Annotated in this window: 48 protein-coding genes (1 of these 48 only partly in view); 24 read left to right on the top strand and 24 right to left on the bottom strand. The window is 44.3% G+C overall.

From position 1 onward, the window contains the following. Nucleotides 1–52 precede the first annotated feature (52 nt). On the top strand, nt 53–952 hold the full coding sequence (locus tag OH460_RS19100) for a DMT family transporter (RefSeq protein WP_269999165.1): 900 nt from the start codon (nt 53–55) through the stop codon (nt 950–952). A gap of 95 nt (nt 953–1,047) precedes the next feature. Here the strand turns inward: OH460_RS19100 and OH460_RS19105 are convergent, their stop codons facing one another. Next, nucleotides 1,048–1,467: a VOC family protein gene (locus OH460_RS19105; RefSeq protein ID WP_269999166.1), complete on the bottom strand. Its 420-nt coding sequence runs from the start codon at nt 1,465–1,467 to the stop codon at nt 1,048–1,050. A 395-nt stretch (nt 1,468–1,862) separates the two neighbouring features. Here OH460_RS19105 and OH460_RS19110 point away from each other — a divergent pair, with 395 nt between their 5' ends. The 4 genes from OH460_RS19110 (at nt 1,863) to OH460_RS19125 (ending at nt 5,292) form a co-directional block, all read left to right on the top strand. Further along, the gene (locus tag OH460_RS19110; RefSeq protein ID WP_269999167.1) at nt 1,863–2,483 is read left to right on the top strand and encodes a heme-binding beta-barrel domain-containing protein; all 621 of its coding nucleotides are present in this window, start codon (nt 1,863–1,865) and stop codon (nt 2,481–2,483) included. Between the two features lie 537 nt (nt 2,484–3,020). Then, nucleotides 3,021–4,262: an MATE family efflux transporter gene (locus OH460_RS19115; protein ID WP_269999168.1), complete on the top strand. Its 1,242-nt coding sequence runs from the start codon at nt 3,021–3,023 to the stop codon at nt 4,260–4,262. 142 nt (nt 4,263–4,404) lie between these two features. Next, the gene (locus OH460_RS19120) at nt 4,405–4,674 is read left to right on the top strand and encodes a DUF3081 domain-containing protein (protein WP_269999169.1); all 270 of its coding nucleotides are present in this window, start codon (nt 4,405–4,407) and stop codon (nt 4,672–4,674) included. An 18-nt stretch (nt 4,675–4,692) separates the two neighbouring features. Next, entirely contained in the window at nt 4,693–5,292 is a 600-nt protein-coding gene (locus OH460_RS19125; RefSeq protein WP_269999170.1) for a CIA30 family protein, read from the top strand. Nucleotides 5,293–5,428: 136 nt separating this feature from the next. Here OH460_RS19125 and OH460_RS19130 read toward each other — a convergent pair whose 3' ends face one another. Continuing rightward, nucleotides 5,429–6,454 (bottom strand): zinc-binding alcohol dehydrogenase family protein, encoded by a 1,026-nt coding sequence (locus OH460_RS19130; protein WP_269999171.1) that lies wholly within the window; start codon nt 6,452–6,454, stop codon nt 5,429–5,431. A 200-nt stretch (nt 6,455–6,654) separates the two neighbouring features. Here OH460_RS19130 and OH460_RS19135 point away from each other — a divergent pair, with 200 nt between their 5' ends. Continuing rightward, nucleotides 6,655–7,587, top strand: coding sequence for a LysR family transcriptional regulator (locus OH460_RS19135; RefSeq protein ID WP_269999172.1), 933 nt, complete (start codon nt 6,655–6,657; stop codon nt 7,585–7,587). 121 nt (nt 7,588–7,708) lie between these two features. Here OH460_RS19135 and OH460_RS19140 read toward each other — a convergent pair whose 3' ends face one another. From OH460_RS19140 to OH460_RS19170, 7 genes are all read right to left on the bottom strand, one after another. Beyond that, the gene (locus tag OH460_RS19140) at nt 7,709–8,089 is read right to left on the bottom strand and encodes a hypothetical protein (protein WP_004737837.1); all 381 of its coding nucleotides are present in this window, start codon (nt 8,087–8,089) and stop codon (nt 7,709–7,711) included. Nucleotides 8,090–8,218: 129 nt separating this feature from the next. Then, the gene (gene fecE / locus OH460_RS19145) at nt 8,219–8,983 is read right to left on the bottom strand and encodes a Fe(3+) dicitrate ABC transporter ATP-binding protein FecE (protein WP_269999173.1); all 765 of its coding nucleotides are present in this window, start codon (nt 8,981–8,983) and stop codon (nt 8,219–8,221) included. A gap of 2 nt (nt 8,984–8,985) precedes the next feature. After that, nucleotides 8,986–9,957, bottom strand: coding sequence for a FecCD family ABC transporter permease (locus tag OH460_RS19150; protein WP_269999174.1), 972 nt, complete (start codon nt 9,955–9,957; stop codon nt 8,986–8,988). Continuing rightward, nucleotides 9,957–10,964: a FecCD family ABC transporter permease gene (locus OH460_RS19155; RefSeq protein ID WP_443088690.1), complete on the bottom strand. Its 1,008-nt coding sequence runs from the start codon at nt 10,962–10,964 to the stop codon at nt 9,957–9,959. The genes OH460_RS19150 and OH460_RS19155 overlap by 1 nt, the downstream gene beginning before the upstream one ends. A 23-nt stretch (nt 10,965–10,987) precedes the next feature. Next, nucleotides 10,988–11,929 (bottom strand): Fe(3+) dicitrate ABC transporter substrate-binding protein, encoded by a 942-nt coding sequence (locus tag OH460_RS19160; RefSeq protein WP_269999176.1) that lies wholly within the window; start codon nt 11,927–11,929, stop codon nt 10,988–10,990. A gap of 87 nt (nt 11,930–12,016) precedes the next feature. Beyond that, nucleotides 12,017–14,146 carry a TonB-dependent receptor family protein gene (locus tag OH460_RS19165; protein WP_269999177.1) on the bottom strand — a complete coding sequence of 710 codons (2,130 nt, stop codon included), beginning with the start codon at nt 14,144–14,146 and terminating at the stop codon, nt 12,017–12,019. A 149-nt stretch (nt 14,147–14,295) separates the two neighbouring features. Further along, nucleotides 14,296–16,332 carry a TonB-dependent receptor gene (locus OH460_RS19170; RefSeq protein ID WP_269999178.1) on the bottom strand — a complete coding sequence of 679 codons (2,037 nt, stop codon included), beginning with the start codon at nt 16,330–16,332 and terminating at the stop codon, nt 14,296–14,298. Nucleotides 16,333–16,572: 240 nt separating this feature from the next. On the opposite strand from OH460_RS19170, the gene OH460_RS19175 reads away from it, so the two are divergent. From OH460_RS19175 to OH460_RS19195, 5 genes are read left to right on the top strand one after another with little or no spacing between them, the layout of a single operon-like run. Beyond that, nucleotides 16,573–17,784: an ATP-grasp domain-containing protein gene (locus OH460_RS19175; protein ID WP_269999179.1), complete on the top strand. Its 1,212-nt coding sequence runs from the start codon at nt 16,573–16,575 to the stop codon at nt 17,782–17,784. Continuing rightward, nucleotides 17,781–19,592, top strand: a complete 1,812-nt coding sequence (locus OH460_RS19180; RefSeq protein ID WP_269999180.1) for an IucA/IucC family protein — start codon at nt 17,781–17,783, stop codon at nt 19,590–19,592. Before OH460_RS19175 ends, OH460_RS19180 begins: the two co-directional genes overlap by 4 nt. A gap of 6 nt (nt 19,593–19,598) precedes the next feature. Beyond that, a complete protein-coding gene (locus OH460_RS19185) occupies nt 19,599–20,807 on the top strand; it encodes an MFS transporter (RefSeq protein WP_269999181.1) in 1,209 nt (402 codons plus the stop codon). Continuing rightward, nucleotides 20,779–22,644: an IucA/IucC family protein gene (locus tag OH460_RS19190; RefSeq protein ID WP_269999182.1), complete on the top strand. Its 1,866-nt coding sequence runs from the start codon at nt 20,779–20,781 to the stop codon at nt 22,642–22,644. Before OH460_RS19185 ends, OH460_RS19190 begins: the two co-directional genes overlap by 29 nt. Further along, nucleotides 22,637–23,839: a type III PLP-dependent enzyme gene (locus tag OH460_RS19195; protein ID WP_269999183.1), complete on the top strand. Its 1,203-nt coding sequence runs from the start codon at nt 22,637–22,639 to the stop codon at nt 23,837–23,839. Before OH460_RS19190 ends, OH460_RS19195 begins: the two co-directional genes overlap by 8 nt. A gap of 130 nt (nt 23,840–23,969) precedes the next feature. On the opposite strand, the gene OH460_RS19200 is transcribed toward OH460_RS19195, so the two are convergent. After that, nucleotides 23,970–25,163, bottom strand: a complete 1,194-nt coding sequence (locus OH460_RS19200) for a benzoate/H(+) symporter BenE family transporter (protein ID WP_105058372.1) — start codon at nt 25,161–25,163, stop codon at nt 23,970–23,972. Between the two features lie 102 nt (nt 25,164–25,265). Between OH460_RS19200 and OH460_RS19205 the strand changes: the two genes are divergently transcribed. Then, nucleotides 25,266–25,826, top strand: a complete 561-nt coding sequence (locus OH460_RS19205; RefSeq protein ID WP_186171663.1) for a helix-turn-helix domain-containing protein — start codon at nt 25,266–25,268, stop codon at nt 25,824–25,826. 87 nt (nt 25,827–25,913) lie between these two features. After that, a complete protein-coding gene (locus tag OH460_RS19210) occupies nt 25,914–26,753 on the top strand; it encodes a patatin-like phospholipase family protein (protein WP_269999184.1) in 840 nt (279 codons plus the stop codon). 109 nt (nt 26,754–26,862) lie between these two features. On the opposite strand, the gene OH460_RS19215 is transcribed toward OH460_RS19210, so the two are convergent. Beyond that, entirely contained in the window at nt 26,863–28,056 is a 1,194-nt protein-coding gene (locus OH460_RS19215) for an acetate/propionate family kinase (protein WP_269999185.1), read from the bottom strand. Between the two features lie 658 nt (nt 28,057–28,714). Further along, a complete protein-coding gene (locus OH460_RS19220) occupies nt 28,715–30,739 on the bottom strand; it encodes a DEAD/DEAH box helicase (RefSeq protein ID WP_105058376.1) in 2,025 nt (674 codons plus the stop codon). 308 nt (nt 30,740–31,047) lie between these two features. On the opposite strand from OH460_RS19220, the gene rnb reads away from it, so the two are divergent. Further along, on the top strand, nt 31,048–33,054 hold the full coding sequence (gene rnb, locus OH460_RS19225) for an exoribonuclease II (RefSeq protein WP_269999186.1): 2,007 nt from the start codon (nt 31,048–31,050) through the stop codon (nt 33,052–33,054). Between the two features lie 180 nt (nt 33,055–33,234). Then, a complete protein-coding gene (locus tag OH460_RS19230; RefSeq protein ID WP_061032261.1) occupies nt 33,235–34,065 on the top strand; it encodes a helix-turn-helix domain-containing protein in 831 nt (276 codons plus the stop codon). 97 nt (nt 34,066–34,162) lie between these two features. Here the strand turns inward: OH460_RS19230 and OH460_RS19235 are convergent, their stop codons facing one another. After that, nucleotides 34,163–34,525: a DUF3024 domain-containing protein gene (locus OH460_RS19235; protein ID WP_269999187.1), complete on the bottom strand. Its 363-nt coding sequence runs from the start codon at nt 34,523–34,525 to the stop codon at nt 34,163–34,165. A gap of 269 nt (nt 34,526–34,794) precedes the next feature. On the opposite strand from OH460_RS19235, the gene OH460_RS19240 reads away from it, so the two are divergent. After that, nucleotides 34,795–35,610 (top strand): phosphate ABC transporter substrate-binding protein, encoded by an 816-nt coding sequence (locus OH460_RS19240; protein ID WP_116871339.1) that lies wholly within the window; start codon nt 34,795–34,797, stop codon nt 35,608–35,610. A 91-nt stretch (nt 35,611–35,701) separates the two neighbouring features. On the opposite strand, the gene OH460_RS19245 is transcribed toward OH460_RS19240, so the two are convergent. From OH460_RS19245 to OH460_RS19255, 3 genes are all read right to left on the bottom strand, one after another. Beyond that, nucleotides 35,702–36,379: a MaoC family dehydratase gene (locus tag OH460_RS19245; protein ID WP_105058379.1), complete on the bottom strand. Its 678-nt coding sequence runs from the start codon at nt 36,377–36,379 to the stop codon at nt 35,702–35,704. A gap of 320 nt (nt 36,380–36,699) precedes the next feature. Continuing rightward, nucleotides 36,700–39,852 (bottom strand): efflux RND transporter permease subunit, encoded by a 3,153-nt coding sequence (locus OH460_RS19250; RefSeq protein WP_171730559.1) that lies wholly within the window; start codon nt 39,850–39,852, stop codon nt 36,700–36,702. Nucleotides 39,853–39,863: 11 nt separating this feature from the next. Further along, on the bottom strand, nt 39,864–41,003 hold the full coding sequence (locus OH460_RS19255) for an efflux RND transporter periplasmic adaptor subunit (RefSeq protein WP_061032256.1): 1,140 nt from the start codon (nt 41,001–41,003) through the stop codon (nt 39,864–39,866). 259 nt (nt 41,004–41,262) lie between these two features. Between OH460_RS19255 and OH460_RS19260 the strand changes: the two genes are divergently transcribed. Then, entirely contained in the window at nt 41,263–41,706 is a 444-nt protein-coding gene (locus tag OH460_RS19260; protein ID WP_004737813.1) for a dCMP deaminase family protein, read from the top strand. 86 nt (nt 41,707–41,792) lie between these two features. On the opposite strand, the gene OH460_RS19265 is transcribed toward OH460_RS19260, so the two are convergent. The 3 genes from OH460_RS19265 to pepT all read right to left on the bottom strand — a co-directional run bounded on the left by OH460_RS19265 (nt 41,793) and on the right by pepT (nt 44,841). Then, nucleotides 41,793–42,635, bottom strand: coding sequence for a mechanosensitive ion channel family protein (locus tag OH460_RS19265; RefSeq protein ID WP_061032255.1), 843 nt, complete (start codon nt 42,633–42,635; stop codon nt 41,793–41,795). Nucleotides 42,636–43,064: 429 nt separating this feature from the next. Then, nucleotides 43,065–43,532 carry a DM13 domain-containing protein gene (locus tag OH460_RS19270; protein ID WP_269999188.1) on the bottom strand — a complete coding sequence of 156 codons (468 nt, stop codon included), beginning with the start codon at nt 43,530–43,532 and terminating at the stop codon, nt 43,065–43,067. A gap of 76 nt (nt 43,533–43,608) precedes the next feature. Beyond that, a complete protein-coding gene (pepT, locus tag OH460_RS19275) occupies nt 43,609–44,841 on the bottom strand; it encodes a peptidase T (protein ID WP_269999189.1) in 1,233 nt (410 codons plus the stop codon). Between the two features lie 354 nt (nt 44,842–45,195). Here pepT and OH460_RS19280 point away from each other — a divergent pair, with 354 nt between their 5' ends. The 3 genes from OH460_RS19280 (at nt 45,196) to OH460_RS19290 (ending at nt 47,654) form a co-directional block, all read left to right on the top strand. Continuing rightward, nucleotides 45,196–45,339 carry a hypothetical protein gene (locus OH460_RS19280; protein WP_162884312.1) on the top strand — a complete coding sequence of 48 codons (144 nt, stop codon included), beginning with the start codon at nt 45,196–45,198 and terminating at the stop codon, nt 45,337–45,339. 343 nt (nt 45,340–45,682) lie between these two features. Beyond that, nucleotides 45,683–46,735, top strand: a complete 1,053-nt coding sequence (locus OH460_RS19285) for an aldo/keto reductase (RefSeq protein ID WP_061032252.1) — start codon at nt 45,683–45,685, stop codon at nt 46,733–46,735. 184 nt (nt 46,736–46,919) lie between these two features. Continuing rightward, a complete protein-coding gene (locus OH460_RS19290; RefSeq protein WP_269999190.1) occupies nt 46,920–47,654 on the top strand; it encodes an RNA methyltransferase in 735 nt (244 codons plus the stop codon). Nucleotides 47,655–47,848: 194 nt separating this feature from the next. Here OH460_RS19290 and fdxA read toward each other — a convergent pair whose 3' ends face one another. Continuing rightward, nucleotides 47,849–48,172 (bottom strand): ferredoxin FdxA, encoded by a 324-nt coding sequence (fdxA, locus tag OH460_RS19295; protein WP_269999191.1) that lies wholly within the window; start codon nt 48,170–48,172, stop codon nt 47,849–47,851. Nucleotides 48,173–48,428: 256 nt separating this feature from the next. On the opposite strand from fdxA, the gene OH460_RS19300 reads away from it, so the two are divergent. Further along, complete coding sequence (locus OH460_RS19300; protein WP_116871334.1) at nt 48,429–50,060, top strand: NAD(P)/FAD-dependent oxidoreductase; 1,632 nt, start codon at nt 48,429–48,431, stop codon at nt 50,058–50,060. Between the two features lie 106 nt (nt 50,061–50,166). Here OH460_RS19300 and OH460_RS19305 read toward each other — a convergent pair whose 3' ends face one another. The 3 genes from OH460_RS19305 to bluB form a co-directional block, all read right to left on the bottom strand. Then, nucleotides 50,167–51,630: a hypothetical protein gene (locus OH460_RS19305; RefSeq protein ID WP_269999192.1), complete on the bottom strand. Its 1,464-nt coding sequence runs from the start codon at nt 51,628–51,630 to the stop codon at nt 50,167–50,169. 199 nt (nt 51,631–51,829) lie between these two features. Further along, nucleotides 51,830–53,485 carry an ABC transporter substrate-binding protein gene (locus OH460_RS19310; protein WP_269999193.1) on the bottom strand — a complete coding sequence of 552 codons (1,656 nt, stop codon included), beginning with the start codon at nt 53,483–53,485 and terminating at the stop codon, nt 51,830–51,832. Between the two features lie 202 nt (nt 53,486–53,687). Next, complete coding sequence (bluB, locus tag OH460_RS19315; protein WP_269999194.1) at nt 53,688–54,359, bottom strand: 5,6-dimethylbenzimidazole synthase; 672 nt, start codon at nt 54,357–54,359, stop codon at nt 53,688–53,690. Between the two features lie 168 nt (nt 54,360–54,527). On the opposite strand from bluB, the gene OH460_RS19320 reads away from it, so the two are divergent. The 3 genes from OH460_RS19320 to OH460_RS19330 all read left to right on the top strand — a co-directional run bounded on the left by OH460_RS19320 (nt 54,528) and on the right by OH460_RS19330 (nt 56,940). Beyond that, nucleotides 54,528–55,733 (top strand): DEAD/DEAH box helicase, encoded by a 1,206-nt coding sequence (locus OH460_RS19320; protein ID WP_269999195.1) that lies wholly within the window; start codon nt 54,528–54,530, stop codon nt 55,731–55,733. 108 nt (nt 55,734–55,841) lie between these two features. Continuing rightward, a complete protein-coding gene (locus OH460_RS19325) occupies nt 55,842–56,246 on the top strand; it encodes a PPC domain-containing DNA-binding protein (RefSeq protein ID WP_269999196.1) in 405 nt (134 codons plus the stop codon). A 70-nt stretch (nt 56,247–56,316) separates the two neighbouring features. Beyond that, nucleotides 56,317–56,940, top strand: coding sequence for a 3'-5' exonuclease (locus OH460_RS19330; RefSeq protein ID WP_268663210.1), 624 nt, complete (start codon nt 56,317–56,319; stop codon nt 56,938–56,940). A gap of 86 nt (nt 56,941–57,026) precedes the next feature. On the opposite strand, the gene OH460_RS19335 is transcribed toward OH460_RS19330, so the two are convergent. Next, nucleotides 57,027–57,671 carry the 3' portion of a DUF6279 family lipoprotein gene (locus OH460_RS19335; protein ID WP_269999197.1) on the bottom strand. Its footprint extends 192 nt past the window's final position, so 645 of the gene's 837 nt are visible here — the last part of the coding sequence; the start codon falls outside the window, past its right edge; its stop codon occupies nt 57,027–57,029.

The raw sequence follows: 57,671 nt of genomic DNA on the forward strand, positions 1-57,671 counted from the left end.
CCTCTCCTAAACTAAGCTATGATTCCCTCTCCCTCAACCGATTGATATTTTTATGCCTTCTTTCTCTTTTTCAATGATCCCTGTTGGGGTTCGATTCATGCTCCTCTCCGCTTTTGGATTCGCACTGATGTCAGCTTGTGTGAAATACATCAGCAACTACGGCATACCTGTATTTGAGATCGTTGCGGCAAGGGCATTGGTATCATTGATCATCAGCTACATCGACGTAAAACGAAAAGGCATTTCTGTCTGGGGTAACAACAAACCCCTGTTGTTTGTTCGAGGTGCAGTCGGCACTGCGGCGCTGATGTGTGTGTACTACGCAGTTACTACGTTACCGCTAGCAGAAGCAACCATTCTACAGTACGTACACCCCGTGTTTACTGCCCTGCTTGGCGTGTTATTCCTCAAGGAGCAAGTCCAAAAATCGACCATGATTTGCATTGCGTTCTGTCTTGCGGGCTTATTGGTGATGGTACAACCAAGTATGAACAGCAACGTAAGCAGTGATTTGCCGTTATTCAGTATTCTGGTGGCATTACTTGGAGCGTTTGGTAGCTCAATTGCTTATGTGATTGTCCGAAAGCTGAGCCAAACAGAAGACAGCTCTGTCATCATCTTCTACTTCCCATTAGTGGCTCTGCCGATATCTACAGCGCTTATTTGGAACGACTTTGTAATGCCAAGCCTATTCTTAACAGTGATGTTGGTGTTGGTTGGGGTTTTCACTCAAATTGGCCAATACGGTTTGACCAAGGCAATGCAAACTCAAGCAGCAGGAAAAGCTTCGGCTTACTCTTACGTACAAATCGTCTTCTCTGCATTGTTAGGCGTATGGATCTTCAATGAGATCCCATCAATATGGACATATCTTGGTGGTGGTCTGATTGTCACTGGCGCGCTTATTAATGTGTTTGGGAAACAGCTATTGGTGCCGTTCAAAGCTAAGTAAAACACCGAGCGAAAGAACAGTTAGCTAATCAATCTAAAAAGGCATTGCGGAGTGTTCCACAATGCCTTTTTCAGTTTTCCTACCTAACGATTCTGCTAACTTGTAGCATTTCTCAGCTTAGGATCATCACTCAGATATTCAACGAACTCGATTTCAAAGCCAGCCGGATCTACAAAGTAGATATTTTTTCGATAAGGTTCTTCAGCGCCGGGTTTAGCAATCGGGAAGCCCGCATCGATAAGACGTTGAGTGACGCTTTCGATATTATTGGTCACATAAGCGAAGTGCGCGAGGCCAACAGAATGCCCATCTAAATCTCTATTCTCACCCTCACCATGATCACTCATTGCGATGTATTGATATTCATCTCCAAAGTGTAACCAGTTACGTGGCTTACCTGACCATTCGCCCTTACCTTCGTCACGAACATACCAATGAGGGAACGCCGCTTTGTAGAAAGTCAGCATTTCTGGGATGTCTTTAACGACTAAATTTACATGTTCAAGTTGGATCATTCTTCTCTCCTTAAAGTATTCTCGTAAGCAACGTTGCATATCCTAATACCTCAAGTTAAGTTGAGGTAAAGCGTTAATTTGCATTTATTTCGAGAACGTTTTTAGAGCCCAAATTGTCATATTTTCTGAAATACAAACTTTAAGTTTAGACGACCTCAAACCAGATAACTGACCTCTACTTCAAGAGAAAAGTAAACCTACTAGATTCCCTCAAATTTGGATAAGAAACCAAGTTTCCTGTTCAATATTTAAACGTATTAACATCCCCTTATTGACTGATACATCAGCTTACACTTTGCTTTCATATTAGCCAGCAACACTGATCTGGGTTAATAAACTGGTTTCACAGCACCTTTATTGTTAATTAAGTCAAATAACTATATAAGGAAGTTACAGTGAAAAAAGTATTAGCATTGGGTATTGCAGCAGTAATCTCGGTTCCAGTATTTGCAGATCACAACACAATCGATGGTATGGATTTCGGACCACTAGCAAAGTTAGTTGGTACCTGGAAATCCGTAGAAACTGGTGGTATTGATGTATCACCGGGCCAAGAAGGTACTGAAGTGGGTGCGGGTGGCCCTGCTGTTACACCATTTTATGAAGTGATGACGTTTGAGGTTGCCGCAGACGCAACTAATGCCAGCGACCAATACCTTGTTGCTCTGTACTACAAGCAGGAAGTATTCCGAAAGGCCGACGATTCTAAATTCCACGATCAACGTGGTTACTTCATCTATGACCAAGAAAATCAGATCGTCTACAACTCTTACTGTGTGCCACGCACTACATGTGTCACCGCGGAAGGCCCTGCTGGCGACACAATGACGTTAGTCGCATCTAAGCGCGGTATCGCTGAGTCTGAATACATGACAGACAACGCAACCACCACAGACTTCACAATGAACATCAGCATCTCAGACGACACGCTGACTTACTCTCAAACCACTGGCTTAGAGATCTACGACAAAGCCTTTGCACACACTGATTCAAGCACACTAGTTAAAGTGAAATAACCTCATGTATAAACGCCTTTCACAACGAAGTGAAAGGCGTTAATTGCGACTATGGTTATCACTATCGAAACAGCTATCTCCCTTTTTACCTCAATAGATTATCACCCTATTTTTTATCCCTTTACCACTAGATGCAATAATTGATATTCCACGAGAAAGTTAGTAATGGCTGGTTGAAATAAGTGGAATGTAAAATAAATATTATGTCATTTAATACGAACTATTAACCTAAATTAGACAAAGCTACATTAGATAAGGTATTTAACAAAATAGTTAATTAACTATAGTGAAGAACAACATTAATATTGATATTTAGATTAGTTTAACAATCTAGGATTAAGATATAGATCAAAGCTTCAATGTTTATATAAAATATTTATTTCAATATTATTGAACCTATTTTTAGTTCCGTTTACATTCGTCTCCGCATAACAGAAATCAATAACTACTCACCAAAAACGCTCAACCTCAACACACTTTCATGTATTGGATACTTGAAAACGATAACAGCTTCCCTACATCATCAGGAACTTTAATATGATCGCAACTTTCCTTAAGCGAGCCCTAATAATCTCAGCAACAAGGTTTGTTGCACTGTCTCTCGCGATGGTCGATATGATCATGTTAGGACACACAAATATGGTGGCAGTGCAAGATTATACCTTGGCTTCACAAGTCGCTCAGGTTTTCGTTATCTTGGCTGTCGTTCTCAGTATTGGTATCAATATTGTCATTGGACAGAACAAAGAGGCACCTCGTCAAACTGCTCAAGAAATACTTGGATATTCAATATGTCTTGGCGTGGTTTTACTTGTTATAAGCCTTCTTGTGGGCCAATTTTTTGATGCTTCAAACCACGCAAATCAAAGTTATTTTATACTTTCCATTAGTATTTTTCCGTTGGCTATTTATGTTGGATTATGCAACATTTTAGAAGCACAAGGCTTAGAGAAAAAAGTGCTAGCGGTAACAATAGTCAGTGCAATAGCGAATATCGCTTTTAACTATATCGCAATAGCTAACATAGATAATGCTTCTGTAGCGGTATCAATATCGACACTAGCAATACGTGTTTTAACCTTATTGCCTGTCATATATCTAGGTTTCAAAAATCAGCTCATCGCTACGCCACGATTCAACAAAGAAAAGGTCGGAATACTTGTTAATTTTGGTCGCACAGAAGCATTAACCAGTATCTGCTTCACTGGTGGTATTTCAATTTTAGTTCTTACGTTTGCTAGCCTTTATAGCCAAGAGCATACTGCGTATCTTGGGTTTGCCCTCAACTTTATGAATAGCTTTTCCGTGCTCTATGTAGGGTTGGTGATATCTCTGTCCATTTCACTCTCTCAAATGGACAAATCCTCTAATGAACCTTACTCAATGCTCACAATTATGTTCGGTTATATCCTCGTGAGTGCATTTGGGTTAATTTTACTTGCTGAGGCTATTTCTCAGATCTATACACCTACTGCAACAAATGAATTGGTAAAAGCATTAAAACTCTCAGTCGCAGTGATCGCAATTGATGGTATTGCTCTTGTGTTTATATCTTGGTTGAGAGTTAGAGGCTTTTCTCAACTCCCGCCGCTATTTCGACTTGCAATGATCTTTGTTGGGCTGCCAGGAGCTTTCTTTATCACCGCTTTCGATAACCCTGTTCTCAATGTCATCTTTTTCATGGCCCTCAGTAACCTAATCGCTGCGTTAGCGTCAATGGTCTATTTTGTGTTTCGTATCAAGCATAAATCTGAAGCTCTTTTAGGAGCTCATCAGTAGATACATTTCTCTACTTCCATACCGCGAGCACAATCTAAAAGTGCTCGCATCTCTCTTAGTGATCGGAACCTAAAAGCAAACCGTAACGATTTAAATACAAGTGCTTAGCTATTTATCGTCGTTCACACCGAGGGAGTCACACATGGACAACAGGATCACCATCATTGAGTTTCTTAGAGTATTCGAGTTCATTCGCTCTTCCGGGGAACAACTGAACAACAAATATCAAGTTGGTGAGATGATAGCTTGGCATGATTACGATGGTTACACCTGTTGGCTAAGCTACAAAGACGTCACCGTGACACTGATGTTTCATGGTTCGCTGAAAATTGAGTACGAAAACGCGTCAAACTACTCTGAGTTCATCGACCATTGTCTAGGAATTCTCGCCACGGAATCTTCTGCGGACTAATGAGTAATGGAGTAAATCATGAACGTGTCAAACTTCACATCGTGCCCGCTGCTCAAGGGAATAATGCCTTTATGGTTAACCCTCAGCCTTTCTTTGTTATGGTCTGAAACGTCAACAGCAGGAATAGAGATGATTGATTTCACGCAAGCGAACGAACACCAGAAATGGTCTGCGATCAACGACAATGTAATGGGTGGCATTTCAACAGGAGGGCTCGTTTATGATGGCGAGCATAGCCTATTTAAAGGTGAACTATCATTTGAGAACAATGGTGGATTCAGCTCAATAAATCGCTCCCTTGAATCGTTAAATCCCGCGGTGAACAATGTAGAGCTATCCTTTGTCGGTGACGGACGCACCTACCAATTAAGGTTCACAACATGGAAAGATGGCTATCGAACCAACTACAAGCACAGCTTTGAGACCATCCAAGGCGAGCAACTCAAGAAAGTGTTCAGACTAGAGGACTTTCAAGCCGTGTTTAGAGGCCGATTACTCAACAATGCACCAGAACTCAAAGCTCAAGACATCAAACAGTTCGGCTTTTTGATTGCAGACAAACAGCCTTTGCCCTTTGAGTTAAAACTGCTTCAGATTCAATTCAAAGCATCCGAATAAATTGGAAAGATCACAGATGAACAAAGCCCCAGACACCAATTTCTTTGCGAAAAATGTCTGGGGCTCTTCTTTTCAAGCGTCAAGACTCAACCAATGCTCAAGGGTTCAAAACGCCTATATTCTAGGCCATTAACACTTAGTATTTGATGGCAGTTTTACCAATCGATGCGCTGCTTTCAATACGTTGATGCGCCTCTTTCAGCGTATCTGAACTCAAACCATTAAGTGTTGTGGTTAGCGTAGATTTAATACGACCTGCATCAATCAAGTTCGCCGTTTGGAACAAGATATCTTGCTGCTTCTGAATATCGTCGGTGTTGAACAGCGAACGCGTAAACATGAGCTCCCAAATGAAGCCCACTGACTTACCTTGTAGTGCCGATAGGTCAATCTCGCTGTCAAACTCAACAATCGAACTGATCATGCCTTGCGGCGCAATCAACTCTACCATCGCGTCCCAGTGGCCTTTTGTGTCTGCAACATTAAAGATGTAATCCACATACTGGATGCCTTGTTCACACACTGATTCAACTAAGTTTCGATGGTTCACTACGTGGTCAGCCCCCATGTCTTTTACCCACTGCTCGGTTTCAGGTCTTGACGCTGTCGCAATAACATTAAGGTTGGTTAATTGCTTCGCTAGCTGAATAGTAATAGAGCCAACACCACCAGCGCCGCCAATGATCAGGATAGACTTTTTCTCTTCAGGGCGAACACGCAGGCGATCAAATAACGCTTCCCACGCAGTGAGCGTTGCAAGCGGCATAACAACCGCAGCTTCATCCGTTAAGCTTTGTGGCGCTTTAGCGGTGATGCGGTAGTCAACGGCTTGGTATTCTGCGTTAGCGCCCATGCGTGTTACGTCACCCGCATAGTAAACACGATCGCCCAACTCAAAACCTTCGACGTTTTTGCCTTTACCTACCACTTCACCAACAGCGTCGTAGCCCAACACTTTTGGTTGCTCAAGTGTCTTATCTTTTGCGTTGCGAATTCGGATTTTTGCGTCTGCAGGGTTGATAGAAGTCGCACTCACTTTTACCAGTAAGTCATTCTCTTTTAATTCCGGCAGGCTCGTTTCAAATTCAAACAGGCTTTCTGGTTCTGTAATCGCTAGCGACTGAGTAAATCCGATGGCTTTCATTGTAGATGGTAGTGACATGATGCTTCTCCTTACATTCGATAATTGAATCTTAGAGATTTCTCACTTTAGATAAACAGCCTAATGTTTGAATTATTATCAAATTATTTTTGATAATAACGTGTGTGTATACAAGAAAAATACTAAAATTAACCACAGCAAAATGCCCAATCTTATGGCAAACAGAGCAACCGATTCTCGGCTCAGAACAGGGAAATGAAATGCTTCTTGAAGACTTGCAAGTAATTTTAAAGGTAGCGGAGTTTCGCAGTATCACAGCAGCCGCCACTAACCTAGACATGCGCACAGCAACGGCAAGTGCGGCAGTGAAACGCGTTGAAGCGGCACTCGGTGCAGAGCTTTTTGTAAGAACTACTCGTCATCTTCGTCTCTCTCCCGCTGGAGAACGATATTTACCAGAGTGCGAACAAGCGTTGAAAATGTTGGACCAAGCGAAACTCAATATACGCGAGGAGCTTGGTGTCATTGATGGCGAAATTCGAATCGCGCTTTCATCAGATTTAGGGCGAAACCTCGTCATACCTTGGCTAGATGAATTTCTATTTGATTACCCTCAAGCGACACTTCGAACGAGCATCAGCGACAGTAACATCGACTTTTATCGTGATTCTGTGGATATGGCGCTGCGTTATGGTTCGCCAACTGATGCCAACATGTATGGCTTCAAAATTTGTGATGTGCCAAGAATATTATGTGCTTCGCCTGAGTATCTCGCAGAAAAAGGCAGCCCAGACCATCCAAGTGATTTGGCTGAGCACAACGGACTGCTGTATCAACTCCATGACATGTTACAGGATGAGTGGGTCTTTAACGACGGCACCCAAGACCACAAAGTAATGCTCAAAGGGAACCGTGCATCCAATGACGCAGACCTAGTTAGGCGATGGTGTGTTGCAGGAAAAGGCATCGCGATAAAATCTTGTTTAGATATGTCGAGTCATTTGCTGTCTGGCGATGTGGTCAAAATCATGCCTAACTATGAGCCGACGCCGACAGAACTGTGGTTAGTATGCCCAAGCCGTCAATCCATCACACCAACCGTCCGTTTACTGAGAGATTTATTCCGTGAAAAAACGGCAGAGATCCTTTCCCAGCTAAATAAACAAGGTGTCATCAACAGCAAAACATATTAGTGCTGAATTTCAAAACTGGATACAAAAAAGGCGCTAGCGAACCATTGTTCACGAGCGCCTTTTGCGAATGACCTATCACCGACCATGACAAACCGATTCGCTTACTTTAGAAGATACTTAGTTACTCTTCGATGATATCGCAATCAGCACAACACTGAAGCGCTACTTCATGTTCGAACTCAATCGTGTCTTTACCGTCTTCGAGCAGCTCTGCGATCTCGTCAGCGACTTCTTGCTCATCATCCGCCTCGATTTCACCTTCAAGTTCTTCTTCTGAATAACCAAAGAAGTTCAACAGCAAGTACTCGCGAGCTTCTTCTTTAGTGCAAACAACGTTCGCTGTCAGGTCAGGGGTAATCTCACCTTGTGCAAGTGTTTCAGTCAGTTGCGCTAAAACCACCTCTTTCATCGCTGGCGTTAACCAACCAAGATCTGTACTTACTGTCGTTTTTTTGCAGTCAAAACAAGGCAGTTGGTGAAAGTAGTATTGAAACGTAGTCATAGGTAATATCTTCTTTAAATGTTGTATAGCGAGATTATGCGCGTTTTGTAGCAAAATACTATCTCAATCACAACTCCGAATGAGTGGATAGCTAGCTGTCGGTCAATAATTGCTTCACATAATCACTACCTAAATCGCTACACACATCGGCGTCTTTGAAATCGGATCGCGGAATACTTTCGCATTTAGGTCAAACACATCATCAAGTAACGCCTCTGTCATGACCTCGTCGGGCGAGCCTTCTGCCGCAACACACCCCTGCTCTAACACCACCAAATGATCGCAGTAACGACACGCTTGATTTAGATCGTGCAGTACCACTACCACCGTTTTGCCTTTGGCGTTCATTTGTTGCATCAAATTCATTAGTTCCACCTGATGCGACATATCTAAATACGTGGTTGGCTCATCAAGCATAACGATGTCCGTATCTTGTGCTATCACCATTGCGATCCACGCTCTCTGCCTTTGTCCGCCAGATAAGGATTCAACCGGCTTATCAGCATATTCTAGTACGCCTGTGTCACGCATCGCTTGCTCTACAAGGGTTTGATCCTCTTTTCCTAACTTTCCCCAATGGGATACATAAGGAGAACGTCCATATTCGACCAATTTTCTAACGGTAATTCCTTCCGGGCTAACTAGGATTTGTGGCAGAAGCGACAAAGAACGTGCAAGCACTTTATCGCCATAAGTTGATAATGGTTTACCTCCAAACAACACCTCCCCCGACATTGGTTTATTGATTCTTACCAAGGTTTTTAACAAAGTGGATTTACCGCATCCATTGGGACCAATCAATGCGGTAATTTTCCCTTTAGGGATTGAAACCGTGAGGTCTGGGATGATCGTCTGTTTGCCGTACGCGACGGAAAGATTCTGCGTTTTTAGCATGGTTACCAACCTCGATAACGATAAAGAAGAAAAATGAAATAAGGTGCGCCAATCACTGACGTCAGCACGCCGGCAGGCAGTTCGATTGGAGGGTTCAAACCTCGTGCCAGTGCATCTGCGCAGGTGACTAAAATAGCCCCTAATAAAGCAGACGCAGGTATTAGCAACTTATGATTATGCCCAAACAATAAACGCGCTAAATGAGGCGCCAATAGCCCAACGAAACTGATTGTCCCGGCTACTGACACGCTGACACTTGCGAGTAATACAGCGGCCAACAATGCGAGAATCTGAATCTGTTTTGGTTTGATACCCAAGGTAGTCGCACTTTCCTGACCCAGTCCCAATACATCTAATCGCCAAGCAAGCCATAATGCCATTGGTAATAGTAAAACCAACGCCCCCCAGATAAATGGGACTTGCTGCCAGTTCCTACCCCAAAGGCTACCAGTGAGCCACACCATAGCGGTATTGATCTCGATAGGGTTAGTGACGAGTAAGAAATCGATACAACTGGCCAGAAACGCACTCACCGCAATACCAATCAATGCCAGTTTGGCCGGTGTTGGCTGGGACCACCATGCCAATAAGGCAATCAATCCAGCTGCAAAAACACCACCAAACATCGCAAATATAGGAAGCAAACTCACCGGCGCATTAGGAAACCAAACCAAACTCGCTGTTGCAGCAAGGCCTGCTCCGGCGCTAATTCCCATCAAGTCAGGAGACGCCAGAGGGTTACGTATTACACCTTGTACTAACACGCCTGAAAGCCCTAACCCTGCACCGACACTGATTGCGAGTAACATACGTGGCAACCGATACTGTTGGATAACAAAATCGTCACTAGAGAAAGCAATCAGATGTTCCATCACTTGAGAAATAGAAAGTGATGCTGCCCCAACAAACAAGCCAGAAAAAGCCATCAACATAAGCAGCCCAAGTAACAACAATACCTTCGCATTATAATGCATTAAGACTTCCTCGTAGCTATGAGAACAAAACAAGGTGTCCCTAATAAAGCGGTAATGACACCCACAGGCGTTTCTGTCGGGAAAGCAATAGCTCGTGACAACGCGTCTGACCAAGAAACCAATGCAGCACCTGCCATCGCGGAAACGGGAATTAACACATGGTAATTATGCCCAACCATAGGACGAACTAAGTGGGGAATTAACAATCCGACAAAGCCAATAGGCCCGGCAATAGCGACACTCGCGCCCGCTAGCAAAACAATGGTCACACTACACATGAATCGCGTAAGGCGGATGTTGCTGCCTAGCCCAACCGCAACCTCCTCACCAAGCGCCAGTAAATTAAGGTTACGCGCCAAGCTAATAGCTAACCCTAGCCCAGCAATTATGGGCGGCCACAACATTCGCCATTGTTCATCATCCACGGTAGATAATGAGCCTGTAAGCCAATGCAGCACGCTATAAGCCATATCGTCGGCAAGAATCAATGCTGCTCGAGTCAACCCAATCAGTAGTGCCGTAATGGCGATGCCCGCTAAAACCAAGCGCAACGGGTGAGAACGTGCGGAAAAAAAACCACCGAGGATCATCACAGCACCGCCACTTAACAAAGCACCGATAACAGCATTAAGAATGGGATTTAGTTCACTGACAACAGGCACGCCTATGGCAGCTAAAGCCATAAAACAGGCAGCACCAGAATTAATACCAAGAATAGAAGGAGATGCGAGTGGGTTTCTTGTTAAGCCCTGCATCAATAAGCCCGCAACCGCTAAACTCGCTCCAATCAATAACCCAGCATAAGCTCTTGGCGCTCTCAGAGTCGCCAAAATTTGATGAGTCATATTGCTCGTATCAAACGCAAACCAATAGTCAACTAAGTCACTTAGGGTCAGAGAAAAGTTAGACCATCCCAGCATAGAAGCCGCATAGCCAGATAGCATCAAGCACAACACTGACAACGTAAATACAGTGACTCGCCACGGTAATATTGGCAGGTTTCGCATTCCGCTAGATATCGATATCGTTCTCATGATCGTTCCAAGATCTGCTCTAGATTTTTCGCCATCTGTTCAGCCGCTAGCATGCCTCGGTTTAATGACCAAAGTGCCGGCGACACTTCAACAACTTGCCTATTTTTTGCTGAAGTCATTAGGTTGAATAACGGATTTTTCTCCCAATCGTTGACCACATTAGGATGCGAGTAAGCGCCCAATAGCAGCCAGTCCGGATTGGTTTTTAGCAGAAACTCAAAGCTTGTTGGCAAATACGCTTTTTCAGTGAGCTCTTCAATCGGGCTCGCAATTCCCAATGTTGTCAGTACACCTCCGGCATAGGATACTGGACCATGAAGCCACATGCCTTTATCCGAAACGACAGCAAACTGGACGGTTTGCTTTAGAGAGAAGTGGCTCTTGAACTCGAGCATAGCTTGATGATGATGTTGAATTCGTTGCTCCATATCTGATTGCTTATCAAGAGCAACACCAATTTTTAGCGCTGATTCCAAGTTTTCTTGATAAGTTTCGCCTCGGCTTTTTAATAGCAAAGTCGGTGCAATTCGCTGTAAATCTTGATACACAGCTCGATGACGTTCCGCATCTGCGATGATCAGATCAGGCTTGAGAACGGCAATCGCTTCTAGGCTAGGTTGAGAGCGCATACCAACAGACAGCCAAGGATCAACCAAGTCTCGTACTGCTGGAATCACTCGTGTCGCATCATTATCGTCGGCTACACCAACGGGAGAAACGCCTACCGCGGCTAATGCATCAACAAATGAGAACTCCAGCACAACGATACGTTGTGGCGTGGTGTTAATCTCAAACTGACCTTGCTCATCTTGGACCACCCTTGTTTTGGCTAAACTCGAAAATGAGATTAAGCACATCACCAATGCAGCAATACTTAGCCATAATCTATTCATTGGGCGTAATGTATTCGTCGAAACTGATTGAGAGTCGTTTCCCATATTAAATTATCCTCTAACGCTAGAACCGTGAAAGTCGCCAAGGGTATTGGCGACTTTTATTCGTTATGATTTTCAATAAATTACTGATTAGAACTGGTAATTCAGATCCAAAGTATAAGATCGCCCTGGCGCCGGATAGCGACCAACAGGGCTGGTATCAATGCCTCGGAAGTAATAGTCCTCATCAAACAAGTTGTTGACTGCAAAGTTCATGCGCAGTTTGCTACTCTCATCCTTGTATAGATCGGAGCCCAAATTGAAGTTCCAAACCATATAGGCTGGAACTTTGCCCGTCGCCCCGCTAGCATCCTCGTTACTCGTGTTCGCATTGTCAGAGTATGACTCGCTGAAGTAGTAGCCAGACAAGGTGGTATCTAGCTTGCTAAATGCGTAAGTCGCATCCCAGCTAAATTGATGTTTAGAGGTGTAAGGCAGTTGGTTGCCCTTGTTTGCACCGTCTTCTTCAATCGTTGCGTCTAGGTAGTTATAGCCCGCCCCTAAGCTCAGAGCCTGAAGAGATTCCAGCGTGTAACGGCCAGAAAGCTCAATACCTTGGTGAAGTGTTTTACCAATGTTGTCAAAAGTTTGGGTCGCACTTTGCCATTGAAGCTGGTCTTTAAAATCGATTCGGTATAGCGTCACATTGAAGCTGGTTGAATCTTGGTTGTAGCGAGCACCCAACTCATAGTTCCATGCGAGTTCACTGCCCTCTTCACCTTTACCACGGATGTAAGCAATTTGTGGTGCACGCAAAGATTTCTGAGCATTGGTGTAACCTACCCATTGCTCAGTTAGATGGTATGCCACCGTTAGGCCAGGCAACCATTCTGTCACCTTGTTATTTGTCTTTTCCGCATTACCTAGATCGTAAAATGCCATATCTATTGATTCATAGCGAATACCTGGTGTTACCTTTAACACATCATTAAACAAACCAATTTCATTACTGATATAGCCAGCAAAAGCGTCGGTATCTAAGTGCCAGTCACGTGGCGTTGTTGTTACACCACCAGCGATCGGCGTTTGAGTAAGCTTGTAATCGATATCTTCGTTGACGTAGCGTGCCCCAACAATTACGTTTTGGGTCACTGTATTGCCGTCAACATAGATCGCGAGTTTCGGCTCTATCCCATACACCTTAAATTCACGTGGTGACGTACGAATATCGGTCGACGGAAGTGCTGGATCAGCCCAATGACCATCGGCACTATTAAATCCCCATTGGAATAGACGCTCAGAACGATGGCCAAAGGTCAGTATTTCTAGCTCTGCACTATCCGCAATATTCAAATCATGTAAATACTTTAAACTCCAACGCGTCGATTTGCCTTGGTACTCATCATAAGGGCGCTTGGATTGGGTACGGTCTTTCTCGTAATCTTCTGGCGATAAAGCACCCGGCATTTGCGTGTCAGCATCATAACGCTGCACGAAAGCTTGTAGTTCTTGAGTATCACTCAGTAACCACTGCAACTTAGCTTGGAAGTTTTTGACGTCTGTGTCTGAATGCTCACGGAAGCTTTCTCCTTTTAAGAAGTTACCTTCCACTTGAAGTGCCAGCGCATCATTCAGCCAACCACCAGTTCGCAGATAAATATCGTTCAACGGGGTATCGCCATCTTCAAAAACGGTCAAGCGATTACTGATTTCCGTTTGCCATTGGTGAGGAATAGGCTTGGTCACCAAGTTGATCACACCACCCACGTTGTTTGGTCCGTATTGAACCGCCGCACCACCACGCACAATATCAATACGATCAAGCATAGAAAGCGTCGCTGGGAAAATAGATTGTCCAGTATGACCATAAGGCGCTAGAGTGAGCGGCACACCATCCATTAGAAACTGAGCATGACCACTTCGACTTGCCTTTAAACCACGAACTGAGATGTTAGGCAGAACACCTGTGCCCGTTTCATCTTGAACTTTAATACCCGGCACACTTTGAAACGCTGAATCAATCGAAAGCGAACCCGTTTTTTTGATTTGTTCATTGGTCAAAACGGTACGAGCGCCAGGATACTCTTTCACATCCTCGAGCTCTGAGTTGCCGATCAAACTGCCCGTGACAACAACCGTCTCCATGGTCGTTGTTTGAGGCTCAGACGCAGCAAATGCGCCCATGGACGTCACTGAAGCGATCGCCATTGCAAGAGCACTTAAACGCAATTTCTGACGCGATTGAATACAGGGGCTACCATCCAAATTCTGGTAAGGCATGAAAATCTCCTAAAAAGGCAGGTTAAGGTCAAAGGCACCGTTATCGATTCGATGTGTCCTTTGACCTTTTGGGCTAAACGGCCTGAAAATAAGGCCAAAACTGTTTGCTATTTGCTAGCAAACACAACTGTTTGAAACTGAGTTGGCATTTAGAACTGGTAGCCGTAGCTGAGCATGAATTCAGCTGGTGCACCGTAGCCAATCTGGTTGGTACCAGACGTACCATTGGTTGCTCCGAGAATGTATTTCTCGTTCAGCACGTTGTAAGCATTTGCTTGGACTTTGTGACGACCAGTGGTGTACGCCGCCATCAAATCAACCGTGGTGTAATCTCCCAATGCGACAGCTTCGTCATTACCCGCATAGCGATCGCCGACATATTTCACACCGCCACCTAAACGCCAGTTGTCGTCTAGCTGGTAGGTACTCCACAGTGAGAACAAGTGATCAGACACGTCGTTCGGCTTCTTGCCTGTCTCTTTGTCTTCAGCATCGAGGAAGCTATAGCCAATCGAAATATCCCATTGCTCAGAAATCTGGCCGCGAGCTTCCAATTCAATACCTTGGTGACGCGCTTCAATCTTGTTGACGACATCCCCGTTAGTGTTGGTTTCAGGCTGTTCTTGATCAATTTGGAATACTGCTGCATTGAGCATCAAGGCGTTATCTAAAAGGTAGGCTTTTGCACCGACTTCCTTTAGATCGGTATGGAAGAACTCCGCTAGCTTCGGATTGATATAAATACCTGAGTAAGGTAATTGCCACGAACGAGCTAAGCTTGCGTAGACCGACGTGTCATTATTGATTCGGTAAACCAAGCCACCACGGTAGCTCACCTTATTATCATCTAAGTGCTCTTTAGCTGATCCTGCCTTTTGTTGTTCCAGTTCCATTGAGTCGTAACGTACGTTACCTATTACTGATAGGTCGCCCAAGGTATAAACATCTTGAATGTAAACACCAGTGGTCGTTGTGGTGTTATCACGGAACGGTTTAAAACCCGGATCAGGTGTTGGCCCAGCAACAGGGTTGTATATATCTTTTGGAGGTAGAGTTTTATCGCTTGCAAGCGTAAGGTCGATATTGATTTGATTGTAGTCGGCACCAATCATCATTTGATTAGAATCGGTTTCCCAAACGAGTTCCGATTGCAAGGTCGTCGTGGTACGTGGGTCGTAGCCGAAGTTGTTCACGGTTTGAGAGACTTGATCCCCTGTTACCGTTCCTTGACGCGTGCCCTTTTGTTCTAGCTCGATATGATTGTATGCAGCACGGTTGGTCCATGACCATTCACTGTTCAAAAGCCACTCGTAATTAACGCCAACACGAATGCTATCCGACTCTTGGTAATCGTTGGTACCGCCGTAAAAAGTACTTTCAGAAACATCGACTGGGTTACCATTTTTGGATGGAACACCACGATAAGGCACTAATTCTTGGTGAGCATATTCAACATCGAGGTCAATAGTGTGTCCATCAGAAGGCATCACTCGAATCGTTGGAGCAAGAAAGAAATCGTTAGAATCAACATGATCGACATAAGAATCGGCTTGACGATGCTCCACATTGATACGGCCATTAACCTTGTCTGAAAAAGCCATAGAACTATCAACTTGTCCGACAAACTGGTTGTTGCTGCCCACACTACCATTTACATTGGTGAAGTTATCACCGTTTGCACGCTTAGTAACTAAATTGATAATACCGCCAGCAGAACCTCGACCATAAAGTGCACCAGCCGGTCCTTTGACGACTTCAACACGCTCAATGTTTGCGAGGCTTCGATATGACTGCAAGGTCCCATCATCACGCATACCATCACGATACATGTCATTAAGTGAGTCAAAACCACGGATAACGAATTGGTCTCGGCTACCTTCTCCTAGAGTATTATTTACGCCAGCTACACCATCGAGCGCATCCACTAAACGTACCGCGCCTCGGTCTTCCATTTCTGTCTTCGTGACCACAGATACCGCTTGTGGTACATCCAGCCATTCGACATCAGTCTTAGTTCCTGACTGAGGCATATGCTCGGCATAACCTTCGTATTGGTGACCAATAATTTGCAGAGTTTCATCCACTTGGGCTTGTTCCTCTGCCACTGCATTTTGCATGCCAGCCGCCACCGCCAATGCACCTCCAATCGCGAGAGCAAGAGGAGATAAGTTCAATCTAATATCCATTTTCTAATTCCGTTTTAATTTATAAATTCACCACGATGCGAATGAAAACAAATATCATTTATGTTTGCAATATATATTTTTTGATCTATATTTGCTCAGCAATATGCAACTGCACTATTAACACCATTATCAATAAAAACAATGAGATAGAATTAAGCCTTTACTAAATACAAGAAAAAGGCCACTTGAATGCAAGTTGTGAGCAGGTAATTGCAACGTTTTATAAATTAGGAAAGCCCAATGAAATCTACGATTATTATTGTGAGTCATGTCGTCAATGACGCAGTCACTCACGGATTCGTACCGACAGCAAAAGCGATGGGTCTTCGCGTCATTCTGATCACAGATCACAAGCTCAGCCACCTAAAATTGAGCAACGATGACGAGCGTTTTAGCCCAGACGCAATTCTTGAATGTGATGTTTTTAATCCACTTGAACTTATCGAAACCATCACAGAACAAAACCTGAAACCTAGCGCTATTTTTAGTAACAGTGATCACTTGCAAACCTCTACCGCTATCTGTGCACAATTCTTCGATTTACCAGCAAAAGATTGGACCGTAACGTTACAGGCAAAGAACAAGCACCTCACTCGCCAAGTTTTGAGTGAAAAATCTTTACCCAATGTGCGAAGTGAATTGCTCTATCAGGACACTGGCTCTACGTTGAACTTTACGTTTCCTGTCGTCGCTAAACCCAAAGAGGGCGTGGCAAGCATAGACGTCCAGCGTTGTAACTCTAAAACTGAGCTTGAAAATTATTGCGAGCGCTTTTGGCAGAAACACCCAACTAACCCAATCTTGGTTGAAGATTTTTTACAAGGGCCTCTGATCACAGTAGAAACCTTGGGAGACGGAGAAAACTTAATTGCACTTGGTGGGTTTGATGTAGAGCTCTCTGAGCCTCCATTCTTTATTGAAACGGCTGCGACTTGGAATGGCGACAACAGCACTCAATTCAAGGATGAATGTGTCAGACAGTTGCAGGCATTTGGCGTGGGCTTCGGTGTTTGTCACAGTGAATTCATTATCACAGAGTCAGGCCCTGTATTAGTTGAAATTAACTATCGCAGCATTGGAGATGGTCGTGAGTTCCTACTCGACAATCTAAGTGGTGGAAAGTGGTTCAGCACCATCTTAAGCCTACACCTCGGCAGCAAGCTAGACCCTTCATTCCAAATAGCCGGTAGTGCAAGTGTCCACTATGTTGTGGCAAAGCAGAGTGGCGTCATCGAGGGGACATCAACGTCTTTCATTCATCAAGATGGCGATATTGTCACGCAGCAGCAGGTACTCAAACACCCGGGTGATACCTTCCTACAAAGCTTTTCAAACAAAGATTACTTAGCGCGAATTTCTATAGCGTCGCCTTCAGGACAAACGCTAGATGCTGCTCTTCAACACACCGTTTCTCGATTCGATCTAACACCAAATAGTGAGGTGACCGCATGAATGTCAACGCTTCATACCTAACTCAGCGACTCATCGATACGTGCCTTCGTGAAGACTTATTTGGCTTAGTGTCTAAAAGTCAGTTCAGAGCCAAAGCGCCTGCCAGCATTACAATTTCGAATTACCCGGGTGAACAAGTATGGGCTATCTTTGACCATTCTGATTTCACGCTTTACTTACCCGTCACTCCAAGTTACTACATGCAACGCTGGGTATTCGGTTCTCCAAATGGGGTAGATGGTAGTGGTTGGCTAATCGAGAAAAAGGGCCAGTTTGAACTTCAGCATGACTATCATGATTGGATTCAATTACTAAAAACGTGCGCACATGAAAGCTCCCACCCATTGCTAGATGGTTACTTACAAGAACTGGAATGTGCAGAGGAGCACAAGGCACTATGTGATAACGCTTTCCAGCAACACTCAGACTCATTAATGCAGCCGATTTCTCAGCTGAAGCATTGGAACCAAAAATTACTGCGCGCTGATCAAATCGCGTCTTACCTTGATCACCCTTATTATCCAACCGCTCGCGCAAAATTTGGGTTAAGTGATACAGACCTCAAGCAATATGCACCAGAGTTTGCACAAAGCTTTGCTCTGCGTTGGCTAGCGATTGATAAGTCACTGGTCACTTTGACCAGTTCGCAGCCATCATGCTGGCCAACCATGGAGCAAGTGGGTCTACCGGGCGACTTTGCTGTGAGTCATCATTTATTCCCAGCACACCCTTTAACACTACAAGGCCTTGAGTCTCTTCCAGAAGGCATTATTGAAGCGCCGACTCCATACCTTGATGTTACACCTACACTATCGGTACGCACCGTTGTCGTGAATTCTGCACCACATATTCACATCAAAGTACCGCTTATCATGCGTTCTCTAGGTACCAAAAACATTCGCTTAATCAAGCCTTCAACTCTTTATGATGGACACTGGTTTGAACGCCTATTAACGCACTTAGAGCAACATGATGCCGACTTACAAGGCACGCTATTTCATTGCAATGAGAAACACGGTGGACACGTAGGAGATGACAAGAGCTTCGCGTACATCGTACGTGAGTACCCATTAAACCATTCGCAAGACAAAGCACTCGTTCCCGTTGCCGCACTTGCTAGCCCAATGCCCGATGACCGCTTGTTCTTAGAGCACCTCGCCGAACAGTATTATCACAATGACACGTTAGCTTGGTTTAAGGATTACGTTGATCTGCTTTCAAAAGTGCATCTGAGATTGTGGCTTCAATACGGCATTGCATTGGAGTCCAACCAACAGAACGCCATTATAGCGTTCGATGCTCAGGGAAAAATGACCTTAGCGATGAAGGACAATGATGCAGCGCGGATTTGGCCTGAGCGATTTAAAAACTTCGAACACCTCTCACCGGTTAAGTGCGATCAATTGCTGGATCAACGCATTAAAGTGGACGATGAACTGGCTCTTGGTCAGATGTTCACCACAATCACGTTACAGCTCGATATTGCAGCGATTGTTGAGGCAATGGCCGCACAAGCTATTGCGCCATCCGCTGACCTTTACAAAATAGTGGCAACTAGCCTTTCACTTCAGCTAGAGCAACTTCGCAATCAAGGTCATGACGTTTCACTTGCCAACAAGATGCTATTTGAATCACCGAACCTGTACGCCAAGTATTTATTAAGCTCAGGCAGTTTGCTCTCGAAAGAAGCCTCCGGTGCTAGCGATATAAACAAATTTTATGGGTTATCGGCTCCGAACTTCTTACTACTTACCAGTGAAGAAGCACAACACGCTTACTTAGAGTCCATCAAACAGAGCGTGAACTAATCCACCATGACCAAACTCATTTATTGTGTGCTGCTCTGCCACTTCATAGCGGCATTCGCAGCCTTAGGCATGCCTCTGTTTTTACCTATGGTATTACCGACACTTGGCGCACATATCGATTCAGATTGGGCAGGCATTTTATTTATTTTGCCAACCTTTTGTACCGCGGTAGCTGCACGATTTTGGGGGCAGTTTGCTGATAAATTTGGCAGACGTCGCTCTCTGATACGAGCACAACTAGGGCTTGCTGCAGGGTTTGCTCTGTGTGGTTTGGCAGACAATCTGACAATGTTTGTGTTTGGTCTTATTGTTCAAGGAACCTTTGGCGGCACCATGGCCGCCTCTAATAGCTACCTATCAAGTCAAATTAAAGACGCAAAGACCCTCGGTACCTCACTGAATAAGACCCAGCTTTCTGCTCGTTTGGCATTGATTGTCGCGCCCATCGGCCTAGGTTGGACATTATCAGACACGAGTCCGCTCAATGCGTATCTGTGGTTGTCTGCCTTGCCCTTGTTAGCATTGGCAATCACGCTAACGCTCCCTGCTGATAACTTAGTGAAATCAGATATAGAGAAAGAAGCAAAAGACCAAACAACGAGTCAAAGAGAACAAACAACACACAAGCCGTTACGCCACCTCTATTGGGTGTTCGGTACACAGTTCTGCTTTGCTTTTTCGATGGTCGTCACCTTCCCCTATTTCTCACCTTTTGTGCAGCAATACGGTGTGACAAACCAAGCATGGATAGGCTTTTTATACGCCCTTCCACACGGTGTCTACTTACTCTTTGCCGGAAAAGTTCATCTGTTTTCAGAGAGGCTCAACCGCCGTCATCCGCAAAATACCTTGTACCTTGGTTTTGGCTTGCTCTCAGTTAGCACAGCGATACACCTGATACCCGACCAAACAACGCTGATCATCGCTCGAGTTATTTTTGGGCTTGGGATGGTCTGTTGCTACCAAGGGCTGCATCAAGCCTTAGCCAACCAAATCGACCCACAACAAAGTGGCAAGATATTTTCGCGCTTTGATGCCATGTCGAAATGGGGTGGTGTTGCAGCAGGGTTAAGCGCGTCTTTTATATCAAGCTTAGGGTGGCTTGAGGTTCCTTTTTTACTTTCTACTTTGATCAGCTTTAGTACTGCTATCGCAATGATCATTCTTTCAAAATTTGGACATCGACATGTTAAACACTCATTCATCTCCAACTGAGAACCGAGCTGAAAACAAGACGCAAATAAATCACAGCCAGGTTCAGCTCAATCAAGAAAAAGCCCAATTAAATACCATCATGGGCGTAGTGAATTGCTACCTGCGTGAATACGCGATACCGAATAAGCAAGTTGATTGGAGCTTCAGCTCAGCATCACTACCGCAGACATTAAAAAGAAACTTTACGGCCAAACAACGTGTGGCAATACATCTCCCTCAGCAAAATCAGACGCAAGAGAGTGGCTTGTTAGTCTTGCCTGTTGAATACGTCAGTAAGCTAGGAAAAGTAAAACTTTCAGCTACACCTTGGTCGAAAACAGCTGGTGCTGGCTGGTCTAAATTAGACGCAACTCAAACCCTAACACTGTTACTCAACTACCTTAAACAAGTGTTAATGATCCCGTTCAACCATGAGTTGATAGAACAAATGCAGAACAGCTTGTTGGTCACCGAGCAATTCCTAAACGCCGACAGCACGCTTCAACAACACAATGCCTTTATCGCGTCAGAACAGTCACTGCTCTGGGGACACACTTTTCACCCAACACCAAAAAGTCGTTCTGGAGTAAGTATGGATGACTTACTGGCTTGCTCCCCGGAAGTTGGCGCAGAGGTGCCTCTGTATTGGTTTGAGGTGAAAGCAGCGTTACTGGATATATTGCGCTCAGACACACGCACATCACCAAAAACGATGCTCGAGCAATTGGCGCCGAGAGAAAGTGATTCAGAATCAAAATTACTTTATCCATGCCACCCATGGGAAAGCTACACACTTCTACAAAACCCAGCAGTTCAACGTGCGATTGAACAAGGAAAAATTACACCATTAGGCTTAGGTGGAGACAAACTGTTACCCACTTCATCCGTGCGCACTCTTTATCACCCAGATATGGAATGGTTCGCGAAGTTTTCCATCAATGTACGTTTGACCAACTGTGTTCGCAAAAACGCATGGTATGAACTCGACAGTGCCGTACAGTTAACCTCAATTCTACGTCCGATAAAAGAGAGCGAACAGCTGCGTAACCCTGTATTCAAGGTGATGAGTGAGCCGTACGCAACAACACTGAATCTAGGTTCAATTGCCGAGCAAGAGCCTGACGACATCATAAAAGCGCGTGAATCATTTGGCATTTTGTATCGCGAGAACTTCACACTTAGTGAAACCGACATTCTCCAACCGACGTTGGCAGGTTCGCTGTTTGCTTATGATCGTGAAGGAAACAGTTGTATTGCGACCCAGCTAAAACAAAAAGCGAAAGCGACACAAAGTCAGTATGAGAATGTCGCTACCTTGTGGTTTGAGCGCTACTTGCATTGCTTGATTCCAGGCGTGTTTAACTATTACTTCAAACACGGGGTCGCATTTGAACCTCATCTACAAAACACGCTGATTGGTTTCGAAAAAGGTATGCCATGCTGCGTGTGGATTCGAGATCTCGAAGGTACAAAATTGTTACCTGAATTTTGGCCTTCAGAGACATTACAACAGCTTTCAGAACGGGCCCAAAAGTCGGTTTACTACAGCCGAGAACAAGGCTGGAATCGCATTGGTTACTGCACCTTTATTAACAACATCAGTGAGGCCGTATTCTTTATTGCTGAAGGAAACGCCAGACTTGAAGAGACATTGTGGGAATTATTACAAGAAGCCATCGTTCGTTGGCAATCAGTCAATGGCAAGCAACCAGAGTTAGTGGCGTTACTTGATGGTGGCTACTTCCCAAGTAAGAACAACTTCACCACTCGCTTGATGCAAAATGCCGACAAAGAGTCGGGGTACACGCTAATTGCGACACCATGGGCGATTCAAAACACAGGAGAGTGTCATGACTAAGCCAACTCAGCTTCCCCCGTACATCGAGCAAGAAGTAAAACAGCTCGCGAAGCAGCAAAATCAGCCATTGTGTGCTTACCTGTATGACCTAACTGCGCTTGAACAACACATCAAGCAGATGCGCCATGTATTACCCAAAAACGTGGAACTGTTTTATGCCGCAAAGGCTAACCCTTCTACGCCAATCTTGAGGACTTTAGCGCCTTACGTTGATGGGTTTGAAGCGGCATCTGGCGGCGAACTTAGCCACCTTCAACAGCAACTGCTTAATAAACCACTGATCTTTGGTGGCCCAGGGAAAATGCCAAGCGAATTAGAACAAGCGATACAACTTGATGTCGATGCCATCCATGTAGAAAGTATTACGGAACTTCAGCGCATCGGAGCTTTAACACAAAAGTTGAATAGACCCGCTTCCATCTTTCTGCGCATGAATATCGATATTGGCGATATCACACTCAGCAAGCTAGCCATGGGTGGGAAACCGACTCCATTTGGTTTCGATGAAGCTGAGTTGGACAACGCCATCATGCATCTACGTGATTTTCCATTGATAGAGCTGAAAGGCTTCCACTTCCACCTAATGTCACATCAACTCGATGTTAGTCGTCACTTAGCACTCGTTCAACGCTATTTCCAAGTGGTTAAACAATGGAAAGAGCAATACTCGCTTCAAGACCTAATTATTAACCTCGGTGGAGGCATGGGGATCAATTACCAAGATCCGAGCCAACATTTCCCGTGGATAGAATTTTGCGACAAATTAGAATTCTTGATCGCTGAAGAACATATGCAAGATTGGAAACTGCGCTTTGAGTGTGGACGCTATATCTCAGCTCCTTGCGGCTACTATGTGATGGAAGTGTTAGACATCAAACAGAATCTTGGCGAAAACTTTGTTATTGCTCGTGGCGGCACGCATCATTTCCGTACACCAGCAGCACAAAGCCATGATCACCCTTTTGCTGTCATCCACAATCATCAGCACTCGACAATTTCGAATCCAATCCACCACACTACTGCCAATTTAGTTGGTCAGTTATGCACACCAAAAGACGTACTCGCTCGAAACCAAAACATTGAGTACATCGACATCGGTGATTATCTTGTATTCACCTTAGCAGGAGCATATGCGTGGAACATTTCTCACCAGAACTTTTTGATGCATGAGCCGCCTATATTTCACTACTTTTGAGCTTCGAGGAAACCAAGATAAAGCTTTGGAACTTAATCTCATCCAAAAACGAGCTGTCATCTAGGTAATACCTCGTAAACAAAAAGGCGCTAGTAAACCATCGCTCACTAGCGCCTTTCATCAAGCATCACTATGACTGAGCTTGTGAAGCTCTATTATCCCCATTCGTTCTGACTTTGTAATTGTGTAACCAGCAACAAAGTAAACCAATACAAAGCCCCCAGAACGCACTTCCGATACCCAATAAATTCGTACCAGAAGCTGTAAATAAGAACGTAAACAATGCTGGCTCTCTGTAGTGGTTGTCTGCCATGGAAACAGCTAAACAGTTCATCAATGTAGGCATCACCGCTAACCCCGCGACAGCGATGACTACCGCTGAAGGAACTGCGCTAAACAAGGACACAAATGACATCCCCATCACGCCAGCTAACAAATAAAACACGCCCATCGAGATTCCCGCCATATAACGCGTTTTGGGATCGTCATCGGCATTGGGGCCCATACAGATAGCTCCGGTGATTGCCGCAAGGTTATACGCAAAGCCTCCGAGCGGCGCTAATAGTAACCCTGTCACCCCCGTGGTAGTGATGATCTTCGATGAATCCACTTGGTACCCGTTTGCTTTTAGCACAGCAAACCCCGGTAAGTTCTGCGAAGCCATCGTCACGATGAACAGCGGAATACCAACACTAAGCAAAGAAAAGAATTCGAAATCAGGCATGATGAATACCGGTGTCGTTAAACCTAACGTGACTTGACTGACATCGAGCTTTCCAAAACCAACGCACATCACCAAAGCAATGACGAAAATACTTGGGATCAACAAGTTTCCTAACCTCGACTTAGCCAAGATAAACACAGCAAGCATCACCGCCACTATCTGAACTTCTTCCATTAACGATGTAAACAAGCCCAAACCGAACTGCAATAAAATCCCCGCAAGCATAGCCGATGCAATCGACGTGGGTATTTGTTTCAGTACTTTCTCAAATATCCCAGCCATGCCGACTAACGTGATCAACAACGAACTAAACAGGAATACAGCAACTGCCTGATTCATCGTCAGACCTTCAAGCGAAGTAATCAACAGTGCTGCTCCCGGTGTCGACCAAGCCGTCACAACCGGTTTTTTGTAGTAGAAAGAGAGCAATATCGTGGTTGCCCCCATACCAATTCCCAACGCCCAGAACCATGACGCAACCTGCTCTTGAGTTGCTCCGGCACTCATCGCAGCCTGGTAAATAATCGCTGCAGCACTTGCATACCCAATAAATACAGCAATAAAGCCCGTACTAACGTGGGAAAATTTTAGCTTAGTCATGTTATTTTGTTCCTATGTGCGTTATAACGTCCATAAGCTAAACCTAGCACTTGTGCGCTATAACGTACAAGCTATTTGTAGAAAAAATCTTGTAGAAAAAGTATGCAAACAGAAATTAAAGTCGGCACTAACTTAAAGCGCCTACGCCAAGAAAAGGGCTGGAGCCTAGATAAAGCAGCAAAAGCGACAGGCGTAAGTAAAGCTATGTTAGGTCAAATTGAACGTGGGGAGTCCAGCCCAACCGTCGCTAAGCTCTGGCAGATCGCATCTGGGTTTGAAGTGTCATTTTCCAGTTTCATCACAGAAAGTTCGAACAATGAGCTGACGAGTTTATTCAGAGATGCAAACGAACTAAGGCGTGAGGAGTATAACGTTGGCTTCTTCGTCAGTTTATTATTTCCTTTTGAGGAAGCATTAGGGTTTGAGATCTTCGAGCTAACCCTCGCCCCTGGCTATCAGCATGAATCCGACCCGCATAACTCTGGTGTCACTGAACATATATTATGTATTTCCGGAGAGATGGCCGTACTTTTTGATGGTGAATGGCAAACATTACAGGCAGGGCAAGCCGTTCGCTTTAACGCTAACCAGAAGCATGGCTACAAAAATATCGGTGAAGGTAATGCGGTGTTCCATAACGTAATCCACTACCCTGAAAAATAGAGGTCAACCTACACATCCGACCATTTATCTAGTATTAATAACAGTGAAAGGATATGCATCTATTAGAATTAGGGAGCCCATAATCAAATGACACTAGAATCAAAACATGCCCTAGTTGTGGAAGGTGGTGCAATGCGTGGCATCTTTGCCGCTGGGGTGTTAGACGGCTTTATCGACCACCAATACAACCCGTTTGATTTCTGCATCGGCGTCTCTGCGGGGTCAACCAATTTAGCCTCTTGGTTATCTAACCAACGCGGCCGAACCTATACCATTATTTCCGACTACTCATGTCAGCCTGAGTTTATTAACTTCAAAAAGTTTGCCAAAGGTGGACACTTACTTGACCTCGACTGGCTTTGGGATCATATCGCACTGCACTATCCATACGATATGGAAGCCTTCGATAAACAACCGCTCCCCTTTCAAGTCGTGACCACGGATGTTGAAACAGGTGAACCGCTCTACACGCAGGGTGAAAAAGATAACCTAGAAGAACTCCTCAAAGCTTCCTGCTCTGTTCCTATGGCCTACCGCACACCTCTGAGAGTAAACGGTCGAAAGATGATAGACGGTGGTGTGGTCGATTCCATTCCCGTGATTGAGGCTTATAAACAAGGGGCGAAACAGATCACGGTGATCCTCTCGCAAAAGCAGGGTTACAAAAAGCGCCCACCAAAAGCACCTTGGCTCTTACGTCGCCTAATGAAAGAGACACCTCAACTGGCTGAGGCCATGATCACGCGTGCAGAACAATACAATCAAACCTTAGAATTTATTGAGAACCCACCTCATGATTGCACGATTAAGGTTATCGTACCGGATGATGGCTTTGCTGTAGGACGGTTAACCACAGATAAAGACAAACTTGAAGCCGGTTACCAAATGGGGCTAAAGGCAGCAGAGCGATTCGTTACACAAACATAAAGCAGTTACTGAATGCTTAGTAGCTGGATTTAATCCCCCTGCTCTCTAGCTGTAAAACAAAAAAGCGAGCCACTTGGGCTCGCTTTTCAGTATTTAATTTTAAGCTAAATTACAGAAGTTCTACCGACTGCTGAGCAATCACAAACTCTTCATTAGTTGGGATAACCATTGCTACTGCATCTAGCATCTCAGACTTAGCGATGATGCCTTCAGCGCCAAAGCGAGCAGATTCGTTACCAACAACATCTTCAACAAAACCTAGGATCTTAAGGTTTTTAAGGATCTCACGACGGATTGGTAGAGAGTTCTCACCGATACCACCTGTGAAGATGATGCCGTCTAGAGAATCTAGTGTTGCAAGGTAAGAAGCAACGTATTTAGCTACACGGTATGTGAATACTTCGAAAGCCAGCTTAGCGCCTTCATGACCCTCTTCCATAGCTTCTAAAATGCCACGAGCATCGCTCGTAAGACCAGACACACCTAGGAAGCCGGACTCCTTGTTAAGAGAGTTGAAGACTTGCTCTTGTGACCAACCTTTCTTAAGAAGGTATTCAATGATACCTGGGTCTAAGTCACCACAACGTGTACCCATCATAAGGCCAGAAAGTGGTGTGAAGCCCATTGATGTATCAACACTGTTACCGTCTTTGATAGCACATACTGATGCGCCGTTACCTAAGTGAACAGAGATGAAACTAGATTCTTCAACAGGCTTGTTTAGCATCTTCGCAGCTTCACGGCTTACGAAGTAGTGGCTCGTACCGTGGAAGCCGTAACGACGTACACCAAAGTCTGTGTATAGCTCTTTAGCGATTGCACCTGTAAATGCGCGTTGTGGCATTGTTTGGTGGAAAGCTGTATCGAATACAGCAAACTGAGGCAAAGAAGGGAAAGCTTCAATCGCAGCGCGGATGCCGATAGCACCAGCTGGGTTATGAAGTGGAGCAAGATCAGATAGGCTTTCAATCTCGTTCGTTACTTCTTCAGTAATACGAACCGTTTGAGTGAACTTCTCACCACCGTGAACGATACGGTGACCGATAGCCACGATATCTGCCGTGAAACCAAGGTCTTCCATCAGGCCTACCAATTTGCCAATAGCAATCTTGTGGTGGCTACCTTCACCCTGAATAGCAATTTCAGTTTTCTCGCCTTGGTATTTCCAGCTCATACGAGCATCTTCAAGACCAAAACACTCCCCTAGGCCACTTAATACTGCTTCACCAGAAACAGAATCGATTACAGCAAATTTAAGGGATGAACTACCCGAGTTAATAACCAGAACAAACGAATTAGACATTGGATATGGATCCTGTTTCAGTACGAATTAGATGAAGCGTTTACTTCAATTTTAGTTAAGCCCATTATTCAATAATTTTTGAATCTTTCAACTTTTGTTTTGAAAAAATCACCAAATGAACACAATTAAGTTGATCTTAGTCATTAATTTATTTATTTCGAGAGCAAAATTAAAAAATAGTTGAATAAGAAAGTGAATAAACAAGTGACGCAAACGACTGCTAAAATTATTTTTAGCTAGATTTAGTCAATTTGGCGTGTTGTTCAAAACGTCACCGCTATTGAGTTGAACCAGCGAAATTCCGATACCTACCTCCACTAAACATGACCTCAGCCTTCCTCCTAATAAACCACCTCCCGGCAATTTAAACAGCTTTCACTCGTTTGGCCCCAGCTGTAGCACGTCATTTAAGTATAGCCTTACAACGCGATACAGGTACGTTCACGGCGCTAAAGAGAGTGCTTTACCCCCTTCGTAAAGAATCGGGGTCGTTCACTTTTAATGTTGGCCTAAAGGGATATCAATTTTGGCGTGAGATGGGGTTTTTAACTGCAAGCGATGCGGTCGGAAAGAGAAACGAGTGGGCACAAAAAAGCCGAGCATGATGCTCGGCTTTTAAATTCAGTGTCTAGACTAGAGCGTCTAAGCTAACGGTTGATTAACCTTCGTTGCGCTCTGGACGACGACCACGGTTACCGCCGTTGCCATGGCCACGTTCGCCACGGTAGTTGCCACGGTGATCGCCACCACGGTTACGGTCGAAACGACGCTCGCCATCACGGCCGCCTTCACGGTTGCCATCGCGGTTACCGTCACGGTTGCCACGGTATCCACCGCGACCGCCTTCACGATTACCATCGCGGTTGCCATCACGGTTTCCGCGGTAACCACCACGACCACCATCACGACCGCCACGGCCACCGTTACCACGACGTGGTTCACGGAAATCGTTGAAGTCTACAACAACAGCACCAGCTTCTTTTTGACGGATGCGTAGCTTGCTTAGTTTACCAGCAGTTTCAGAGTTCATTGCTTTTGGCAGTTGAACGTAAGTTGAACCTTGGTCAAGTTTGATAGCACCGATAGAACCTTTAGTTAGGCCAAGTTCGTTTGCAAGTGCGCCAACGATATCTTTAACCTGAACACCTTGCTCACGGCCAACTTGTAGTTGGTAAGTATCCCAGTCTTGAGTATTGAAGTCACGGCCACCGTTATCACGGTTTTCACGACGCTCTTTACGACGGTTCTTGTCACGCTCGATAGCAGCGATCATTGGGTCTTCACCAATGTAGAACAGTGGGCTCTTACCTTGCTGACGTTTAAGAAGCATTGCAGCTAGAGTAGCAGCATCAACGTCTAGAGATTCTTGCAGGGTAGTAATAAGACCTGCGAAGTTTTCTAGAGCTTTGCTTTCTTTCTCTGTTTCAAGCTCAGCGCCTAGCTTAGCAACACGTGCTGCAGCAACTTGGTCACGTAGAGGAAGTTGGATTTCTTCCATTGTAGACTTAGTTACGCGCTCGATAGTGCGAAGCATACGAATTTGGTTTGTGCGAACTAGAAGGATCGCTTTACCTTTACGTCCAGCACGGCCAGTACGACCAATACGGTGGATGTAAGATTCAACATCGAATGGGATGTCGTAGTTAAATACGTGAGTGATACGTGGAACATCAAGACCACGAGCTACAACGTCAGTTGCAACTAGGATATCGATAACACCTTGTTTGATGTGATCAACAGTACGCTCACGTAGAGACTGAGGAATATCACCGTGCAGTGCAGCAGCTTTGAAGCCACGTGCAGATAGCCAATCAGCTAGACGCTCAGTGTCTTGACGAGTACGTACGAATACGATTGACGCGTCAGTTTCTTCAGTTTCTAGAAGACGAGACATTGCTTCATCTTTTTCTACGCCTTTAACAACCCAGAAGTTCTGCGCTACTTTGTCAACTGTGTGGTTAGTACCAGCAACGTCAACTTTTGCAGGGTTACGTAGGTAACGGTCAACAATAGTCTTAACCATTGGAGGCATAGTTGCAGAGAAAAGTACACGTTGTGCAGTTTCTGGAGCTTGCTCAAGAATCCAAGTAACGTCATCTACGAAGCCCATTTTTAGCATTTCATCTGCTTCATCAAGAACAAATGTGTGTGCTTCATCTAGGTGTAGACGGTCACGAGTTAGTAAGTCTTTAACACGACCTGGAGTACCAACAACAATGTGAGCACCACGGCTTAGAGCACGCATTTGGTCAACAATTGAAGCACCACCGTAGATTTCAATAACTTTAAGACCTTTGATGTCACGGCCAAGGTTTTTGATTTCCGCAGCAACTTGGATCGCTAGCTCACGAGTAGGAGCCATGATGATTGCTTGTGGTTTGTGTTGGTTTAGGTTGATTTTGTTTAGTAAAGGCAGAGAGAATGCTGCTGTTTTACCAGTACCAGTCTGTGCTTTACCTAGTGCGTCACGGCCTTCAAGAAGAAGAGGAATAGCTGCTGCTTGGATTGGAGTCGGAGAAACGAAACCCATGCTATCAAGAGCTGAAAGGATGTTTTCGTTTAGGGCTAATTCATTAAATTGAATTACAGATTCGGACATTGGGATCCCACTATATATAAGTAAACAAAAGGTCCCGGGAGCTCTACCATTTCCAATACTGATCCAATCAGATACTGATTCCATTCAGAGTTACGAAGCAGTAATAAAACACTTCAAGCCATTAGGGACGTCTAAGGGAGGCGGATTATTCCTTAAATGCATAAAAAAAGCCAGAAAAAATTGAATTACATCACATATTTTTCGGTTTTCTTTCAATACTGGCTATCATATCGTCAAAACTTGATGAATATCTCGTCATAGCCGTTTACATCAATTGAATTGAACCTAGTAAATAAGATGGTAATTAATTTGCTCTCCTTTCGGCTTTAAGTAGTAATCAGGCTTCGCAATGATTATAGTGTGCTCAATTGTTCTCGTAAGATAAAAGTAAGATGTTTCAAGATAACCCTCTACTCGCTCAGCTTAAGCAACAAATCCAAGAAACCCTCCCGAAAAAGGAAGGCACAATCAAAGCCACTGAAAAAGGGTTTGGTTTTCTAGAAGTAGATAGCAAGACTAGCTACTTTATCCCGCCACCGTATATGAAGAAGTGCATTCATGGTGACAAAGTAGTCGCTATCATCCGTACTGAAAAAGAACGTGAAGTAGCTGAGCCAGAAGAGCTAGTGGAACAAGGTCTTACTCGATTCATCGCACGAGTAAAACTATTTAAAGGTCGCCTGAACGTTGTTCCTGATCACCCACAACTGAAAAAGCTGCAACTTAAAGCTAAAGCTCAGAAAGGTCTGAACCCTGAAACGCTAAAAGAAGGTGACTGGGTTGTTGCACATATCATTCAGCATCCTCTAAAAGGTGATAATGGCTTCTTGGCGCAAATCTCAGAAAAGATCACTGACGCTGACGACAAGATCGCTCCTTGGTGGGTAACTCTCGCACAAAATGACCTTCCAAACAGCGAACCTGAAGGTATCGACAACTGGCAGATCAATGATGATGCGGATCTTGAACGTGTAGACATGACTCACGTTCCTTTTGTGACTATCGATGGCGAAAGCACAAAAGATATGGACGATGCACTTTACGCGAAGAAGAAAGAGAACGGTGATTTTGAACTGACTATCGCGATTGCTGATCCTACCGCTTACATCTCTCCTGATGACGCAATGGACAAAGTGGCACGTGAACGCGGCTTCACGATTTACTTGCCTGGTCGTAACATCCCAATGTTACCTCGTGACCTTGCAGACAACCTATGTTCGCTTATCGAGAACGAAGTTCGCCCTGCCCTATGCTGCACAGTAACCGTGTCTAAAGATGGCGTTATTGGCGATGACATCAACTTCTTCGCGGCGAACATAAAATCTCACGCTCGTCTTGCTTACGACAACGTATCAGACTGGCTAGAAACCGGTGCATCAGAGAAGTGGCAACCATCTGAAGAAATCGCAGCGATTGTTTCTGACCTACACGAATTTGCACAAGCACGTTCAGCATGGCGCTCAGCAAACGCAGTGGTATTCCCAGATCGCCCTGATTACCGTTTTGAACTGAGCGAAGATAACGATGTTGTTGCGATTCATGCAGACATGCGTCGTAGCGCAAACAAGCTAGTTGAAGAATCAATGATCAGCGCAAACATCTGTGCGGGTCGAGTACTGAAAGAGAGCTTCAACCAAGGTGTGTTTAACTGCCACTCTGGTTTCAAAGCCGAGAAAGTTGCAGACGTTCTTGAACTGGTTAATCCACAAGCAGAAACACCGTTCACAGAAGAGCAAATTATTTCTCTTGAAGGCTTTGCTGCACTGCGCCGCTGGTTAGGCTCTTTAGATAATAACTACTACGATAACCGTATCCGCAAGTTCCAAGCGTACAGTGAAATCAGCAATGAGCCTGCACCACACTACGCGATGGGTTTAGACATTTACGCGACTTGGACTTCTCCAATTCGTAAATACGGCGACATGATTAACCATCGTATGCTTAAGGCACATATCCTTGGCAAAGCACCAATTCAAACACCAGATGAGACTATCGGTGATGAACTTGCACTACACCGCCGCCATCACGGTATGGCTGAGCGTAATGTTGGTGATTGGTTGTATGCTCGCACGCTAGCTAACGCACCAGCAGAAGAAACACGCTTCCAAGCAGAGATCTTCGACATTAACCGAGCAGGTATGCGTGTTCGCTTGCTAGAGAATGGTGCCGCTGCATTTATCCCTGGTTCTCTCATTCTTGATAATAAAGAAAGAATCGAGTGCAACAGTGATATGGGTACTGTATCTATCGATAAAGAAATGGTATACAAACTGGGAGACGTTTTAGAAGTAGTTCTCTCTGAAGTTAATCAGGAAAACCGTAACTTAGTAGCAAAACCTACTCAAGTATTTGCGGACTTGCCTAGCGAGCCTGAAACAACAAACGAAACCGAAGCTTAATAGCTTTAACGGTTACAGCTTTTAAGGTTACGGCTTTCAAGGTCAAAGCTTTCAAGGTCATAAGCTTCAAAGGTTCACTTCTAAAGGCGCTAATTATTAGCGCCTTTTTTGTAAATGTCTCATGCTTAAACAATACTAAAATTAATAAGCAACTCGTTTACAACGTCAAAGAAGCACATTATGTCATCAATAACAGTTACTCAATTCAGAAACTTCATCCCCAGGAAACGAGAACGGTACCCCGCCTCTAAAAATGGTATTTTCATCGTTTCAAAAGGCAGTATCTCTTTCGTGCTCCCCGATGGCACCGAAGCCTCATTGCAGGCAGGCGATTTCACACTTTATAACTCAGGCCAAATCAAAGACATCACAGTAGATACAGAAAACGGCGAATTCAGCGCAACCTGCTTAGATTTTGATTTAGATATTTTCCAGAAGTTCATCAACCAGTTCAGTGACCTAGAATCCACTCGAGTCCCCAACCAGTACATCAAATTCAACCAAACCGATACTGAGATCTGCGAGCTGAAAGATCTCATCATGTCTTTAGCTCATTCTTCAGCTAAAAATGACTACGCACTCACTCAATTAGGGTTAGGTTTGCTTTCACTGATGGTCGAACAATACCCTGCCCTGCTGGTTATCATCGCACGAGCATCAAGGTTAACGGTGACGCAAAAAGTCATTCACTACATTGAACAGAATATTGAAAATAATATCTCTTTAGACACGCTAGCCAGCTACATGGGAATGTCGCCAGCCACACTGAAACGTCGTTTATCGGCTGAGGATCTTTCATTTTCAAACTTATTAAAGATTAAACGTATTGCCCATGCCGCAACGCAACTTAGAACGTCGACTAAATCCATTACTCAAATCGCTTACGAGTCTGGCTTTAAGAGCGCTGCGCACTTCAGCACAGCCTTTAAAACGTATCATGGGAAGACACCGAAAGATTTCCGTTCTCTCATCGCACAATCTCAATTACAAAGCATGAAACCACAAGTGTAAGACACGGCCTGCCACCCAGAACAAACTATTTGCTTGATTGAGAATGAACAGAAGGCGTAGCTCTAGTGCCACGCCACCAGCGAGTTAAAACAGACCTTTATGACCAAAAATACGATTTAGGGTCTTTTTCTATTTCAGACAACACAGCATCAAGGTCTTTGGATTGAGGAAGGTACGGATAAGGCCCCCAAGCGATGATATCGGTTGTTTCATCACTCTCTAATGGCACAGTAACCAACCAGCAAGCAGAATGCTCATCAAACGTCACGCAGGCAATGTCGTTTGTGTAATCACAATGAGATGAGTCGAGCAGATAATGAGCCTGTGAGAACATCACGCCGCCTTTACACTCTTCATATAACGATTTACCGAGTTCGACAGGTAAACTGCTATTACGGGAAGTACAGAGCTTTTCAGCCCCAACGAGAAGGCGATTAAGTTCGATATGAATGACGGACATAACACTCCTTGTAACTTCATAGGCATTCTCTAAGTAGGAACCCCTTTAATTAGCTTAGGACTCAACCAACATTTTAGCGAACGTCCTCATACAAAATCACAATCACGCTCCCATTAAAGGATTTTGTGTGAATAAACTTACCATTGTTATTGCTGAATTACGCGTTCATTGACTCATTCACCACCATACAAAGAGCGTATGGAATTTCACAAAAGTGTCATATAACCGACCTATCATATGCGACAAATGTTATTAACTAGGAGTTGTTTATGTTACGAGTCGCGCTTGCCTCTCTTTTATCCTTAGCCCTGTCTTCTCAAGCTGCTTTTGCACAAGAAACCAATATTTCGGGCTCCACTTCTGTTTCTCGAGTGATGGACGTATTAGCTGAGGAGTACAACAAGACTCACCCTGATAACTACATTGCCGTTCAGGGCATCGGCTCGACAGCAGGTATTACCATGGTTAATAAAGGTGTGGCTGATATCGGCATGAGCTCACGCTACTTAACTGACCAAGAACAGAGTGACAAACTCAAGGTATTCCCTATTGCCTTTGATGGTCTAGCTGTTGTAACTAACCGCTCAAACAGCGTGAGTAACGTTTCTCGCGAGCAACTGTTTGATATCTACAAAGGTAAAATCACCAATTGGAAAGAAGTGGGTGGTGCGGATCAACCTATCGCGGTTGTGACTCGTGAAGCGTCTTCAGGTTCACGCTACAGCTTCGAAAGCTTGCTTGGTTTAACAAAGATCATTAACGACCGTTTAGTGTCTGACATCAACCCAAATAACTTAGTTGTTAACAGCAACAGCATGGTGAAAACGATCGTAAACCACAACCCACACGCTATCGGCTTTATCTCTGTTGGTTCAATCGACCGCTCTATCAAGGCCATCACTTTTGAAGGTGTAGAGCCGACATCTAAAAACATCGCAAACCACAGCTATGAACTGGCTCGCCCATTCTTGTTGCTGCACAAGACGGATTCAGTTTCTGAAGAGAGCAAAGACTTCATCAAGTTCGTGAAATCTAAACAAGGCCAAGACCTGATTGAAGAGTACGGCTACACTCGCATCAAATAAGTGAGTAAGTTTTTTCTTATGAAAACAAAAAGAGAGAGCATCACGCTCTCTCTTTTTTTGAATCTTTATAAATCGCTTACTTTCAAAGCACTTAGAAGTGAAGTTGAATCACTGAAACGATAACAGCGCCAGGGCGACGAACACCTTCGATTTCTACACGAATCTCGCGCTCAATCTCTAGTCCTTTCTTAATAGGCGTTACTTTAGTCAACGTACTTTTTGCACGAACGTTGCTGCCCGATTTAACAGGGTATGGAAAACGAACCTGGTTAAGGCCAATGTTCACAACCATCTTCGCTGTTGGGAATTGAGATTTGTCAGGATCAACGCTATCGGTTAGACGCGGAAGCAAAGACAAAGTTAAGAAACCGTGTGCGATGGTCGTTTTGAACGGAGAATCAGTTTCTGCTTTCTCTGGCTCAGTATGGATCCACTGCATATCTTCAGTCACAAGACCAAATTGGTTGATGCGATCTTGGCTTACATTGATCCAATCGCCAGTATGAATAACTTCACCAATCTTCTCGTTTAGCTCATCAAACACAAGTTGTGCTTCTGGCTTTAGTACGATTGGTTGCTCTACTGGCACATCTTCGTTTACCGCAGGTTTGTGGTGATCACGAACCCATGCAAAGAAGTGACTATTTTGTGTGCGGTTCAGAAAGTCGCCCCAGTACTCTCTAAGAGCTGGAGACATCCATTGCATAAACTCTGAGTGTTGCGATGACAAGCTGTCGCCTCGGTGTTTAAATAAATCAATGACCTTCATAAGAACCTCAATGCACAAAAAATTTCAATATAACTTCGTAATTTTGAAACAGTTCACACTATTGTGCAAATAGTTTCGAGCATACAAGCGTTAGCTGAACACCTGTATTTCATTATTAAACAGCAACTTACCAATAAAACATCATTTTATTAGAAAACACAAAATAGAGTGTTAGCTCTATCACATAATAAAGATTTGATTATATAAAAAGCATTTTTATTACTCTGACATATAAAAAAAGGCTTAGCACACTGCTAAGCCTCAGTTTTTACAAGGATTAAGTTTTTACAAAGAATCCGCTTTATGAAGAGTGACCTCTTCTACTCATCATCAAGTGGCACTAATTTAGTATTACCACCGTGTGCTTTTTCACGTTTACGCTGCACAAATGCATAGAAGCCTGGGATTAGGAAAGTACCTGCTAGTAATACACATAACAGACCACCAATCAGTGAAATACCAAGAGAGTTCTGGCTCACGTGACCAGCACCCGCCGCAAAGATAAGCGGGAATATACCCAAGATAAACGACCAAGAGGTCATGTTTACAGCACGGAAACGCAATGTACCGCCCTTCACGGCTGCATCTTCAATTGGTACATCTTTCTCTTCACGCTCAACTTTCGCGAATTCCACAATCAAAATTGCGTTCTTCGCGGCCAAGGCTATCAAGAGAACCAAACCAATCTGCGCGTAAAGGTTCAACGGTGTGCCTGTTAGGTTCAACGCCAAGAAAGAACCTAAGGTTGCCACGGGTACAACTAAGATAATCGCAATAGGTATTGTCCAGCTCTCGTATTGAGCCACCATGAACAAGTAGATGAAGATCAGCGCCAATGCGAACGCGAAGATCGCTTGGTTGCCTGCTAGTACTTCTTGGTAAGCCATACCAGTCCATTCGTACTGGTAACCTTGTGGCAGAACCTCTGCCGCTACACGTTCCATCGCCGCGATCGCATCACCACTTGAGTAACCCGGTGCTGGCTGGCCTTGGATTACTGCACTGCGGTACATGTTGTAACGCCATGCTACATCGGGTTCAAAGATCTGATCGTAAGTCACAAGCGTACTTAGCGGGATCATCTCACCAGCAGAAGAGCGTACGTGGAATCGTTGTAGGTCATCCATGCTGCTACGGTGGTCACTGTCTGCTTGCATGGTTACACGGAAGTTCTTACCAAACATGGTGAAGTCGTTCACGTACAACGAGCCAAGGTTACCTTGTAGCGTTTGGAAGATTTCCGACAACGGAATACCTAGCTGCTGCGCTTTCTCACGGTCAATATCGACATAGTAGTGAGGCACGTTGGCGCGGAAAGTACTGAATGTATGTGAAATCTCAGGCTGCTTGGTCGCCTCAGTAATCACGTCATTCATCACCATCGCTAGGTCAGTACGGCTACGGCCTAAAGTGTCTTCAAGGACAAATTCAAAACCAGACGCTGCACCCATACCTGGTACCGCTGGCGGTCCCATTGCAAATACAATCGCCTGAGGCAGTTCAGTCGCAGCGCGTCCATTAATACGCTGTGAGATAGCTTGTGCTGAATGTTGACCATCCAGTGCGTTACGCATGTCCCAATCGTGAAGTTTGATGAACATCGACGCACCATTCGACGCAGAAGCGCCTGTCATGAATGCGTAGCCGTTAACCAGTGTCACACCATCGACACCCGGCTCTTGCTCAACCATCTCTAGTAATTGCTTGGTTACATCTTCAGTACGAGACAGGGATGCCGCATCTGGAAGTTGAACATTAACCAGCAGAATACCTTTATCTTCTTGAGGTACGAACGCTGTAGACGTTGTCTTCGCAAAGTAAGTCACAGCCGCCAAAGCCACGATGAAGAAAGTGAATAGCAGCACGCCTTTCTTAACTAAGAAACCTGCCACTTGACCGTATTTGTTGGTAACGGATTCTAGGCCACGGTTAAAGGCTTGGTACCAACGAGCAGTGTTACCACCACCCTGTTTAAGAACCAATGAACACAGTGCTGGTGACAGCGTTAATGCGTTGATCGAAGAGATAACAACCGCGATACAGATAGTCAGCGCGAACTGACGGTACATGATGCCAGTAATACCCGGAAGCATTGCAACTGGGATGAATACCGCGAGTAGCACCAAGGTTGAAGTAATAATTGGGCCCGTCACTTCTTTCATCGCGATCAGCGTAGCTTTACGCGGTGAAATCGTTGGGTCTTTAGCCATGGTGGTGTCGACGTTTTCAATAACCAATATCGCATCATCTACTACGATACCAATTGCCAAGATCAAACCAAACAGAGTTACCGTGTTGATGGTAAAGCCCGTCATCTGCATGATGGCAAATGTACCAATCAAAGATACAGGAATCGCAACAACAGGAATCAAGGTTGCACGAGCACTACCCAAGAACAGGTAAGTAACTGCGATAACAAGCAAAATAGCTTCGATCAGCGTTTTTACTACCCCTTTGATCGACTCAGCAACGAAGACTGTCGTGTCGTAACTCGCTTCATAAGCAACACCTTCAGGAAAGTTTTTGCTTAGGTTGTCGAGCATCGCCATTACGGCTTTACCACTTTCCAACGCGTTAGCGTCTGACTGAAGTGACAGCGTTACGATCGACGCATCTTGACCACGGTATTTACCATTACCGTCGTAGAACTTTTTACCAAGCTCAACACGTGCAATGTCTTTTAAGTAAACCGTTGAACCATCTTGAGTGGCACGAAGTACAACGTTCTCAAACTCATCCGCCGTTTCCAGTCGGCCTTTTGTTACCAAGTTGAATTGTACTTCTTGTGCGTTGTTATAAGGTGCAGCACCAATACGACCAGCAGCAACTTGAACGTTCTGTTCCGCCAAAGCACGGTTCACGTCAGAAGTGGTGATATTGAGGTTAGCCATTTTCTCAGGATCTAACCAGACACGCATCGCGTATTCACCACCACCTAGCACGTTAACTTCACTGATGCCCTTCACACGAGCCAGTTGGTCTTTAATGTTTAGGTTAACGTAGTTGATCAGGAATTGATCGTCGTACTCACCATTTGGAGAATAGAAGTTCAATACCATCAAAAGGTCTGGTGAACGCTTTTTAACAGTGACACCCACCATTCGAACTTCTTGTGGAAGCTTCGATTCGATTTGAGCAACTCGGTTCTGAACGTTGACCTGAGCCATATCTGGGTCAGTACCAACATCAAAAGTCACGTTAAGGTTGTATGAACCATCGTTAGCACTCTTTGAAGACATGTAGATCATATCTTCAACACCGTTCACCGACGTTTCTATGGGGTCGGCTATCGCCTGTTCCACTACTTCTGCACTTGCACCTGTGTAAAAAGCAGACACACTTACCGAAGGTGGGCTAATTTTTGGGTATTCCGCCACAGGCAAGATAGCGAGAGAGATCGCACCTGCCAGCGTCAATATTATGGATATAACAAGGGCAAACTTAGGCCTTTGAATAAAGAAACGACTTAACATATCTACGCCCCTTACTCTGCTTGCTCAGTCGCAGAAGGTTGAATGCGAACAGACATACCGTTACGAACACGCTGAAGGCCTTGAGTAATAACGGCATCGTCTTTCTCTAGACCAGAGTGGACAATCACACCCCCTTCAACCTGTCGACCCATCTCAATGTTTCTACGCTCAGCGACAGGAGCTGCTTCACCTTCAACTAGCACCATAACAAAGTCGCCTTCAAGGTCGGTTTGAACCGCGCGGCGAGGAATGGTTACAACATCAATAGATTGCTTCTCACGCAGCTCAACACGAACGTGCTGACCAGGAAGAAGTTGCTGGTCTGGGTTATCGGCAATCGCACGCATCGCGATCGTACCAGTGTTTAGGTTGATACGGTTGCCCAAGAAATCGAGCTGACCTAGGTGTTCGAATGCTTCGCCATTTTCAAGCATGATTTGCACCTCAACACGATCAGAATCGCTGCTGCCGTCACCTTCAATACGGTCCATACCTAACTCAATACGCTCACGCTCACTGATACTGAACGATGCATGGATTGGGTCTAAGCTAACTAAAGTCGTTAATACGCCAGAAGATGGAGAAACCAGATCACCCGTGCTCACTTTGGTATCGCTAATACGTCCAGAGAAAGGCGCAACAATCTTAGTATGAGAAAGCTGAACGTTAGCGGCATTTAGCTGAGCTTGACCAGCTTCAAGCTGTGCTTGAGAACCTAATAGGTTTGCCGTCAATGCATCGAATTCCGATTGAGAAATACTGCCTTTAGGAAGTAGGTTCTTACCACGGTTGAAATCTAGTTCAGCCTTTTTAAGATTGGCGTTAGCTTGAGCAACGGCCGCTTTAGCACTTGCCACTTCAGCTTCAAATGATGAAGGCTCAATCGAATAAAGCAGCTGCCCTTTTTCGACCATTTGCCCTTCATTGAAATGACGGCTTTGAAGATAGCCAGAAACCTGCGCAGTAATTGCCGTGTCTTCAACCGCTTCAATACGGCCGATGTACGACTTACTTTGCTGATGAGAAATAACGCTAACATCCTGTACAGCTACGAGAGGTAATGGCGCTTGCTTGGCATTCTGGGCATCTTGCCCACATCCAGCAAGAATAAGAGAGCTTGCAAGAGCCGTAAGGATTAACTTTTTACGCATGGTTATACCGTCACTTATGAGAAATTAAACAGCATAAAAGTTACGTAACACAATTGCTTCAAATGTCCGAGGAATATCAATTATAACTCGCAAAAGTGTTTCAACTTGTAAATTGAAATTGGATATATATCAACCCTTTACAAACCATCAACAATTCATGATCAAATATACGTTTGTTACTTCCCCTCTCTGTATATATTGTCTAACATAATATGGTTTCAATAATAAAAACTCATACTTCCTTGTTAAGGTAATTCGAATGATTTCAAAATGGGCAAAACGTTTCTATCAAATGGCGGAATTAGTCGGTTCCTGGAGTAAAGATCCGTCCACTCAAGTTGGTGCAGTTATCACCAAACACAACCGTATTGTTTCAGTTGGCTTTAATGGCTACCCTCATGGCGTATCGGATAGTGCTGACACTGATGATCGTGAGATGAAATACCTAAAAACGCTTCACGCAGAAGAGAACGCAATCTTGTTTGCTAAGCGTGATTTAGACAGCTGTGAAATCTGGGTGACTCACTTCCCTTGTCCAAACTGTGCAGCAAAGATCATTCAAACAGGTATTTCTGCGGTTCACTGCCCAGAGCAAAGTGAAGACTTCCTTTCTCGCTGGGGAGACAAAATCAAAGTGAGCCAAGATATGTTTGAACAAGCAGGCGTACAAGTCGATTGGTTACCACTGGCTGACCTAGATTAAACGAACAGATAGTTAGAACAAAAAAGCCGAGAGTCGATATTATCGCTCTCGGCTTTCTTTTGTTTGGGGCTCAGCGGACTGCTGGATTAAGCACTGATAGGAAATGCTTCAGCGTATGCTTCCATGAAATCTTTACGAATCTCTTGCTCTAGATGAACCGCCTTCTCGGTTGGACAGAAAATCATAAAATGGACTTCTTGCTCACCGGTTGAACTGCTTGTGATGTGGATATGCGGCTCAGAGCCAGGAAGGTCGACACCAGCGTGTTTTTCGATAACGCCGTTATAACGACGAGCAACATCGATAAACTCTTCACAATGCTCTTCAATTTTGACAATAAGACCCGGCACCATTGGGTACAGGTTCACGAAGTCTTTCACCGTCACCGTAAAGCTATGGTAAACGTAACGCTTCATGAAGTTGAGGTTCTTGACAGGGTAAGTAAAGAACATGCTGTTAGGCAGCGTGGCCGTCTTGCCAGTGAAGTGGTATTGCCCATGATACAAGTCGATTTCTTGAATCACAGTCGCCATCAAGTTGTGTTCAATCACCTCACCACTGATTTTACCCACTTCAATCCAATCACCAATTCTAAATGAGCGTGAGCTAGCACGTTGAATAGAGCCAGTGAAACACAAGATGATCTCTTTTGACGCCACCACTATCGCAACGGCAATTGCTGTTACTGAGAGAGCAAACTCACTGATTTCAGATTTCCAGAGAAGAAAAAGCGTTATAACAATAATCGCAAAGGTGCCGTTTTTAGTACGGGACATCCAATTACGTTGGTCTTCGCTAAGGAAAGCAACATCACCCCTAATTTGAGATAAGGTGATTCGGCGGATGATTAAAATAAGACTGATAATCAGCGCACTAAAAATAAACTTATGAGCGAGTAGGAAATCTATTACTTGCCACACTTTTTCCATTACTTAATCCTTAGCATTACAACATTTAGCTTTACAACGGTTAGCTTTACAAGAAAGCCGCTAATATCAGTGCTATGAAAAAGCGCTCAACTCCAGAGCGCTCGTGTTCATTCTGATATTAACTATTAAGGCGTGTTGACCTTTCGCGGTTAAATTTCGTTCGGATGGGGACGCCTAGTCAAAAGCGTTTTAATCGCGGCGAGGGAGATGTAGCATAATCATTCTAATCAAATATCCCTCAACAAAGAGTAAAACGCTTTTTGCGGGGGCGCCCAGCTCGAACCCTTCGGGCAGCGTTTGCTGGTCATTTCTACTACGTTATCGGCTTCTCATGTAGGCTAGCTACACATCGACGCCTCTGCCTTGTATAAATACCCAGCAACTCGCTGCGAAAATCAACTCGAAAGAGCAACACGCCCTAGAAGGCTATCATTTTATCTTGGCAGAAGTAATAAATTGGCCAAAAGTTTCACACCAAATCACAACGGTATTAAACCGACTAAGATCAGTACCTTCCGGTAGTTCAACCATAAACCGGTCAAATGTTTTGACATCTCCGACTCTGAGTAACTCGCTCTTACTGTCATTAAAGGCTTGCTCGGTTTCAATGAACTTAGGAGATAGATAGACCTTGTAGTCCGGCCCAGGAGCAAGTTCGCCTTCAAACGCAATCGCGCTTTCTGAGACCGACACGACCCCCTCGCCCCAGTGCAAGAAATCGCTATCTTGGCGGTCTTTAGTGAACTCACCAGTATAAATCGCCTGCTGGCTGATCGCTTGAACTGAGCTCGAAGATGGAGAATCAGGCTCAATTAAGATGGGTAATGCGTAAACACCAAGCCCAAAACCAACAGCACCCACGGCTAAGTGGGTGCAAAGTAAAACTAACTTTTTCATCGCGTACTCCCTTATGCTTAAAGAGAGTATTATTGAATACTCTCAAAAATACAAAGAGATATCGCACTGAAGGCCGCTATTTTTGGTAGTGAACGGCTGTGCGTTGTGACAGTTCAACAATCACTTTCACCGCCTGTTCCATGCCTTGAATGGTAATGAACTCGTGAATACCGTGGAAGTTGTAACCGCCAGTAAAGATATTCGGGCATGGTAAGCCCATGAATGACAAGCGAGCACCATCTGTACCACCTCGGATCGGTTTGATCATCGGCTCCACATCGCATTCGATCATCGCTTGTTTAGCCAACTCAATAATGTGCTGATGAGGTTCAACCATCTCTTTCATGTTGAAATAGCTATCGGTTAGCACCAGTTCAACACGGCCTTTCTCAAGACGCTCATTTAGCTCATCCACTTTTTGTTGCATGAATGCCTTACGCGCTTCTACGCCTTCGCGCTCAAAGTCGCGAATGATGTAGCCAAGCTCAGAGCGAGCGACACCCATTTCAGCTGACTTCAAGTGGTAGAAACCTTCATAGCCTTCAGTGCATTCTGGCGTTTCTTGTGATGGCATCATCAATTGGAACTGCGCAGCGATGTTCATCGAGTTCACCATCTTACCTTTCGCAGTACCAGGGTGAACGTTCACACCGTGACAGATAACATCAGCACTCGTGGCATTGAAGTTCTCAAACTCCAACTCACCAACGGGGCCGCCATCAATGGTGTACGCCCATTCGGCACCAAACTTTTCAACATCAAACAAATCCGCACCACGACCAATCTCTTCGTCTGGCGTGAAAGCAATGCAAATATCACCGTGTTTAATTTGAGGATTTGCTTTTAGGTAAGCGATAGCACTGATGATTTCAGCGATACCTGCTTTATTGTCAGCACCAAGCAGAGTAGTACCATCGGTTGTAATAAGGTCATGACCATGAAGAGCATCAAGATCTGGGTATTGGCTTGGATTTAAGCTCTGACCACTTGTGCCTAATTCTATCGTTCCGCCTTGGTAATCTCTAATCACCTGCGGTTTCACGTTCGCACCTGATGCGTCAGGAGCGGTATCCATGTGCGCGACAAACCCAATCGCAGGTACTGGATAATCGACGTTCGACGGCAGTTTCGCCATCAAATAGCCATTTTGATCTAAAGAGACATCAACTAGCTCTAATGCGATCAATTCTGATTTTAAGACTTCTGCAAAGGTGATTTGACCCGCTGAACTTGGGCACTGTGGGTTAGAAGGGTCGGATTTAGTATCGAAAGTAACGTAATTCAGAAAACGTTCTACAAGCTTTTCCATAATTCATCTCACCATGGATTAAGTAATTGATTTACTGACTTAATAGTTAGGGCGCATTGATAAGTAATTTGTTATTAGAAAAATACGTACGCAGAGTCAGTAGCGAGGTTTTTCATCTTACGCCCCTGACCATCTATGTATTTGCTCTAAATCATTATTGTGTGAAATTAGAGAGGCTTCCTATACTTGAAAACAGAGGGTTTCGTCAGTTCCAATATTGCATACGGATGATAAGCGGTCGCTTTGTACGCATTCTACGCCCTTCGCTCTCAGCCTAAAAAAAGTACAAAGTGGATGATGATCACAGTTTATCCTTGATGCAGAATCTGTCATACGTTACACGGAGATATAGTTATGACGATTAATAAATATTTCATTTTCTATCCTCAAGCCTCTGAGGAAACACTTCAGCCAGTATTAACTGAGAAAGAAGTTCAAAGGCAGGAAGCTCTAAAGCAGGCGCAGACCCAAGGTGGGTTCGATACAAACGCAGCCTAGTAACTGAATGGATCTCTAGTACCATTAAGACCCCTATAAAAACGCTCTACTCACTATCCGGTAGAGCTTTTTTATTTCTAATGCAGTACTCATTACTCGGCGTTCGAATGCGCTAAAACTGTCGTTACATTACCTTTTCCACTAATCCCTTCTTGCATACCATTTTCACAACTAATGCTTGCTGCTCACAGCGCTGAGAAATGACTCATTAAAGTACCTCAAGCCATACCTTGTCTTACCATTTTGTGCTAATAATTCATATTCGTTTTCATTCCTCACTCGCCCTCTTTTCAAAACTATAATGCGAGTACCAGAGAACCCAACAACAGGAATCCTGAATTCAATGGAATATTCAAAGTTAGGAAGTAGTCAAATTCCCGTTTCCCGAATCTGTCTTGGTAGCATGACTTGGGGGCTGCAAAATACTCAACAACAAGCTGACCAACAAATCGAATACGCATTAAGCCAAGGTATTAACTTTATTGATACGGCAGAAATGTACGCAGTGCCGCCTTCTCCTGATACCTATGGCAAAACCGAGGCGATTATCGGTGACTGGTTATCACGCAATCCAAAGCGTCGCCAAGAGTTGATCATTGCCAGTAAGATTGCCGGCCCTGGCTTACCTTGGGTCCGTAACGGTGGCCCTATCACAGGTGAAGCGGTGATCGCCGCAGTTGATGCATCACTAAAGCGTTTGCAAACAGACTACATCGATCTGTACCAACTTCATTGGCCAAATCGCACCACCCCTCACTTCGGTAAACATTTCCCTAATCAGATTCGTTTTAGCGACATCGACCGACAACAGCATGAAGCTGAAATGTTGGAGATCTTACAAGCTCTGGCAAGCTGTATTAAAGCCGGCAAAATCCGCCACGTTGGTCTATCCGATGACAGCACTTGGGGCATTAACACTTACCTTAAGTTAGCCGAGAAGCATGATTTGCCGCGTATGGTCTCTATCCAAAATGAATTCAGCCTGCTACACACGAAAGACTGGCCATATTTGATTGAAAACTGCGTGCATGAAGACGTCGCTTACTTACCGTGGTCACCTTTGGCGGCCGGTATGCTTAGTGGCAAATACATTGATGGCGCAAGGCCGGAAGGCAGTCGTTGGACTTACATGCAGCGCAAAGGCATTTTCCGTGATACTGAATTGGCTAATGAAGCAGTTAAAGGCTACGTAGAAGTGGCAAACGCTCATGGATTCACGCCGAGTCAGCTCGCCTTAGCATGGTGTAACCAAGTAGATGGCGTTACCTCAACCATTATTGGTGCAACCACCATGGAACAGCTCAAAGAGAACATAGCAGCGTTCAGCAAGCCGCTTTCTGAAGAGATTCTGACTGATATCAACACCGTCTTTAAGCGCTATCCTGTACCGTATTAAGCAGTAAGCTAAGCTTATCAGGTTCTGTTGAGCTTAAGTTGATCCTATAAGAGCGCACTATTTAGTGCGCTTTTGTTTTTTCAGTGGGTCGCTTTTGCTTTTATATGGATCGCATTAGCTTATCGCACTTTTTGTTATCTAACCTTTGCTCTATAATGCGCGGGCTTATATCTAGGATAAAAACATGATTTCAAAAAACCAATTAAAACTCCTTCGTGCTTTGGGCCAAAAGAAACAACGTAAAGCCCACGGCCTGTTTCTAGTTCAAGGTGAAAAGAACGTTCTTGAGCTATTCAATAGTGACTTAGTCGTGAAGAACGTCTTTGCTACTGCTGATTTCTTATCTGAAAATCACGCATCACTGATTGAGTTTGATTGTGTTGAAGCCTCGCTAGACGATCTAACCAAAGCGAGTACTTTGGTCAGTAACAATGCGGCAATTGCCGTGGTTGAGATTCCAAAGGTTAAATTACCGGAAGCGACAGGTTTGATGATCGCGCTTGATGGTGTATCTGACCCGGGCAACCTAGGTACGATCATTCGCGTAGCAGACTGGTATGGCATTAAGCATATCGTTGCGAGCAGCGATTGCGCTGACCCATACAATCCTAAAACGATCAGTGCGACCATGGGTAGCTTTGGCCGAGTACACGTAAGCCAAACAGACTTACCGGCTTACTTAGAGCAAGCTAACCTGCCAGTTTACGGGGCGTTTTTAGAAGGCGAGAGCGTTCACAAGACTGACTTCACTGCAAATGGCATTTTGCTGATGGGCAGCGAATCTCACGGTATCCGTGAACATGCGGCTAAGTTCGTGACAGACAAAATCACCATTCCAGCATTCGGTGGCGCTGAATCTCTGAACGTAGCAATGGCGACAGGTATTATTCTCGACAACATGCGTCGTCAGCATAGCTAATCGATTCAAGAGAAACAGCTAGCCAGAATTAGCGGATACAAAGAGCAAGATTCCCTATCTTGCTCGTCCCTCACAGTAGGGAATGACGTAAAAAAGAGAATCGAAGTAAAGTTTACTTCAGCCGTCATCCTCAAGAAGGAGGGACGACTGAGTTGGGGATCTTTTTTGGGGAAGGTTTATTTCAAGTAACAGAATTACTTTTCTAGCATTGCCAATTTATCAGCGACACCATTCCACTTTTCAGCGTCATCCATTGCTGGTTTTACTTCCGTTTGCACAGGCCAAATCTCAGCAAGTTCTGCGTTCACTTCAATGAAAATCTTTTGATCTTCAGGCAGTTCATCTTCTTGGAAGATCGCTTGAGCATCACATTCAGGCACACATAAACCACAATCGATACATTCGAACGGGTTAATTACCATGAAATTTGGGCCTTCATGGAACGCATCTGCGGGACACACTGCCACACAGTCTGTGTATTTACATTGAATACAATTATCGCCTACGACAAATGCCATGATGCTCTGCTCTATAAGTTAGTCAAAATTGAAGAATGGGGATAATACTCATCCCAAAGCAAAATTCAACATCATACGGCTCTAATATCATGTCTATTTGCTTCATGTTTCCAAATTAGTATGACAGATAAATCAAATTCTCGTAAAATGCGCGCCATTGTGAGCTTATCGCTTCTTCCCAACATCAGTGTTACACCAAACTCTACATTCACTAGAAGCGGTCTAGCTAAGACACCTATAAGAACGAGACATCGAAATGATACGTTTAACCGAAATTAAACTTCCACTAGACCACGAAGAGTCTGCCATTCAAGAAGCGATTGAAGCGAAGCTTGGCATCAACTCAGATCAGGTTATCTCTTTTAATATCTTTAAACGTGGCTACGATGCTCGTAAGAAATCAAAGATCCTGCTTATCTACACGCTGGACGTTCTCGTTGAAAACGAAGCTGAGCTACTAGAAGCCTTTATCAGCGACCCACACGTAAAAGTGACTCCTGACATGGAGTACAAGTTTGTCGCTAAAGCTGTTGAGAATCAAACTGAGCGTCCTGTTGTTATCGGCTTTGGCCCTTGTGGTCTATTCGCTGGTCTAGTGCTTGCTCAAATGGGTTTCAACCCAATCATCGTTGAGCGTGGTAAAGAAGTTCGTGAACGTACTAAAGATACTTTTGGTTTCTGGCGTAAGCGCACTTTGAACACGGAATCAAACGTACAGTTTGGTGAAGGTGGCGCTGGTACATTCTCCGACGGTAAGCTATACAGCCAAGTAAAAGATCCAAAACACTACGGCCGTAAAGTAATCGAAGAGTTCGTTGCAGCTGGCGCACCAGAAGAGATCCTATACGTAAGTAAGCCGCACATCGGTACCTTCAAACTGGTTACCATGATCGAAAAAATGCGTGCTTCTATCATCGAACTAGGTGGCGAAATCCGCTTCAGCACTCGTGTAGATGACCTTCACATGGAAGATGGCCAAATCACTGGTCTAACACTTTCTAACGGTGAAGAAATCAAATCTCGCCACGTTGTACTGGCTGTTGGTCACAGTGCTCGTGATACATTTGAAATGCTGCATGACCGTGGTGTTTACATGGAAGCGAAACCTTTCTCTGTTGGTTTCCGTATCGAACACAAACAGTCAATGATTGATGAAGCTCGTTTTGGTAAGAACGCAGGCAACCCAATTCTAGGTGCTGCGGACTACAAACTGGTTCACCACTGCAAGAATGGCCGCACTGTATACAGCTTCTGTATGTGCCCAGGTGGTACTGTGGTTGCAGCAACCTCTGAAGAAGGTCGCGTTGTAACTAACGGTATGAGCCAATACTCTCGTGCGGAACGTAACGCAAACAGCGCAATCGTTGTTGGTATCGATCCAGAACGCGATTACCCAGGCGACGCTCTAGCGGGTATCCGTTTACAACGTGAACTAGAAAGCGGCGCGTTTGTACTAGGTGGCGAGAACTACGATGCTCCAGCACAGAAAATTGGCGACTTCCTGAAAGGTCGCGATCCAAGTGCTCTGGGTGATGTACAACCATCATTCACACCGGGTATCCACCTAACGGACATTTCAAAAGCGCTGCCTGACTTTGCAATCGAAGCGATTCGTGAAGCAATCCCAGCGTTCGAGAAGAAGATCAAAGGTTTCTCTACGCCAGACGGCCTACTAACGGGTGTTGAGACTCGTACGTCTTCTCCGGTATGTATCAAGCGTGGCAAAGACTTCCAAAGCATCAACCTAAAGGGCTTCTTCCCTGCAGGTGAAGGCGCAGGTTACGCAGGTGGTATCCTGTCTGCTGGTATCGACGGTATTAAGGTTGCAGAAGCACTTGCACTGTCTATGGCAGAACAGAACCAAGCTGAGAAGATTGAGATCGCTTAAGAGCGCGTTTAATATTATCTAAAGCTAAAAATCCAGTGTCTGATGACACTGGATTTTTTTATTGCGTAAAGCTCTTTATAGTTATTGAGTAACGACTTCGTCAGCGTTACTTACAAGTATCTTTTGACCAATTCACACCATCATCTGAACATTCCATTCGACTTGTTCCATTCTGGTAATAATAACCTTTGGTCCAGTTACCTTGAGAGTATTTAGACGTTATCGTTTGAGTGTAATCAAACGGTGTATTCTCAATATACGCATACTTATGTCTGTTCCAACTATCAGAGCCATAAGAACTATTGTCGTCAAAGTTTACCGAGAGATAATTGAGTGCATCAAAGTCGCTGCGTGAAACGCTACCCAATGAATCACCCAGATTCACCCACTCTGGATGTGGTGCATTATTCTCAAAATTAAACTTCGCTTGTACCTGAGTAAACTGGTCTTTGTAGTCACCGACAACATCTGCCGACAAGGTTTGCATGAAGCCCGATCCAACGTCTTGGCGTGAACAACTTTCCCAATCAGGTTGTTGAGACCAACCACGGTTCAACACACCGAAAGTCGTCAGTGAGTCGGGTAAAACTTGCTGTTTGATGGTCTCTTGCACTGAACATGAGTATTGCGTCCCATCACTACTCAATGAAAACCAAGCTTCCTTGTCATATTCCAAACCATTTTTCTTCTGACCATTACGCTCAATGTGTTTGTTTAACACTAGTTCTGTCTGCAAGTCTGCTGAAACTTCATGTTCGATAACAATAAGCTTATCTGCAGTCATCACTGTTTTAACTTTGTACCACTTATTGATTTCGTTCTTTTTGGAGTAATCCCATTGCTCCCAGTAATAATCCACATACGCTTGTTGGGCTGTCGGGTTCTCTTGTTGAATCTTTTTGGTCTCTTGGTACGACTTTTTGATCGCTGGCATCATTTTCTGCGCTAAATCGTAGAGCTCGGTATTTTGAGCCTTAACGAAATCACCATACAAATCTTCCACTGCGATGTTGTATCGATTCGCAATTCGGAAGTCATGCTCTTTGACATTTTGGACAATGCTATTTTGGGTGTTTACGGCTTGCTTTAAGGCAGAACAACTGTTTAAGCCACCTTTGTATAAGTCGGCTTGAATTTCATTCCATAGAACGGTTGTCAGCGGTGTTGTAGACTTAATTTCTTGATCAGAACTCACCGTCATTACTGGCGGAAATACTAGCTGATAAGGTTCAGTAATAGGCGTGTTGGGGCTATCCGCATCAATAGCGCCTACTGGCACGTTCACTACGATTGGGGCGTAGTCCATACAGTCTGAGTTAGAGCCCGTCAAAGATAGCTCATAACTGCCCTCATGGTCCGTGATGCTGCTAGGCTCACCTTCATCTAGAACACCGTTATAATTGATGTCTAAAAAAGCGGTCGCCCCTGAAATATAACCATCGATAGCCACACCTTGTAAGGTTTTCGTTTGCGGCGCTGGCGTGTTGTTACTACTGCTACCACCGCCCCCTCCGCCACAGGCCGTAAGGCCACCAGCGATAAGTGCGATAGAAATAAGCTTAAGTTTCATTCGATTAGATCCTAATGGAATAGAATTATGAGTGGAAGTGTCATTGGGGGGATGACCGGGAATGACTTTGATAGTCATACTTAGCCATAGTAACGACCGGTGTTAAAAATAAACATGAAAGGGTAATAGACAATTCATGCATGTTTTCCTTTTGACCGCAAAGCTAGCTAGGAAAAACACACACTCAAAGATAGATGAATTACTTCTCGCTCGAAGATATCCATAGCTTATAAAAATCACTATAACCAGTTTGATTTATCTCTACACCATGAACCTCAACACTGTTAGATACCTTTTCTTTGCCGTGGAATAACGGACAAAGTAGCTTCTGTTGATAGAGCGACTGTTCAATTTGTCTCAGCTCGTCAATTGGACTATCGCTACCGACAGCTGAGCGAACTTTCTCACAATGTGTTTTCATCTCTGCTCTGTTAAAAATAAATCTGAGTCCAGACGAGGCAAGCAACCAGTCGTAAAGACCATACTCTTTTGGCTGTTCAATTATCTCTTCGATAAACAACAAGTCTGCCGAATCACTCATTGAACTAGGATCACTAATATTTGGAAGTTCAATGACTTCAATCATCACACCCGTTTTTGCAATAGTGTTCTCTAACCAGTCCACCATATCTTGAAGCAAAGGAATCGTCATTTTAGGTCGAGTTAACACAACAGTGCCCGTCAAAATAGGAATGGGATTGCTGCGTATTAATTTACTAGGCGAGAAAGAGAGATCATCCGTCACCATATCAGCATCAAACTCTTTACTGCTGGATTTGATAAACGATACCAGCCTGTCGAGTTCTTCAGGGGTTATACCCGAGTTTTCTCTACGATTAACCGCAAGGTAAGAAAGTGCATTAATCATAGTTTCTTCAGCAACACCAGATTGATTAAAACTCAGAGTGTGGTCATTCAAACCTTCTATGTCGGTGAGCGTTATCTGTTCTAACAAAGCATTTTGAGCGAAGTAACCACGATGACGTTTGAGAACTAACCTCTCTTCGCTCCAGTCATCTAACGAGAAAGGGCCGGTCCCGATATAAGCACTTCGGCCACTAGAGAAATACGTCCGCTTACAACGATAAATAGATGCATGAGCACTGCACAACGCATAAAGAAACATTGGATTAGCGTTTGTCAGTTCAATAATCAGTTGTTTATCACCCACCACTTGTACATCACGAACTTGTTCAAATAACGACCGCACCGGACCATCAATACTTTTTAACCGCAATAAGCATTGAGCAACATCTTTGGGAGTTAAAGTATTACCGTCATGGAATAGTACATTTGGTCTCAACCAAAAATGCAGAAAGCGCCCTTCCATCTTCCAATGATGTGCGAGGCTAGCTTGAGGCTTACCCTCATGATCTTGGACTAACAGAGTATTGTAGAGGCTTCTTAAGATGTGATGCTCAGCCGTTCTGTACGTTTCGGCGGGCTCAAGGTTATCAACCCATGGGTATTGAGTAATCAATAAATGTTCATTTTGCTCATTGAACAGACTATGTTTTTCAGTCGCCAACGTCAGTGCTTTTATTGCAGGTGCACCATAGTTTTCTAAAAAACGGGGAATAGCGTTAAAACGACCTTGCTCTAAATGCTGTACCAAAACTTGTTCTAACGCTTCGGAAAAACTGACTAGGATTCGGAACTGGCTAAGCTTGCCTCGACCTTTAGATGGAATCCAACAAATCCAGTGATATTCAGACAAGCACTTAAGAATGATCGAAGTGTTTCTACGAGAAGTCGATAGCGAGTGTTCTAGATCATCGATCGTTAGGTGATACTCTTCACCTAATTCATACTTTGCAATAAGCTGCTGAAGTCTACGTAAGTTAGCGTCGTTCAATGGATATCCGAATTAAGCGTCTAGAGGAACGAGAATAGCTGTAACCCAAATGGGAGGTCTATTTACTCATTCAAGTTGGAATATGCTTTATGAAACTGTTGATATAAATAATATCAAGATCCAACTTAATTTATAAACACCTCTTTTAGCAAACAAAATAATCAATGATCGTGCATATTCAGTGACAAAAATAAGTGGGAGATTAATCCTCCACCGGATTCGCTATTTGCTCTGCATTCCACTTACCTTCATGAATCGCTGAATTGACGTCTCTTCTTGGTAGCCAACCCATGGTTTCAAGTTCTGGTTTATCTTTGAAGTGATCAACGTAGCCAATACACAGATACGCCACAATATCGATGTTTTCCGGGATATCCAGGGCGTCTCGCAGTACTGAATCGTGAATAATGCTCACCCAACCTAACCCAAGGTTTTCAGCTCTTGCCGCGAGCCACAAGTTTTGAACCGCACATACGGTACTGTACAGATCCATCTCTTGTTTGATGGTTCTGCCTAAAACTACTTTTCCGGTTCGGTTGCGATCGCAAGTCACGCAGATTCCGATAGGCGATTCAACAATACCTTCAAGCTTTAATCGCTTATACATTGCCTGCTTTTCATCGGTGAACATTTCCGCTGATTCGGCATGCGCTTGGTTAAAACCGGCTTTGATTTGTTGCTTGGTTTCGATATCACGGACAACAACAAAATCCCAAGGCTGCATAAATCCAACACTGGGAGCATGGTGCGCTGCGGTTAGCACACGCATCAGAACGTCTTCTGGGATCTCATCAGGGAGAAACTGACCACGAACATCTCGGCGAGAAAAAATCGTTTTATATACGGCTTCGCGTTCATTTGGTGTAATTTCCATACTTCCCTGTCTTATCGTCGTCTTAATTGAGCCAGTATTATCCAACTAAAGTGTCTATGTTGCTAGTAGTACACAAGCAACATGGTAGAATGCCGCCATTAATCTTATCCTTGTATAAGATTGTTGAACCTTTCCATCGCTATTTAGCCAAACCATACCGAGAAACTTATGCCATTTTCCAAGCTTGGATTAAGCTCACCTATTGTTAAAGCCGTTGCAAAACAAGGCTACGAAAAGCCAACCTCTATTCAAGAAAAAGCAATTCCGATTGTACTTTCTGGTAAGAACCTTATTGCGGCAGCACAAACGGGTACAGGTAAAACTGCGAGCTTTGTTCTCCCTATCTTAGAAATGCTAAGCAAAGGTGAAACGCAACGTAAGAAACGCATCCGTGCGGTGATCCTTACACCAACGCGTGAGTTGGCGGTTCAGGTTGAGCAAAACATCAAGAAGTACGCGAAGTTTCTAAACTTAACGTCTTTAGCAATGTACGGTGGCGTCTCTTACCAACATCAAAAAGATCGTCTGATTGAAGGTGTTGATATTCTAGTGGCAACACCAGGACGTTTGATCGACATGTACGGACAGCGCGCGGTTCACTTTGATGAAGTTGAAGTGTTAGTACTGGATGAAGCAGACCGTATGCTAGACATGGGCTTCATCGAAGACATCAACAAGATCATCGCTCGCTTACCGCAAGATGTGCAGAACCTGCTGTTCTCAGCAACCCTTTCGACACCAGTACGTGCACTAGCGAAGAGTGCTATCAGTGATGCTGAAGAGATTTCAATTGCCAAGACAGACGCTTCGAAAGCGAACATTGAGCAATGGCTAGTAACAGTAGATAAAGACCGTAAGTCTGCACTACTGAGCCACATGATTACTGAAGGTAACTGGGATCAAGCGCTTATCTTTATCGAAACTAAACATGGTGCTGCAAAATTGGTTGCTCAACTTGAGAAACGTGGCATTCAAGCTGAAGCGTTCCACAGTGGACGTAGCCAAGCGATTCGTGAAAAGATCTTAGCGGACTTTAAGAAAGGTCAGCTTAAGTTCCTAGTGGCAACGGGCGTTGCTGCACGTGGTATTGATATCGATAACCTACCACGCGTTGTTAACTACGATATGCCTTTCCCAGCAGACGACTACGTTCACCGTATTGGCCGTACAGGCCGTGCTGATGCAACGGGTGAAGCGATCTCTTTCTTGTCAAAAGATAACTTCAAGAACCTATGCATTATTGAAAAGCGCCTTGGTCACTTAATTGAACGCCGCGTGGTTGAAGGTTTCGAACCACGTAAAGAAGTGCCTATTTCGGTGCTGAACTTTGTTCCTAAGAAGAAAAGAGAACAGCAAGAAAAAGAAGGAAAGTAATTAACCGAGCTTGATTTCAAGCCACAGCGTATTGCCAAATTATGACAAAACGAAGCCAACTAAGGCTTCGTTTTGTTCTGTAAACCAGTGAGAGTTAGAGGGAAGGCAATGATCACCCCAATTGCAACACGATTAACCCGAGGCCAAGACTTAAAGCTTGAGCTACAAAAGCTAGTGACCAAACATAACGTCGCAGCGGGCTCTATTGCATCTTGTGTGGGCTGCGTTTCCCAACTCAATATTCGCTTGGCAAACGCAAACCACACAAAGTTAATTCAAGCACCGTTCGAAATTGTGTCTGTCATGGCAACGCTAACGCCGAACCACCAGCACGTTCACATTTCGGTAGCTGATGAGAATGGCGATGTGATTGGTGGTCATTTACTTGAAGGAACCATCATCGCAACCACCGCTGAATTGATTCTTCATCGCTACGATACCTTGACCTTCAGCAGAGAGCATGATGATTCGACAGGTTACACTGAGCTCAATATCAGTGATAACCCACAATAAGCTGGCTACGCCGAAGGCAATACCAACGCTTATATAAAGCGATACAGATAAACAGTTATTAGGAAACACCATGGCTCCACACTCCGCAGACTCCGTTATCGTTCTCGATTTCGAAACCACTGGCTTGTCCCCGAATATGGGCGATCGAGCGATAGAAATTGGTGCCGTAAAACTTGTTAACGGCGAAGTGGTCGACACCTTTCAACAACTGATGAACCCGGGATTTCGCGTGAGTGGGTTCATTGAGGGCTATACCGGAATCACTAATCGTATGTTAAGCACTGCTGCAAGCTGTGGAGAAGTGATGGATGAATTTGCAGACTTCATTCAAGACAGCCAATTAGTCGCTCATAATGCCTCATTTGATAAGCGCTTTCTTGATGCAGAGTTAGAAAATATTGGTCGTGATTACAGTGGACAATTTGCATGCTCAATGCTGATCGCTCGCCGCCTTATCCAAGACGCACCAACTCATAAGTTAGGTGACCTTGTGCGTTTCAAGAGTATCGACAACGATGGTACTTTCCACAGAGCGTTAGCCGATTCAGAGATGACAGCAAGACTATGGTTATTAATGATTGATGAGCTGCAGAGTGACCACGGTATACATCAACCTAGCTTCCAGTTGATGCAGAAAATATCGAAGACAGCCAAAGGTGCAATTCCAAAGCTCCTGATGAGTAGCCGAGGTTAAGTGCATTCGCAATAATTAGAATAAGTAAAGGCTGCTCTATATTTCTAGAGTAGCCTTTTCTTTTATTGGCAAGGCTTAGTTGCGCCCTACTCTTGCAAGGTAATCAATGTTGACTCAAGGCTCTCTAATTCATTCATGAAATAAGACCATTGCTTATCACTACTTACCGCTGTGATATCCACTAAAAACTTGGCGGATGTCTGCATATTCTTGGTAAGTTGAGATTCCAAACCGTCAGGGTAATAAGACTCATTGTTCAAAAGCAACTTCATAATAATCGGCTGAGAGATGTGCAAGTCGCTCTTCTTTTCCATCAGTAGAGTGAGATCTTGATAAGTATTGTTTTGATATTCTCGCCAACTAGCGTTGGTATTTATCCACTCTTGAGACCAAGCCACAATGATCTGTTGTTGTTCTTTTGATACCGATCCTAACCATCGCTCAAGTCGTTCCTCTATTCGCTCGCGATATCGCTCTCTAGAATCATCATCATTCAAAGACAATCTCTCTTCGTAAAACTCTTGCTGCTTTTTTCTAAATTTCTTTAAGAATTCGCTATCTTGTTTAGGGTTAAGTTGCATACTTAACGCGTAAATGTCAGGAGAGAATTTATTAACGATGGTTCGAATGTGATTTTTTATTTGCTCACTTTGTTCAACAATAAAAGCGGGGCTCAACTCTGAACGATTAATACTTTGCAGCACTTCTATCTGTTCAATATAAAGTGGTAG

Origin of the sequence: Vibrio sp. Makdt, assembly GCF_027587015.1 — a bacterium.
Classification (GTDB): domain Bacteria; phylum Pseudomonadota; class Gammaproteobacteria; order Enterobacterales; family Vibrionaceae; genus Vibrio; species Vibrio chagasii_B.

What these genes read in the sequence shown, in the direction of transcription:
- OH460_RS19100 (WP_269999165.1), top strand. Translation starts at nt 53, where the DNA reads ATGCCTTCTTTCTCTTTTTCAATGATCCCTGTTGGGGTTCGATTCATG.
- OH460_RS19105 (WP_269999166.1), bottom strand. Translation starts at nt 1,467, where the DNA reads ATGATCCAACTTGAACATGTAAATTTAGTCGTTAAAGACATCCCAGAA.
- OH460_RS19115 (WP_269999168.1), top strand. Translation starts at nt 3,021, where the DNA reads ATGATCGCAACTTTCCTTAAGCGAGCCCTAATAATCTCAGCAACAAGG.
- OH460_RS19120 (WP_269999169.1), top strand. Translation starts at nt 4,405, where the DNA reads ATGGACAACAGGATCACCATCATTGAGTTTCTTAGAGTATTCGAGTTC.
- OH460_RS19125 (WP_269999170.1), top strand. Translation starts at nt 4,693, where the DNA reads ATGAACGTGTCAAACTTCACATCGTGCCCGCTGCTCAAGGGAATAATG.
- OH460_RS19130 (WP_269999171.1), bottom strand. Translation starts at nt 6,454, where the DNA reads ATGTCACTACCATCTACAATGAAAGCCATCGGATTTACTCAGTCGCTA.
- OH460_RS19135 (WP_269999172.1), top strand. Translation starts at nt 6,655, where the DNA reads ATGCTTCTTGAAGACTTGCAAGTAATTTTAAAGGTAGCGGAGTTTCGC.
- OH460_RS19140 (WP_004737837.1), bottom strand. Translation starts at nt 8,089, where the DNA reads ATGACTACGTTTCAATACTACTTTCACCAACTGCCTTGTTTTGACTGC.
- fecE (WP_269999173.1), bottom strand. Translation starts at nt 8,983, where the DNA reads ATGCTAAAAACGCAGAATCTTTCCGTCGCGTACGGCAAACAGACGATC.
- OH460_RS19150 (WP_269999174.1), bottom strand. Translation starts at nt 9,957, where the DNA reads ATGCATTATAATGCGAAGGTATTGTTGTTACTTGGGCTGCTTATGTTG.
- OH460_RS19155 (WP_443088690.1), bottom strand. Translation starts at nt 10,964, where the DNA reads ATGCGAAACCTGCCAATATTACCGTGGCGAGTCACTGTATTTACGTTG.
- OH460_RS19160 (WP_269999176.1), bottom strand. Translation starts at nt 11,929, where the DNA reads ATGGGAAACGACTCTCAATCAGTTTCGACGAATACATTACGCCCAATG.
- OH460_RS19165 (WP_269999177.1), bottom strand. Translation starts at nt 14,146, where the DNA reads ATGCCTTACCAGAATTTGGATGGTAGCCCCTGTATTCAATCGCGTCAG.
- OH460_RS19170 (WP_269999178.1), bottom strand. Translation starts at nt 16,332, where the DNA reads ATGGATATTAGATTGAACTTATCTCCTCTTGCTCTCGCGATTGGAGGT.
- OH460_RS19175 (WP_269999179.1), top strand. Translation starts at nt 16,573, where the DNA reads ATGAAATCTACGATTATTATTGTGAGTCATGTCGTCAATGACGCAGTC.
- OH460_RS19180 (WP_269999180.1), top strand. Translation starts at nt 17,781, where the DNA reads ATGAATGTCAACGCTTCATACCTAACTCAGCGACTCATCGATACGTGC.
- OH460_RS19185 (WP_269999181.1), top strand. Translation starts at nt 19,599, where the DNA reads ATGACCAAACTCATTTATTGTGTGCTGCTCTGCCACTTCATAGCGGCA.
- OH460_RS19190 (WP_269999182.1), top strand. Translation starts at nt 20,779, where the DNA reads ATGTTAAACACTCATTCATCTCCAACTGAGAACCGAGCTGAAAACAAG.
- OH460_RS19195 (WP_269999183.1), top strand. Translation starts at nt 22,637, where the DNA reads ATGACTAAGCCAACTCAGCTTCCCCCGTACATCGAGCAAGAAGTAAAA.
- OH460_RS19200 (WP_105058372.1), bottom strand. Translation starts at nt 25,163, where the DNA reads ATGACTAAGCTAAAATTTTCCCACGTTAGTACGGGCTTTATTGCTGTA.
- OH460_RS19205 (WP_186171663.1), top strand. Translation starts at nt 25,266, where the DNA reads ATGCAAACAGAAATTAAAGTCGGCACTAACTTAAAGCGCCTACGCCAA.
- OH460_RS19210 (WP_269999184.1), top strand. Translation starts at nt 25,914, where the DNA reads ATGACACTAGAATCAAAACATGCCCTAGTTGTGGAAGGTGGTGCAATG.
- OH460_RS19215 (WP_269999185.1), bottom strand. Translation starts at nt 28,056, where the DNA reads ATGTCTAATTCGTTTGTTCTGGTTATTAACTCGGGTAGTTCATCCCTT.
- OH460_RS19220 (WP_105058376.1), bottom strand. Translation starts at nt 30,739, where the DNA reads ATGGAATCAGTATCTGATTGGATCAGTATTGGAAATGGTAGAGCTCCC.
- rnb (WP_269999186.1), top strand. Translation starts at nt 31,048, where the DNA reads ATGTTTCAAGATAACCCTCTACTCGCTCAGCTTAAGCAACAAATCCAA.
- OH460_RS19230 (WP_061032261.1), top strand. Translation starts at nt 33,235, where the DNA reads ATGTCATCAATAACAGTTACTCAATTCAGAAACTTCATCCCCAGGAAA.
- OH460_RS19235 (WP_269999187.1), bottom strand. Translation starts at nt 34,525, where the DNA reads ATGTCCGTCATTCATATCGAACTTAATCGCCTTCTCGTTGGGGCTGAA.
- OH460_RS19240 (WP_116871339.1), top strand. Translation starts at nt 34,795, where the DNA reads ATGTTACGAGTCGCGCTTGCCTCTCTTTTATCCTTAGCCCTGTCTTCT.
- OH460_RS19245 (WP_105058379.1), bottom strand. Translation starts at nt 36,379, where the DNA reads ATGAAGGTCATTGATTTATTTAAACACCGAGGCGACAGCTTGTCATCG.
- OH460_RS19250 (WP_171730559.1), bottom strand. Translation starts at nt 39,852, where the DNA reads ATGTTAAGTCGTTTCTTTATTCAAAGGCCTAAGTTTGCCCTTGTTATA.
- OH460_RS19255 (WP_061032256.1), bottom strand. Translation starts at nt 41,003, where the DNA reads ATGCGTAAAAAGTTAATCCTTACGGCTCTTGCAAGCTCTCTTATTCTT.
- OH460_RS19260 (WP_004737813.1), top strand. Translation starts at nt 41,263, where the DNA reads ATGATTTCAAAATGGGCAAAACGTTTCTATCAAATGGCGGAATTAGTC.
- OH460_RS19265 (WP_061032255.1), bottom strand. Translation starts at nt 42,635, where the DNA reads ATGGAAAAAGTGTGGCAAGTAATAGATTTCCTACTCGCTCATAAGTTT.
- OH460_RS19270 (WP_269999188.1), bottom strand. Translation starts at nt 43,532, where the DNA reads ATGAAAAAGTTAGTTTTACTTTGCACCCACTTAGCCGTGGGTGCTGTT.
- pepT (WP_269999189.1), bottom strand. Translation starts at nt 44,841, where the DNA reads ATGGAAAAGCTTGTAGAACGTTTTCTGAATTACGTTACTTTCGATACT.
- OH460_RS19280 (WP_162884312.1), top strand. Translation starts at nt 45,196, where the DNA reads ATGACGATTAATAAATATTTCATTTTCTATCCTCAAGCCTCTGAGGAA.
- OH460_RS19285 (WP_061032252.1), top strand. Translation starts at nt 45,683, where the DNA reads ATGGAATATTCAAAGTTAGGAAGTAGTCAAATTCCCGTTTCCCGAATC.
- OH460_RS19290 (WP_269999190.1), top strand. Translation starts at nt 46,920, where the DNA reads ATGATTTCAAAAAACCAATTAAAACTCCTTCGTGCTTTGGGCCAAAAG.
- fdxA (WP_269999191.1), bottom strand. Translation starts at nt 48,172, where the DNA reads ATGGCATTTGTCGTAGGCGATAATTGTATTCAATGTAAATACACAGAC.
- OH460_RS19300 (WP_116871334.1), top strand. Translation starts at nt 48,429, where the DNA reads ATGATACGTTTAACCGAAATTAAACTTCCACTAGACCACGAAGAGTCT.
- OH460_RS19305 (WP_269999192.1), bottom strand. Translation starts at nt 51,630, where the DNA reads ATGAAACTTAAGCTTATTTCTATCGCACTTATCGCTGGTGGCCTTACG.
- bluB (WP_269999194.1), bottom strand. Translation starts at nt 54,359, where the DNA reads ATGGAAATTACACCAAATGAACGCGAAGCCGTATATAAAACGATTTTT.
- OH460_RS19320 (WP_269999195.1), top strand. Translation starts at nt 54,528, where the DNA reads ATGCCATTTTCCAAGCTTGGATTAAGCTCACCTATTGTTAAAGCCGTT.
- OH460_RS19325 (WP_269999196.1), top strand. Translation starts at nt 55,842, where the DNA reads ATGATCACCCCAATTGCAACACGATTAACCCGAGGCCAAGACTTAAAG.
- OH460_RS19330 (WP_268663210.1), top strand. Translation starts at nt 56,317, where the DNA reads ATGGCTCCACACTCCGCAGACTCCGTTATCGTTCTCGATTTCGAAACC.